The sequence below is a fragment of the Microcoleus sp. LAD1_D3 genome (genome assembly GCF_036702135.1).
GTDB lineage: Bacteria > Cyanobacteriota > Cyanobacteriia > Cyanobacteriales > Microcoleaceae > Microcoleus.
Genome location: NZ_JAUBSB010000038.1, coordinates 1 through 57,671 on the forward strand (window position 1 = coordinate 1; position 57,671 = coordinate 57,671).

Annotated in this window: 50 protein-coding genes (1 of these 50 running past the window's edge); 26 read left to right on the forward strand and 24 right to left on the reverse strand. The window is 47.2% G+C overall.

Annotation, left to right across the window (positions count from 1 at the left end; genetic code table 11):
* The first annotated feature begins 323 nt into the window (after nucleotides 1-323).
* From QUA74_RS19920 to QUA74_RS19940, 5 genes are all read left to right on the forward strand, one after another.
* Nucleotides 324-914 (forward strand): sigma-70 family RNA polymerase sigma factor, encoded by a 591-nt coding sequence (locus QUA74_RS19920; RefSeq protein WP_333332827.1) that lies wholly within the window; start codon nucleotides 324-326, stop codon nucleotides 912-914.
* The gene (locus tag QUA74_RS19925; protein ID WP_333332693.1) at nucleotides 911-1,348 is read left to right on the forward strand and encodes a hypothetical protein; all 438 of its coding nucleotides are present in this window, start codon (nucleotides 911-913) and stop codon (nucleotides 1,346-1,348) included. The genes QUA74_RS19920 and QUA74_RS19925 overlap by 4 nt, the downstream gene beginning before the upstream one ends.
* Nucleotides 1,349-1,367: 19 nt before the next feature.
* Nucleotides 1,368-1,853 carry a Spy/CpxP family protein refolding chaperone gene (locus QUA74_RS19930; RefSeq protein ID WP_333332696.1) on the forward strand — a complete coding sequence of 162 codons (486 nt, stop codon included), beginning with the start codon at nucleotides 1,368-1,370 and terminating at the stop codon, nucleotides 1,851-1,853.
* A gap of 316 nt (nucleotides 1,854-2,169) precedes the next feature.
* Nucleotides 2,170-2,862 (forward strand): YqiA/YcfP family alpha/beta fold hydrolase, encoded by a 693-nt coding sequence (locus QUA74_RS19935; RefSeq protein ID WP_333332699.1) that lies wholly within the window; start codon nucleotides 2,170-2,172, stop codon nucleotides 2,860-2,862.
* Nucleotides 2,863-2,894: 32 nt separating this feature from the next.
* Nucleotides 2,895-3,602 carry an ROK family protein gene (locus QUA74_RS19940; protein ID WP_333332702.1) on the forward strand — a complete coding sequence of 236 codons (708 nt, stop codon included), beginning with the start codon at nucleotides 2,895-2,897 and terminating at the stop codon, nucleotides 3,600-3,602.
* 154 nt (nucleotides 3,603-3,756) lie between these two features.
* Here QUA74_RS19940 and QUA74_RS19945 read toward each other — a convergent pair whose 3' ends face one another.
* Entirely contained in the window at nucleotides 3,757-4,041 is a 285-nt protein-coding gene (locus QUA74_RS19945) for a WGxxGxxG family protein (protein WP_333332705.1), read from the reverse strand.
* 183 nt (nucleotides 4,042-4,224) lie between these two features.
* Between QUA74_RS19945 and QUA74_RS19950 the strand changes: the two genes are divergently transcribed.
* Together QUA74_RS19950 and QUA74_RS19955 are read left to right on the forward strand one after the other, a co-directional pair.
* Complete coding sequence (locus tag QUA74_RS19950) at nucleotides 4,225-5,412, forward strand: histidinol-phosphate transaminase (protein ID WP_333332708.1); 1,188 nt, start codon at nucleotides 4,225-4,227, stop codon at nucleotides 5,410-5,412.
* Nucleotides 5,413-5,465: 53 nt separating this feature from the next.
* Nucleotides 5,466-5,861 carry a VOC family protein gene (locus QUA74_RS19955; RefSeq protein WP_333332711.1) on the forward strand — a complete coding sequence of 132 codons (396 nt, stop codon included), beginning with the start codon at nucleotides 5,466-5,468 and terminating at the stop codon, nucleotides 5,859-5,861.
* A gap of 34 nt (nucleotides 5,862-5,895) precedes the next feature.
* On the opposite strand, the gene QUA74_RS19960 is transcribed toward QUA74_RS19955, so the two are convergent.
* Nucleotides 5,896-6,474 carry a hypothetical protein gene (locus QUA74_RS19960; RefSeq protein WP_333332714.1) on the reverse strand — a complete coding sequence of 193 codons (579 nt, stop codon included), beginning with the start codon at nucleotides 6,472-6,474 and terminating at the stop codon, nucleotides 5,896-5,898.
* A 58-nt stretch (nucleotides 6,475-6,532) separates the two neighbouring features.
* On the opposite strand from QUA74_RS19960, the gene QUA74_RS19965 reads away from it, so the two are divergent.
* Together QUA74_RS19965 and QUA74_RS19970 are read left to right on the forward strand one after the other, a co-directional pair.
* A complete protein-coding gene (locus QUA74_RS19965) occupies nucleotides 6,533-6,958 on the forward strand; it encodes a DUF2358 domain-containing protein (RefSeq protein ID WP_333332830.1) in 426 nt (141 codons plus the stop codon).
* 165 nt (nucleotides 6,959-7,123) lie between these two features.
* The gene (locus QUA74_RS19970; RefSeq protein WP_333332717.1) at nucleotides 7,124-7,537 is read left to right on the forward strand and encodes a fasciclin domain-containing protein; all 414 of its coding nucleotides are present in this window, start codon (nucleotides 7,124-7,126) and stop codon (nucleotides 7,535-7,537) included.
* A gap of 189 nt (nucleotides 7,538-7,726) precedes the next feature.
* Here QUA74_RS19970 and QUA74_RS19975 read toward each other — a convergent pair whose 3' ends face one another.
* The gene (locus tag QUA74_RS19975) at nucleotides 7,727-9,193 is read right to left on the reverse strand and encodes a glycoside hydrolase family 13 protein (RefSeq protein WP_333332720.1); all 1,467 of its coding nucleotides are present in this window, start codon (nucleotides 9,191-9,193) and stop codon (nucleotides 7,727-7,729) included.
* Between the two features lie 710 nt (nucleotides 9,194-9,903).
* Between QUA74_RS19975 and QUA74_RS19980 the strand changes: the two genes are divergently transcribed.
* The 3 genes from QUA74_RS19980 to QUA74_RS19990 all read left to right on the forward strand — a co-directional run bounded on the left by QUA74_RS19980 (nucleotide 9,904) and on the right by QUA74_RS19990 (nucleotide 13,515).
* Nucleotides 9,904-11,193: a glucose-1-phosphate adenylyltransferase gene (locus QUA74_RS19980; protein ID WP_333332722.1), complete on the forward strand. Its 1,290-nt coding sequence runs from the start codon at nucleotides 9,904-9,906 to the stop codon at nucleotides 11,191-11,193.
* 674 nt (nucleotides 11,194-11,867) lie between these two features.
* Nucleotides 11,868-12,107: a hypothetical protein gene (locus QUA74_RS19985; protein ID WP_333332725.1), complete on the forward strand. Its 240-nt coding sequence runs from the start codon at nucleotides 11,868-11,870 to the stop codon at nucleotides 12,105-12,107.
* 403 nt (nucleotides 12,108-12,510) lie between these two features.
* Nucleotides 12,511-13,515 carry a J domain-containing protein gene (locus QUA74_RS19990; RefSeq protein WP_333332728.1) on the forward strand — a complete coding sequence of 335 codons (1,005 nt, stop codon included), beginning with the start codon at nucleotides 12,511-12,513 and terminating at the stop codon, nucleotides 13,513-13,515.
* Nucleotides 13,516-13,678: 163 nt separating this feature from the next.
* Here QUA74_RS19990 and QUA74_RS19995 read toward each other — a convergent pair whose 3' ends face one another.
* The 5 genes from QUA74_RS19995 to QUA74_RS20015 form a co-directional block, all read right to left on the reverse strand.
* Nucleotides 13,679-13,954, reverse strand: a complete 276-nt coding sequence (locus QUA74_RS19995; RefSeq protein WP_333332730.1) for a DUF1816 domain-containing protein — start codon at nucleotides 13,952-13,954, stop codon at nucleotides 13,679-13,681.
* A gap of 373 nt (nucleotides 13,955-14,327) precedes the next feature.
* Nucleotides 14,328-14,615: a DUF1816 domain-containing protein gene (locus tag QUA74_RS20000; protein WP_333332733.1), complete on the reverse strand. Its 288-nt coding sequence runs from the start codon at nucleotides 14,613-14,615 to the stop codon at nucleotides 14,328-14,330.
* Nucleotides 14,616-14,859: 244 nt separating this feature from the next.
* A complete protein-coding gene (locus QUA74_RS20005) occupies nucleotides 14,860-15,615 on the reverse strand; it encodes a DUF2993 domain-containing protein (protein ID WP_333332736.1) in 756 nt (251 codons plus the stop codon).
* A gap of 130 nt (nucleotides 15,616-15,745) precedes the next feature.
* Nucleotides 15,746-16,339, reverse strand: coding sequence for a pentapeptide repeat-containing protein (locus QUA74_RS20010; RefSeq protein ID WP_333332738.1), 594 nt, complete (start codon nucleotides 16,337-16,339; stop codon nucleotides 15,746-15,748).
* Between the two features lie 201 nt (nucleotides 16,340-16,540).
* Complete coding sequence (locus QUA74_RS20015; RefSeq protein WP_333332741.1) at nucleotides 16,541-17,953, reverse strand: HD domain-containing phosphohydrolase; 1,413 nt, start codon at nucleotides 17,951-17,953, stop codon at nucleotides 16,541-16,543.
* Nucleotides 17,954-18,229: 276 nt separating this feature from the next.
* On the opposite strand from QUA74_RS20015, the gene QUA74_RS20020 reads away from it, so the two are divergent.
* Nucleotides 18,230-18,967 (forward strand): DUF2993 domain-containing protein, encoded by a 738-nt coding sequence (locus QUA74_RS20020; protein ID WP_333332744.1) that lies wholly within the window; start codon nucleotides 18,230-18,232, stop codon nucleotides 18,965-18,967.
* A gap of 468 nt (nucleotides 18,968-19,435) precedes the next feature.
* Nucleotides 19,436-20,008, forward strand: a complete 573-nt coding sequence (locus QUA74_RS20025; RefSeq protein ID WP_333332747.1) for a DUF6658 family protein — start codon at nucleotides 19,436-19,438, stop codon at nucleotides 20,006-20,008.
* Between the two features lie 630 nt (nucleotides 20,009-20,638).
* Here the strand turns inward: QUA74_RS20025 and psb35 are convergent.
* Entirely contained in the window at nucleotides 20,639-20,851 is a 213-nt protein-coding gene (psb35, locus tag QUA74_RS20030; RefSeq protein WP_333332833.1) for a photosystem II assembly protein Psb35, read from the reverse strand.
* Nucleotides 20,852-21,062: 211 nt separating this feature from the next.
* Between psb35 and QUA74_RS20035 the strand changes: the two genes are divergently transcribed.
* Entirely contained in the window at nucleotides 21,063-24,047 is a 2,985-nt protein-coding gene (locus QUA74_RS20035) for a glycerol-3-phosphate acyltransferase (RefSeq protein WP_333332750.1), read from the forward strand.
* 130 nt (nucleotides 24,048-24,177) lie between these two features.
* Here the strand turns inward: QUA74_RS20035 and QUA74_RS20040 are convergent, their stop codons facing one another.
* Both QUA74_RS20040 and QUA74_RS20045 read right to left on the reverse strand, forming a co-directional pair.
* On the reverse strand, nucleotides 24,178-25,908 hold the full coding sequence (locus QUA74_RS20040) for a chemotaxis protein CheB (protein WP_333332753.1): 1,731 nt from the start codon (nucleotides 25,906-25,908) through the stop codon (nucleotides 24,178-24,180).
* Between the two features lie 329 nt (nucleotides 25,909-26,237).
* Nucleotides 26,238-27,458 carry an ABC transporter permease gene (locus QUA74_RS20045; protein ID WP_333332756.1) on the reverse strand — a complete coding sequence of 407 codons (1,221 nt, stop codon included), beginning with the start codon at nucleotides 27,456-27,458 and terminating at the stop codon, nucleotides 26,238-26,240.
* Nucleotides 27,459-27,512: 54 nt separating this feature from the next.
* On the opposite strand from QUA74_RS20045, the gene QUA74_RS20050 reads away from it, so the two are divergent.
* Nucleotides 27,513-27,638 (forward strand): hypothetical protein, encoded by a 126-nt coding sequence (locus tag QUA74_RS20050; RefSeq protein WP_333332759.1) that lies wholly within the window; start codon nucleotides 27,513-27,515, stop codon nucleotides 27,636-27,638.
* On the opposite strand, the gene QUA74_RS20055 is transcribed toward QUA74_RS20050, so the two are convergent.
* Complete coding sequence (locus tag QUA74_RS20055; protein ID WP_333332762.1) at nucleotides 27,635-28,852, reverse strand: ABC transporter permease; 1,218 nt, start codon at nucleotides 28,850-28,852, stop codon at nucleotides 27,635-27,637. The genes QUA74_RS20050 and QUA74_RS20055 overlap by 4 nt on opposite strands.
* Nucleotides 28,853-29,188: 336 nt before the next feature.
* Nucleotides 29,189-31,057, reverse strand: a complete 1,869-nt coding sequence (locus tag QUA74_RS20060; protein WP_333332764.1) for an efflux RND transporter periplasmic adaptor subunit — start codon at nucleotides 31,055-31,057, stop codon at nucleotides 29,189-29,191.
* 515 nt (nucleotides 31,058-31,572) lie between these two features.
* Here QUA74_RS20060 and QUA74_RS20065 point away from each other — a divergent pair.
* Complete coding sequence (locus QUA74_RS20065) at nucleotides 31,573-31,983, forward strand: hypothetical protein (RefSeq protein ID WP_333332766.1); 411 nt, start codon at nucleotides 31,573-31,575, stop codon at nucleotides 31,981-31,983.
* Between the two features lie 11 nt (nucleotides 31,984-31,994).
* Here the strand turns inward: QUA74_RS20065 and QUA74_RS20070 are convergent, their stop codons facing one another.
* Complete coding sequence (locus QUA74_RS20070; RefSeq protein WP_333332769.1) at nucleotides 31,995-33,005, reverse strand: ABC transporter permease; 1,011 nt, start codon at nucleotides 33,003-33,005, stop codon at nucleotides 31,995-31,997.
* Nucleotides 33,006-33,271: 266 nt separating this feature from the next.
* Here QUA74_RS20070 and QUA74_RS20075 point away from each other — a divergent pair, with 266 nt between their 5' ends.
* Nucleotides 33,272-35,542, forward strand: a complete 2,271-nt coding sequence (locus QUA74_RS20075) for an SBBP repeat-containing protein (RefSeq protein WP_333332772.1) — start codon at nucleotides 33,272-33,274, stop codon at nucleotides 35,540-35,542.
* A gap of 39 nt (nucleotides 35,543-35,581) precedes the next feature.
* Here the strand turns inward: QUA74_RS20075 and QUA74_RS20080 are convergent, their stop codons facing one another.
* Nucleotides 35,582-37,240, reverse strand: a complete 1,659-nt coding sequence (locus tag QUA74_RS20080) for an ABC transporter substrate-binding protein (protein ID WP_333332775.1) — start codon at nucleotides 37,238-37,240, stop codon at nucleotides 35,582-35,584.
* A 593-nt stretch (nucleotides 37,241-37,833) separates the two neighbouring features.
* Nucleotides 37,834-38,448 carry a hypothetical protein gene (locus QUA74_RS20085; protein WP_333332778.1) on the reverse strand — a complete coding sequence of 205 codons (615 nt, stop codon included), beginning with the start codon at nucleotides 38,446-38,448 and terminating at the stop codon, nucleotides 37,834-37,836.
* Nucleotides 38,449-39,635: 1,187 nt separating this feature from the next.
* Here QUA74_RS20085 and QUA74_RS20090 point away from each other — a divergent pair.
* The 7 genes from QUA74_RS20090 (at nucleotide 39,636) to QUA74_RS20120 (ending at nucleotide 46,872) form a co-directional block, all read left to right on the forward strand.
* Nucleotides 39,636-41,207 (forward strand): serine/threonine-protein kinase, encoded by a 1,572-nt coding sequence (locus QUA74_RS20090; RefSeq protein WP_333332781.1) that lies wholly within the window; start codon nucleotides 39,636-39,638, stop codon nucleotides 41,205-41,207.
* A gap of 520 nt (nucleotides 41,208-41,727) precedes the next feature.
* On the forward strand, nucleotides 41,728-42,060 hold the full coding sequence (locus QUA74_RS20095) for a DUF6825 family protein (RefSeq protein WP_333332784.1): 333 nt from the start codon (nucleotides 41,728-41,730) through the stop codon (nucleotides 42,058-42,060).
* Nucleotides 42,061-42,171: 111 nt separating this feature from the next.
* Nucleotides 42,172-43,938 carry an AarF/ABC1/UbiB kinase family protein gene (locus QUA74_RS20100; protein WP_333332787.1) on the forward strand — a complete coding sequence of 589 codons (1,767 nt, stop codon included), beginning with the start codon at nucleotides 42,172-42,174 and terminating at the stop codon, nucleotides 43,936-43,938.
* A gap of 9 nt (nucleotides 43,939-43,947) precedes the next feature.
* A complete protein-coding gene (locus QUA74_RS20105) occupies nucleotides 43,948-44,181 on the forward strand; it encodes a hypothetical protein (RefSeq protein ID WP_333332790.1) in 234 nt (77 codons plus the stop codon).
* A 175-nt stretch (nucleotides 44,182-44,356) separates the two neighbouring features.
* A complete protein-coding gene (locus tag QUA74_RS20110; RefSeq protein WP_333332793.1) occupies nucleotides 44,357-45,088 on the forward strand; it encodes a protein phosphatase 2C domain-containing protein in 732 nt (243 codons plus the stop codon).
* A 51-nt stretch (nucleotides 45,089-45,139) separates the two neighbouring features.
* On the forward strand, nucleotides 45,140-46,342 hold the full coding sequence (locus QUA74_RS20115; RefSeq protein ID WP_333332796.1) for an anhydro-N-acetylmuramic acid kinase: 1,203 nt from the start codon (nucleotides 45,140-45,142) through the stop codon (nucleotides 46,340-46,342).
* Nucleotides 46,343-46,422: 80 nt separating this feature from the next.
* Entirely contained in the window at nucleotides 46,423-46,872 is a 450-nt protein-coding gene (locus tag QUA74_RS20120; protein ID WP_242722026.1) for a hypothetical protein, read from the forward strand.
* 433 nt (nucleotides 46,873-47,305) lie between these two features.
* On the opposite strand, the gene QUA74_RS20125 is transcribed toward QUA74_RS20120, so the two are convergent.
* The 8 genes from QUA74_RS20125 to grpE all read right to left on the reverse strand — a co-directional run bounded on the left by QUA74_RS20125 (nucleotide 47,306) and on the right by grpE (nucleotide 55,922).
* Nucleotides 47,306-47,503 carry an NblA/ycf18 family protein gene (locus QUA74_RS20125; protein WP_106150106.1) on the reverse strand — a complete coding sequence of 66 codons (198 nt, stop codon included), beginning with the start codon at nucleotides 47,501-47,503 and terminating at the stop codon, nucleotides 47,306-47,308.
* Nucleotides 47,504-47,926: 423 nt separating this feature from the next.
* A complete protein-coding gene (locus tag QUA74_RS20130) occupies nucleotides 47,927-48,655 on the reverse strand; it encodes a biopolymer transporter ExbD (protein WP_333332799.1) in 729 nt (242 codons plus the stop codon).
* A 15-nt stretch (nucleotides 48,656-48,670) separates the two neighbouring features.
* The gene (locus tag QUA74_RS20135; protein WP_333332802.1) at nucleotides 48,671-49,456 is read right to left on the reverse strand and encodes a MotA/TolQ/ExbB proton channel family protein; all 786 of its coding nucleotides are present in this window, start codon (nucleotides 49,454-49,456) and stop codon (nucleotides 48,671-48,673) included.
* Between the two features lie 135 nt (nucleotides 49,457-49,591).
* Nucleotides 49,592-50,845: a ribosome small subunit-dependent GTPase A gene (gene rsgA / locus QUA74_RS20140; RefSeq protein ID WP_333332806.1), complete on the reverse strand. Its 1,254-nt coding sequence runs from the start codon at nucleotides 50,843-50,845 to the stop codon at nucleotides 49,592-49,594.
* Nucleotides 50,842-51,132 carry a sulfurtransferase TusA family protein gene (locus QUA74_RS20145; RefSeq protein ID WP_333332809.1) on the reverse strand — a complete coding sequence of 97 codons (291 nt, stop codon included), beginning with the start codon at nucleotides 51,130-51,132 and terminating at the stop codon, nucleotides 50,842-50,844. The genes rsgA and QUA74_RS20145 overlap by 4 nt, the downstream gene beginning before the upstream one ends.
* 288 nt (nucleotides 51,133-51,420) lie before the next feature.
* Nucleotides 51,421-52,548 (reverse strand): molecular chaperone DnaJ, encoded by a 1,128-nt coding sequence (gene dnaJ / locus QUA74_RS20150; RefSeq protein WP_333332812.1) that lies wholly within the window; start codon nucleotides 52,546-52,548, stop codon nucleotides 51,421-51,423.
* 132 nt (nucleotides 52,549-52,680) lie between these two features.
* The gene (gene dnaK / locus QUA74_RS20155; RefSeq protein ID WP_333332814.1) at nucleotides 52,681-54,834 is read right to left on the reverse strand and encodes a molecular chaperone DnaK; all 2,154 of its coding nucleotides are present in this window, start codon (nucleotides 54,832-54,834) and stop codon (nucleotides 52,681-52,683) included.
* 293 nt (nucleotides 54,835-55,127) lie between these two features.
* Entirely contained in the window at nucleotides 55,128-55,922 is a 795-nt protein-coding gene (grpE, locus tag QUA74_RS20160) for a nucleotide exchange factor GrpE (RefSeq protein ID WP_333332817.1), read from the reverse strand.
* A 909-nt stretch (nucleotides 55,923-56,831) separates the two neighbouring features.
* Here grpE and QUA74_RS20165 point away from each other — a divergent pair.
* Nucleotides 56,832-57,671 carry the 5' portion of an ISAs1 family transposase gene (locus QUA74_RS20165; protein WP_445251689.1) on the forward strand. Its footprint extends 399 nt past the window's final position, so the window shows 840 of its 1,239 coding nt (coding positions 1-840); it begins with the start codon at nucleotides 56,832-56,834; its stop codon lies beyond the right edge, outside the window.

A 57,671-nucleotide genomic window follows, 5' to 3' on the forward strand; every position in this document is an offset into this window, starting at 1 on the left:
ATTATGAGTTAGCTCTAGGGGGATTAAATTGAAAACCTTCTATTATAGCATAGATTTTTTTTGCAAGAGGTCTAATAAAATTGAATTTTTGTGGAACGGGCCCCAAAGCCTGTTACGGGCGGGCTAAGAATGCCCAACCCCTACTCCCCACAATAAAATTTAATTTTTGTGGAACAGGTCGGATTGCCTGTTGCTGACATGAGTGCAGTTTTCCACCCCAGGCGGATTAATGCTCAAAATAATATTTTAAATTATTTGAACCTTTTTTGCGATCGTCCTGTCTAAACACTTCAGATAACGAACTGGTGGGGGAGACTTCACAGGTGTTAGGTGTGCCAGCCAATGTTTTAACCGATGACTGTTCCGACTCGGACTTAGTTGCTCAATGTTTAAAGGGCGATCGCACTTGCTTTCGCTACCTTTACCAACGCTACCAACACAAAGTCAGGTCAACCCTTTACCAACTCTGCGGCCCGTCGCTTCTTGACGATTTAGCACAAGAAGTATTTCTGCGAGTGTGGAAAGGATTGCCCAAACTCAAGCACCAGGAAAACTTTTCTACTTGGCTTTATCGAATCACTTGGAATGTGGCTTCCGACCAAAGACAAGCATTTGCTAAACAGCATTATTTTGACTCCCAGCTCAAAAATCAAGAAGTAATGGATGGGGTTATTCTAAAAGATAACACATCCGACTTGATGAAGTTGCACTATCAAGATTTAGTGCAGCGGGGACTGGAGCAATTGAGCTTTGAACACCGCAGCGTTTTGGTGCTGCACGACCTAGAAGACATCCCGCAAAAAGAAGTGGCTCAAATTTTGGGACTGCCAGCAGGAACTGTCAAATCTCGCGTCTTTTATGCCCGAAATGCTGTGCGACAATTTTTGCAAAAAGAAGGTGTCAGCGAGCTATGAATAACCAAAGCAGCGACCAAAAGTTAGTTAATTTCTTGAAGCAACATCGCCCAAACCTTCCCGAAGCTGCGCCCGATTTTGAGCAAAAACTTTTAGCTGCAATAGAGAGGAATGAGGCGGGTGAGAGAAAGCTCAATTATCTGGGAGATCCCCAATTTACCCGGTCTAGTAAAAGGTCAAGAATGGTCGGTTTTCGCAAGTGGGTTTTTCCTTCTGCGATCGCCGCTGGCTTGCTAGTTTTTTGGTCGGGCTACCGTGCGTTTGAGACTGCACAATTGCCAGATAATGAAACAGCTAAGTTAGAAGCATTTTTAGTCACTAACTGGGAGGGTGTACTGCATGATTCTAGCGAAAAAAATATGACCGATCGCTCGCAAACAGACTGGTTGACTTTCAGCCAGAGTGCTGACAGCGAACCGCTAACAAATAACTAATATCAAAGAGGGAATTTTCATGTCAATTCGTCGTATTTCTGCCCTAGCCGTTTTAATGCTGACTCTCGGCAGCACAGCCGCAGCAATAGCAGTTCCTAATCCCCTAGAACCGGAAACAATTGCCCAAAACCAGCGTCCCAATCGACCCGGTGGCAAGGAAGGGGGGATGTTCGAGAAACTTAATTTAAGCGCAGACCAAAAGCAGCAAATGCAGGCAGTTCGCGATCGGTATAAAGACCAAGTTTCGCAGCGGATGCAAGCAGTCCGCCAAGCCCGACAAGAATTGGAAACGATGATGTCTGGTACGGCAAATGCTAGCGAAATGCGCGAAAAACACCGTCAAATAATCGGATTGAGGCAGCAGTTGGAAGAGGTGCAATTTGAAAGTACACTCGCAATGCGAGAAGTGCTCACAGCCGAACAGCGCAGCCAATTAGCTCAAATGATGCAGCAGCGCCGACAAACTGCGAAAAATCGGATGCAAAACGGTCAAAAATCGCAGTAGTCAAAAACCCCAGTAATTGACGAGTGGTTTTGAGTGAATCGCAGGGTGCGTAGTGCACACTCTGCGATGATTCATTGTAAGCAGGTATAAATCAATAAATGCAGGCAGGGAGAAACGCTGCTTTTCTGTAATCTATGCAATGGCTTTCTATCTTCGCAAAAGCCGTCTAAAAGCGCAGCAACTTTAAGTCTATTCGCTTGCTTTATCTCTTCGGAAAATCACTATATATTTTCATCTACTTAAAGGCTTTAAATTGTTATTAATAACTCTTATTAAGTTAGAATAATTAGTTGGGAAGTATCATAAGATTTTCTGGATGAATTTACCGATAGACTCGACTTACATTTATTTACACGGATTTGCTTCAAGTCCCAATTCAGCTAAGGCTAAATATTTCCGAGAGCGCTTTTCTTACCTAGGAATTGACCTAAAAACTCCCGATCTCAATCAAAACGATTTTTCCGGCCTCACTCTCACCCGCCAATTAAACCAAATAGAAACAGAATTTTTGCCAACCCAATCCTCCCAACATCCCACAGAAAATGTAAAAAATCTAGGGGGAGTCACCATAATAGGGTCTAGTTTTGGGGGGCTGACAGCGGCTTGGTTGGCCCAGCGACAATTGTCAGTAAAGCAAATAGTTTTGTTAGCACCGGCTTTTGACTTTCTCTCCCACTGGCTGCCACTGTTGGGACAGCAACAGTTAGAAAAGTGGCAGTCTGAGAAATATCTGCCCGTTTACCACTACGGCGAACAGCGTTATCTGCCACTAAAATATCAGTTTTTGGGAGATATGGCTCAATACCCTGAAGAAAAATTAATGCGTTCAGTCCCTACGTTAATTCTTCACGGCAAGCATGATACAATAATACCGATTCAAGCTAGCAGAAATTTTGCCGCTAACCGTCCCTGGGTGCAATTAATCGAATTAGAAGACGATCATTCTTTGGGAAATGTCCTAGCGGAAATGTGGGAAGCGATTCAAAAGTTTTGCCAATTCACAAATTAAAATTTGACCAACTTGCAAGTCTTAACACTCAAATGACTGAACAAGATCGATCGACTCGCACCTTAGCCGTTGACATTGGCGGAAGTGGCATCAAAGTTATGGTGTTGGACAATGAAGGCGAACCCCAAACGGAACGCAGCCGTTTAGAAACGCCTCAACCACCGAAACCGGAACCTGTACTAGAGGCGATCGCCTCTTTAGCCAGCGGACAAGGGGAATTTGACCGAGTATCCGTCGGTTTCCCCGGCGTCGTGCGCCTAGGCATCATCAAAACCGCAGTGAATTTAGATCCGTCTTGGATAGATTTTGACCTAGAAACTACCCTCAAAGATCGCTTGGGAAAACCTGTGCGAGTGGCTAACGATGCCGATATTCAAGGATTGGGAGCAATTGCTGGGACGGGGGTAGAATTAGTAATTACCCTGGGCACCGGTTTCGGTTCTGCCTTATTTGTCGATGGTATCTTGGTGCCAAATCTAGAATTAGGACATCACCCGTTTCGCAAAGGGGAAACTTACGAACAGCAATTAGGGCGATCGGCATTAGATACAGTGGGTTCCAAAAGATGGAATCGCCGTCTGGAAAAAGCACTCGCCTTTCTGCAAAATCTCTTTAACTGCGATCGCCTTTACATCGGCGGTGGCAATACTAAAAAGATTGTTTTTGAGTTACCGCCCCAGGTTAAAATAGTACCCAATGTCAGCGGTTTATTGGGCGGGATTGCTTTGTGGCGCGATTGAATAAACTTTGTGGTCAAAAGGCCCATCATGATCAAAGGAACCGGATTTTTTGCTCGGATTAAAGGCAATAATCCAGTCTTTCGGTAAAAAACCCGGTTTCTGAATCGACGACAGTTGATTTGTTTTTTGGCTGGTGCGAGATCCGTTTAAAAAATTATTCGCCCATCGGATCGCGGTAGCGTTTGGGTTCATCCTTGCGAAACAGATTCGCTAAACCGAGGATACCCAATAAACCCAAAGCACCCCAATGATTGTTGTCGTCCTTGCTTTCTTGAAAGGGAGTTCTGTCTAGAACAACTCCATTAGAATCAGTATTGTTCTGTGCCGGAGCTGACTGCGTTTGAGCTGAGGCAGGCATAGCTGAAGGGAGAACAGCCAAACTTAAAGCTATGAGGGTAGCGGCGGCATTTTTAGATATATCGGAAGGCTTGACTTTCATACTCGGTTTCCAAATATCAGCAGTTACTTTATCAAAATAATCAATTTGCCATAGCCGACGCATCAATCGAGCGACAGAAACTCAATTCCCTCCCTCCTCTTGCTTTCGAGATAGAACAAGCTCTATGCTAAGTTCAGATGCTTCTAAGCAGATTATCTAAAATAAAAAGTCGTAAATTATACCATGCTTCCCTTTATCCGAAAAGATTTAGCCGAACTTACCGCATACACTCCCCATCCGGGCGGCACATCAGGAGAACCAGCGCACTCGGAAAGTGCGATCGATCGCCTTGATACCAACGAATGCCCCTACGACTTGCCAGAGGAATTAAAAAAAAAGCTAGCTTGGACTTACCAGCAGTTAATTGAGACAAATCGCTATCCCGACGGAGGCCACGCACGGCTCAAAGAGGATCTCGCCCAATACGTCAATGAATCCCTAAATGTCCCCCCCCTTAACAAGGGGGGGCTTGGGGGGGTTACACTGCCCAAAACTGCCATTACAGCCGACAATATTTCTGTGGGCAACGGTTCCGACGAACTAATTAGATCCATCTTAATAGCTACTTGTTTAGGCGGTACCGGCTCTATTTTCGTTGCGAATCCCACCTTTTCGATGTATGGAATAATCGCCCAAACCCTCGGTATTCCCGTTGTGAGTGTTCCGCGAAAAGAGGAGACTTTTGAAATCGATATCGAGGAGGCTAAAAGGGCGATAGGCCAAAATCCAAATCCCCCCGTGCGCGCCGTCTTTGTCGTTCATCCCAATTCCCCCACAGCCAATGCTTTGACAGCAGATGAAATAGAATGGTTGTCAAATTTATCCGAAGAGATATTAGTAGTAATTGACGAAGCCTATTTTGAATTCAGCCAAAATACTTTAGCAGACCAATTGCACCATCACCCGAATTGGATAATTTTACGCACATTTTCCAAAGCATTTCGACTAGCCTCAATGAGAGTTGGATATGCGATCGCCCATCCCGAACTCACAGCCACCTTAGAAAAAATCCGTCTCCCCTACAACCTTCCCAGTTTCTCGCAAACTGCAGCCGAGTTCGCCTTAGCGCAGCGGCAGTTATTGCTAGCAACCATTCCCGAAACTCTATCAGAAAGAGCCAAATTAATTGCAGCGCTAACTCAGTATCAAAAATTGCAAGTTTGGCCGAGTGCGGCTAACTTCGTTTATCTGCGGGTAAAAGCCGGTGAGGGCGAATCTGCCGAACAGGAACACAAACAAATCATGCAGCAGCTAAAACAGGGAGGTACTTTAATTAGGCATACTGGAGGAGGTTTGCGAATTACGGTGGGTAGCCCGGAGGAAAATCAGCGAACAGTCGATCGAATAGGAGAAATTTTTGACAACTCATAATATTCGGTATCCAGTTTCTGCTTAACACAAAAATAACTTTGGAGAAGGTATATATGCTTCAAGGAAAGGTTTTACGGGTTGCTCGCCCAACGGATTGCCTCGATCGAGTTGTTCATTTCTACACAGAGGGTTTAGGGCTGCAAATCCTCGATAGTTTTGAACACCATGAAGGTTTTGACGGAGTAATGGTTGGGATGCCAGGAGAAAGCCACCACTTTGAATTCATCCATCAACGGGGACATATTGTAGGTGGCGCTCCAACTCAAGACAATCTTATCGTCTTTTATCTTCCTAACCAACAAGAATGGCAGCAGGCTGTTGAGCGAATGAAAGCAATGGGATTTGAGCCTGTAAACTCCTACAATCCTTACTGGGACAAAGATGGAGTGACCTTTGAAGACCCAGATGGCTATCGAGTCGTTTTGCAGAATGCCGAGTGGAGCTTGTAGCAGCGCGATCGCAGCCTAAGATATCTACACCACTTTATAACTGATCATTTCCTTGTCGTGCCGCCCGAATGGTTTGGGGAAATACGCCTACTAAAAGTGCCAAAGCTTCATCGGGAATTTGTGCCACCGTTTCCGAATCCAAATATTGTTCAAACTGAGTTAAAACCATTTGTGCGCGTTCCAAAGCTGTAGGCTTTGCCGTTAACTGTTCCATTAACCGCACCCACTGCCGCCGAATTCCAAAAGCTTTCTGTATTTCTTCGGGAGATTGAGGGCAAACCAAACAAAAATCGCCCACGGGAATCGCCTGCTGAGAGTCAACATCAAAAACGCCCCCAACGGCAGCCCCAGGCCCGGCAAACTCCGCGTGGAAACGTTTAATCAAAATTAGGCCGTTCCGGCGACGGCTATCTACCATCAACAGCTTGCCGCTGTTAATTTCTACGAGAATGTCAGAGGAGTGGGGGTGTTCTGTCAAATCTGTGCCAAGGTTTCGATGTCGCAAGTCCGGGCCACCAGAAAAGCCGACGCGGACAATATAATTAGAGGTAAGATTAGAGCTGGATGAAGTATCAATTTTTTGCTCCTCCCGCTGCCGATCGAGATTATTCATTTAAAGTTATAAATTAATACTGTCACAAGGTGGTAGTTTGAGCGCGATCGAATATCAAATGCAGGTAGAACAAGCAGTAGACACCCTGAAAGCGGATCTCCCGACGCTTTTTGAAAAAGACATATCCTACGACATCTACACAAAAGATGTTTATTTTCAAGACCCTGTTAACAAATTTAAAGGAAAAATCAACTATCGCATTATCTTTTGGACTCTCCGATTTCACGGGCAGCTATTCTTTAACGAGATTTACTTCGACCTGCACGACGTAGATCAGACAGCCCCTGATACTATTGTGGCAAATTGGACTGTTCGCGGGACACTGCGGGTTCCCTGGAAAGCTCGGATTTTTTTTAACGGCTACTCTACTTATAAACTGGATAAAGACGGCTTAATTTACGAACATATCGACACCTGGGACAGAGAACCCGGAGAGATTTTAAAGCAGTTTTTCCGCAAGGGAGAGGAGGCGACCCAAGTATAAGCCAAAAAGGTCGATCGCGCGGAGCCATCAGGGCCAGCAACCGAATTAACTTATAATGGCTAAAATAATCATCATCCCTCCGATTCATTTTCTGCTATTTGTAAATTGCTAAAATGATTGTCGCCTCTGATTCATTTTCTGCTATTTGCACTCCTGAAAAACATCATGGCTGATATTGTCGAGACTGCCACCAATGCCGGTTCTTTCAAAACACTCGTGACTGTTATTGAAGCGGCTGGTTTGTTAAATTTATTGCAAAGTCCGGGTCCCTACACCGTCTTAGCACCAACTGATGAGGCATTTGCCAAAATTCCTACGAACACTATTACGTCTTGGCTGGAAGACATACCCAAGCTCAAGAAAATTCTGACTTACCACATTCTGTTTGGCGAGGTACTAACCGAGAACTTGCTTGAGTTAAGTTCTGCTGAAACAGTGGAAGGTTCTGTGGTGGGAATTGATACTTCTGACGGCATTAAAGTGAATGAGGCTAAAGTTATCACTCCAGATATTCTTGCCGACAATGGCGTCATCCATATCATTGATGCGGTGCTAATACCAGCATTAGTTGCAGCATAATCAAACTTGAGGCATCTCTAAATTTAGTAGGGTGCTTATGGGCGCACCTTACATTTTAAACTAGAGAACTTACGCAAGTGTCACAATTAGTAAGGTGGGTCCGATCCCAAGCCATCGATCATCCGTCCATAACTCGGTCTGACGCACCCTACAAGTCGATTGGAGCGTGACACTTGCGTAATTGCTGAACTAATTATCCGAACCTAAAATTAATCCCGATCGCGCCGGCAGCACCAATTCTAAATGCCGAGTTTTCCCGTCACCTTTCCAAACAAAGTCGCCTTTCCCATACAGCAATTTATCGTGAGGAGATTTCAACTTAGCTGGCTCAAAGCTAATATTAGCTGCTTCGGTCGCGACATTGACAGCAACAACTATTTCCTCATCCCCCAAAATTCGGGCAAAAACGTAAACCGTTCCCTCAGCAAACAGAATTTGGTACGATCCAGTACGGAGGGCAGCATATTTGTGCCGCAAAGCTATCAACTGCTTGTGGTAATCTAAGACATCCATTTCCCAGTGAGCTTCTAAGGGAAAACCGCGGCGAGAATCGGGATCGAGAGCACCGGGCAAACCAACTTCATCGCCGTAGTAAATGCTAGGAGCTCCGGGAAAAGTTAACAGCAGCAAATTAGCAAGTTCGACGCTAGCTTTATCGCCTCCAGCAATTGTTAACAACCTCGCGGTATCGTGACTGGCTAACAAGTTGAGTTGAGTTAGCTGTATTTCCCAAGGATATAATTCCAAAACGTGCTGAATTTTGTCGCCGTACTCTTTAGCAAAAAGCGCCGGATAGGGATAGTAAGAACGGCCTTCAAGTTGAGCTAAATCAACCCTGTCGCCCGCTGCAAAAGCAATCGTCGGCGCAGCAAAAAGATAATTCATTACCCCGTCAAATTGAGTACCGTCGAGCCATTCTCTCGCATCTTCCCAAACTTCGCCCACAATGTAAGCTTCGGGATTAACTGCCTTAACTCGGTCTCGAAATTCCTGCCAAAATCCGGGGCTTTTAATTTCAAAAGGAACGTCCAGCCGCCAGCCATCGACGCCGAATTTAATCCAATATTCGGCGATTTCCATGATGTATTCTCGCACTTCTGGATTGTCGTGATTGAATACAGGAAGGGCTCGATTCCCGTCCCAACCGGCATAATTAGCAGGAAAATTGCCGTCGTAGGCAGATAGCGGCCAGCCTTCAATTTTAAACCAATCCACCCAAGGAGAATGGGGGCCGTTTTCCAGGATGTCGTGGAAGAAGAAAAAGCCGCGGCTGGCGTGGTTAAATACGCCGTCGAGGACAACTTTGATGTTGCGATCGTGAGCGGCATCTAAAAGTTCTTTAAACGCTGGATTGCCGCCCAACATCGGATCGACTTGATAGTAGTCGTGGGTGTGGTAGCGGTGATTGCAGGCCGACTGAAATATGGGGGTAAAGTAAATTGCGTTAATGCCTAAGTCTTGCAAGTAGTCTAGCTGTTCCATCACGCCCCACAAGTCCCCGCCTTTGTAGCCTTGCAGAGTGGGGATTTCGTGCCATTCTTCCCACATGAAGTTTTGCAGCAGGCGTTTGCGGGGCTGTTTGCTTTTGGCGAAGCGATCGGGAAATATTTGGTAGAATACCGCGTTTTTAACCCAGTCCGGCGTTTGAATTTGCATACACTTTTTCTAGCTTTTACGGCTTAGGCTACAGTAGCAGAGGTTTCTAGGGGATCTAACTTTTGGTAGAGAATAGACATTTTATCCCATTTTTTTCATCGACAAATTGTAAAATATTACACAAATTTGCAGTCAATCTAAGATTGAAAACTGAGCTCTACCTAGAAAATTATGGTTCCGACGGGCGGCGCTTCCTGACTGCTGTGGAGTTGGACAAACTCAGATAACAGGAACGCCAGCAAAAAGAACCGGATCAAATTCAAGCAGAACCAGAGCACACTTTGGGCCCATACAGAGGGTTAGCGGGCGTGGCGTTGCGATCGACCAGCCTGGAACAAGAACAACAGCGCGCGCCATCCTGGAGCGAGAAATTGCCAAAACGGGCAATTAACCTAAAAAACTTGTTATTAACAGCCAAAATCCCCACCCTTATTCTTTCCTTAAACTGCCCTTATTTATTGAGGGGTATTTTAACTCACAACTCCAAACTCATAATTCCAGTCCCGGACGCACTCCAACTCTCATAAACCGGGTTTTTTAACTCTTATTGAGGGTGTGAAGAAGTATTTGGATTAAACAACCCGGTTTCTGCGTAAGTGACTCGCTCATAAGTGAAAACTCAAAACTTCCTTGCTCTCCCCCCTTGTCAAGAAGCCCTCACCATCCGACACTGTACTTGGAGAGTTAATCGACCCTAGGGAGAAAGTTCCTTGAAAAAAGTTTTAGCCATCATCCTCGGTGGCGGTGTAGGCACCCGCCTTTACCCCCTAACCAAACTGCGAGCCAAACCCGCAGTTCCCCTCGCAGGCAAATATCGCCTCATCGATATTCCTGTCAGCAACTGCATAAACTCCGAAATAGTCAAAATCTACGTCCTCACCCAATTCAACTCGGCATCCCTCAACCGTCACATCTCTCGCACCTACCAGTTTTCCGGCTTCACGGAGGGATTTGTCGAGGTGCTCGCCGCCCAGCAAACTCAGGAAAACCCCAACTGGTTTCAAGGGACAGCGGACGCAGTTCGCCAATATCTCTCGCTGCTAGAACAGTGGGACGTGGATGAATACTTGATTCTCTCTGGCGACCACCTGTACCGCATGGACTACCAGAAGTTTGTGCACAGACATCGCGAAACTAAAGCCGATATCACCCTCTCGGTTTTGCCAATGGACGAGAAGCGGGCCTCGGATTTTGGTTTGATGAAAATCGACGACAAGGGCCGCATTGTTTCTTTCAGCGAAAAGCCAAAAGGCGAGGCGCTCAAACAAATGCAGGTGGATACTACTACACTGGGACTGACAGCGCAGCAGGCTCAGGAAAGTCCTTACATTGCTTCGATGGGGATTTACGTCTTCAAAAAAGAAGTTCTGATTAAACTGCTGAAAGAATCTCCAAACCAAACTGATTTTGGTAAAGAGATTATTCCGAATTCTGCAAAAGACCACAATGTTCAAGCTTATTTGTTTGACGATTACTGGGAAGATATCGGAACCATTGAGGCTTTTTACGATGCTAACATGGCTCTAACAAAACAGCCTCAGCCGCCTTTCAGTTTCTATGATGAAAATGCGCCGATTTACACTCGCCCGCGTTTCTTGCCGCCGACTAAGCTTTTAGATACTCACGTCACTGAATCGATTATTGCGGAAGGCTGCATTCTCAAACAGTGCCGGATCGACCATTCTGTGCTGGGAGTTCGATCGCGCATTGAAGCTGGATGTACGATTCAAGACACCCTAGTCATGGGTGCGGACTTCTACGAACCCGACGCCGAAAGGCATTCGAGTTTGGGCACCGGCGGCGTCGCCCTCGGTATCGGTGGAGATACTACAATTCGCCGCGCGATTGTGGATAAAAATGCCCGCATCGGCCGCAATGTTCAAATAATTAATAAAGACCGAGTGGAAGAAGCAAACCGCGAAAACCAAGGTTTTTACATCCGCAGCGGCATTATCGTAGTCCTGAAAAATGCCACGATTCCTGATGGAACTATCATTTAGTTATTAGTCATTAGTCATTAGTCGTCAGTCATTAGTTTTTTAAGTTAAAATCTGTTACCTCTCAGCAAGTGACTGATGATAAATAATTAAATTAGTGACAGATCACCAATGGCCGATGACTGATGACTGATGACAAAATTTATTTTTTTGTTGATTATTAATCCTAACTGCTGATGCGAGGTTGTTGAAATACTTGGCTTAATTCAAAGGCTCGCGCATTATTAATAAGTGACAGTCTCTGTTACTGTCTGCCGTGATACCGATATGTCCGCTCGCCTGCGTTTGGCGAATAGCTTCTGATTCTTGTATTTGCGCTGGTAGCACGACTGACAAATGCGCTGCCCGTTTCTGAGTAACACAGAACTCTCGGAACTATCTTTCCAATCGTCGCAGCAGCCGCAAGGCCAACTTAGCAAATAATTCATAATGTTAGCACCCTCGTAGCGTTAAAAGCTTATCGTTCTACTATCCTATCTTAATGTTTTATAAAAGTGTGTGATGTAGCTAACAGACAGCGGAGAAATTATGTTATATTACTTTGAATTAAATTTATTCAGAGGTTGTAAAAATAAAATTCTCTAGCACGGGTGTGGCGTGAATAAAAAATCTCTAGAAAATTTGTGTAAAAACGGCGCAATTTAGGGTATTATATAGTCACAATTCAGACACCAGATTTGGCAGAACTTGCTGATGAAAACCTGCTAAGATTTGGATTGGGTGATAAAGCTCATATCGAGAAGTTCGTAGGCGTAAGCCGGGGCGTAGCCATCGCACCGCGCCCCGGAAAAAAAGACCAAAAAAAGATCGCTCGTCCGCGCCAGTCAACCCTCCTGGGCTCGCGCCAGCAACAGCAGCAACTTTCCCCGCCTCACCTCAACCGGGCTGCTGCCTTCCGAAAGCCCCAAGCCGCATAACTCCCCAAGAGTTTGCGGCGCAGGAGTTTCACCGTCTCAAAGCTCACAGGTATAGCAACGGCCCAGATGGTAAGGACGTTCTTAATTGATGAAAACTATGGTTTGTGTTGTCGAAGGCCAAAAGCTTTTCTAGAGGCTGCTGCTTCGGCTCCCTTCAGCACGAGAGAGCCGAATGCTATAAAATATCAAACAGCAGCGGAGTGCGGAAATTGCGATCGTCCAGCAAGAAGCAACCGAACTCGATCGAGTCCAAACCTTTGATAACCTATAATTTGAATGAGATGCCGCAGGCACTTCGGCTCCTGGCATTATACTAATGCGCCATCCTGCGGCTAATTTGGGATTTATTCTTTCTAACAACTAACAACTAACAAATAACAACTAATAAAGAGGGGATTGCTTAATGGCTGCAACAGATTTTAAAGACTATTACGCTATTTTGGGACTCAACAAAACTGCTAGCTCTGACGAAATTAAAAAAACTTTCCGCAAACTAGCCCGGAAATATCACCCGGATATGAACCCCGGGAACAAAGAAGCCGAAGCTCGTTTTAAAGAAGTAAACGAAGCTTACGAAGTGCTATCAGACCCAGAAAAACGCAAAAAATACGATCAATACGGTCAATACTGGAAGCAAGCTGCCACAACTCCAGGCGGATGGCCAGGCGGGGGCAGTACAAATGTAGACTTTGGCGGGGTTGACTTCAGCGAGTACGGCAGTTTTGACGAATTTATCAATGCCTTGCTAGGCCGCGCAGGTAGCAGTGCGGGTAGTGGCCGCAACGCCAAGTGGAATTACAGCAACTACCGCACCGGCGGGCCCACCGGTTTTGGCGGATTTGAAGATTTCGCGGGGTACGAAAATCGCACCGCAGGAAGCTCTCTCGACAGCGAGGTGGCAATTTCCCTAACTCTGGGGGAAGCATTTCGGGGCACTTCCAAGCGAGTCGCCACGGGCGAAGTTTCGATTCCTGCGGGAGTGAAAACCGGCAGCAAAATTCGGGTAAAAGGCAAAGGTCAAGTTGACCCGTACACGAAGCAGCAGGGAGATTTGTACCTAAAATTAGAAGTTTTGCCTCACCCTTTCTTTCAGTTTGAGGGAGAGAATTTGGTCTGCGAAGTGCCGATAACTCCCGACGAAGCGGTGTTGGGAGCTTCAATTGAAGTGCCGGCGCCTGAAGGTATGATAACTGTAAAATTTCCGGCGGGGATGCGATCGGGTCAGTCTTTACGCTTGCGGGGCAAAGGATGGCCAAAACCCAAGAAAGACGAGCGGACTGATTTGTTGGTAAAAATTGCGATCGTGCCACCGAAAGAAATTAGCACTGTAGAACGCGAATGCTATGAAAAAATCAAAGCAAATCGCACTTTTAATCCCCGGAGCAATTTAAACCAAGCGCTACTTTGAAAAAACTTGCATTTCTCAGACGCAAATAATACCGTTTCTTAAATATTTCCTAGGGACACAGCATTGTTGTGTCCCTACTGTATGCAAGCGCGATCTCATTTGAAAAAAACCCTGTTAACAAGTCAACTTTATATTCGCCCGTAATTGGCAGTTTCCAACGTTATCAAGACTCTTCGCTAGCTCTTAGCTGAGTAGGTTGGCTACCTTGTTTGATGTTGATGCTAATTTTTTTAGCTCCTTTGTTCTCCAGGTCTCGGATGTAACTGTTCGAGCTGTTAGAAGCTTCCTGTCTGCTGTCATAGGGGCCAAAGTAATAGGTACGCTTGGGCGAATCAGTATCAACTTCTACCCACCATTCGCCACGTCGAGTGCTGCTAGCAGGTTGAGCTAGCACCCAAAAGGCAGTGAAAAACATACCCAACATAGAGATTTCAAACATATTTACCTCTGGGAAGATTTAAGTAGTTTTTTCTGTTCCCTCTCAATTTATCAACGCAACGGGATCTATCGGCTCGTCCTCAGTGCTGATTTAGCCCCGATTATTTTTGGCAGTTAATGCTAGCTAAAATCTGCATTTTGGTGGAGAAGATGCCGACTTTTAAGCCACCAGTACAAATATAAAGTCCGCCGGGTAAGGACTAGGACAAGATGATGCTTAATATTATTGTTGAGGCTTCAGTTAAGGGAAAACTAAAACAGAACTTACGCATTATAGACGCTCAGAAACCGGGTTGTTTAACCGATACCCCTCGCAATAGATGGAGTATTTTCGTCAAAAAACCCGGTTTCTGCCGGTTGGACTATCAAAATTCTTAAGCCGCGATGCCCTCTGAGAATTCATCACAAATGGTGAGATCCGAAGGCTGACACCGTTTAATGCGGATGCTAAGCCTTTTGGCTCCCTCGCTTTCCAAGTCTTCTATGTAGCCCGGAGTATTGCTGGAAGCTTCTTTGTCGGTGTCAAAGGGGCCAAAATAGTAGGTACAGTGGGGCAAATCGGTGATAATTTCTACCCACCATTTTTCAGACCGGCGGTGGCTCGGGCCTGCAAGCACCGACAAGACTGCGACGTAGATACAAAATAAATAAAATCCGAGCATCTTTATTCTTGAGGGTGGTTTAATTTATTATTTAAATATATCAAAATAATTTGCCCGCTCGAATCAACCTCAGTGCTGATTTTAAGTCGATGGAACAGAGATGTTAGATTTTAGATCTTAGATTTTTTCTCCCATCTAAAATCTAAAGCAAAACCCGCCGGTGCGGGTTGTTTGCTAACTGAAAAATGCTCTTTTTCCCAACTTTTCCCAACAAGATGGCTGGGCCACCTCAGCAGGCTGAGGTTTAGCGCTTGCCTTTGGGAAACTGTTCGATACCAGCCCAACCGTAGAAAACCAGCTCGTCGTTCTGAACTCGGCAGCGGTCTACTCGCAGTTGAGTGCCATCTAAGGCAAATTTGTCTAAGTCTAGCAAGTTATTTACGTGGGCAATTATAGCTTGAGCCAAGTCTACGGCTTGCCCGTCACCGCCGTAAGTAACGCTGACAAATTGGATTTTGCGTCGGTCTTCTACTTGCAACTGAGCTGTAATATCTATCTTGACGGGTTCGCTAGCATCGCCTACGGTAATCTCGGACTGAAGGCGAATTGATTTGTCGGCTCCGAAGCTGACTTCTGTGTTTTGAAAGTGCAGAGATTGCTCTTGGTACTTCAGCTTCTGGAGTTTTTCAACTACAAAAGGTGTATTGAATGAGGTGGTTAAATCCGATCGACTTAAGACTACTCGCATATTTGCCTGGGTAGGCTGCCGCAATTTTACTTGACCTGCAAAAATCGCCCCAAAATCAATGGAGATTGCTTGCAGATAGAGTTCCATCACTTCTATACGCAGGCCGTTGTACATCAACATACCTTTGCCAACGAAGTCGAAACCGTCAATGCTTCCCTGCAAGAGTTTAGCCACAGGTTCGACTCGGATGTTGGCTTCGGCCTTTTCAGAACGCTTGAATAAGGCTGCGATCGCAGCTCCTGCTACTTTACTAACAAGGCGATCGCCACTTTGACCTTGAAAGGATGTACCGCTAAACAAAGCTGCTACCATTTATTCGTTTGCTCATTTACAGTCGCCATTATAACCTCCTATTAAGAAATGTTAAAATAGCTTGTGCTTATTCACATCATAAGCACGGATTGTTTAGTTGGTGTGCATGGAAAATCACATTTTTGATTTTTTAATTGCTCAGGGGGGTGCCTTGGAGACAAGCCCGATCGAGCAACGCTCCATCCCAAACGGTTTGTTCGATCATGGCACAAAGCAAATTAGCCCCCGTCAGGTTAGCGCCACGCAGTACGGCTCCATTCAAGATCGCTTCTTCCAAGTCAGCTCCCGACAAATCAGCGCCGGACAAATTGGCATTGCTCAAATCGGCGGAGTGCAAAATTGCCCGAGCCGCATTAGCGCCCCGCAAATCGGCGCCGCGAAAATCGACACCGCTCAAATCCAAATTGCCGATCGCAGCCCCGGTCAAAAAAGCACCCCCAAAACTTGCATCGCGGACTAAAGCGTTAGCGAAAGAAGCTCCCCGCAAATCGGCATTCCGAAAATCTGCGCCTCGCAAGTCAGCGCCGCTCAAGTCAGCGCCACGGAGGTTGGCTCGCAATAGGGCCCGTTGCAAGTTAGCGCCGGCGAGATTAGCTCCACTCAAGTTGGCTTGAGACAAGTCGGCACCGGCGAGATCGGCTCCCGATAAGTCTGTGCCGGCTAAATCAGTGCCGGCTAACATCAAAATTTTGCCTTTGCGTATGGCTTCGAGGTCATTAGTCATTAGTTTTTAGTCATTAGTCATCAGTCATTGGTCATTAGTCATTTTTCGCACCCTACTGCTGCGGCTGCAACTCTCAGAAGTAGGGTGCGCTTAGGAAGCAAAGGCTGATTTTTTGTAGTGTTGGAAAGGATTGTGTGCCGAGTTTTAAATGCCCCATGCCCAATTACCCATTACCGATCGCCCCTTACCCATCCAGTTATTTTATAATGCCGGAGCGGCTGCGGTCGTGCGATCGCCCAAATCCTCCAACCATACATTCGGCAGTTGGCTCGGGCGAGTCGGTAACTCCATCAAACCCATTTCTGCCAGTCTGACGACGTTGCCCAGAGTTTCCACCAAAGCCGGATCGAAGCGAATGCCGGACTGTTCGCGGCACTGTTCCAAAGCTTCGCTCAAACTCAAAGCCGCACGATCGCCACGCGGTTGAGTCAATTCTTGAAAATAAGCGACCAACCCCAAAATCCGCGAAGCAACGGGTATCGCTTCGGCTCGCAAACCCTCTGGCCTGCCGCTGCCGTCCCAATATTCGAGTTTATACTTGACAATTTCCGCAACAGGTGCTAACTCCGGCATTGCTTGCAGCAGTTGGGAACCGATGAAACTGCGATCGCGCCAAAAGGATAAAGTTGCTTGGTCAAAAGCATCGGGAGTGCGATCGAACACCTCATTCGGGGCAGAAACTAAGCCGACTCGAAACAGCAATCCAGCCAGCCGCAGCCTCCGCAACTGCAAAGCCGGCAAATCCAGCAGTTGACCCAAAGTTTCCGACAAAGCCGCCACCTGCAATGACGCTGTAGGATTTGAGGTATCGCGTTCGTCCACGCGCTGTGCCATCCGCAGAAAAGCTTGAAGTTTGTTTGCGTTCAAATTGCGGCTGATACGCAAAGCTTGACCTTCCAATTCCCACAACTCGCGGGTTTGGCGGTTAATTGCCACCATTTGCTGCTGAGAACTTTGCAGGTAAGTGACTATCCGCGATACCACGCCGCTAATGTCTGCCAAGGGCGGGCCAATGGTAGCCAGAATTTCGTGGTACATTTCCAGCAAACTGTCGGCTAAGGGGGAGTTATAATGTCGCGTTTGTTCTATAAAAATTTCTGCAGCAGCCGACACCAAAGACTGGTCAAACGACCACAAACCGTAGAACTTTCGTTCTGTATCTACTTCTGGCTTGCCCTGGGGCAAGTATTCCTGGGCTGAAAGTTCGCGGCAAAGCACCATTGCTTTGTATGTCGGGGCGAGGATGATTAAATTCCATTCTTCGATGATGGGGTCGTTTTCATCGAGATTTATTAAAGATACATTTTCTAATTGCCCGGTTTTGTGGGTAGCGAAACCGCTGTCGGCTACTGCACCGATGACAACGCGGCGAGAGGCATTAGCAATATCGAGGTAGCGATCGGCTTCCTGTAAATACCATTTACCCTGCTGAAACGTTACCAAAACTAAGGGTTGGAGTTCGCTCTTGTCCCCGCCACTGGTTTGCAAAATGTGGTCTTCTAGGGCGTGACACAGAGCTACTAGGGTGTTTTTGAAGTATACCCCGTAGCTAGAAGGCAGTTTTCCGTCGGGAAGTGTAGCTTGTAGTCTGGCGAGAGTTGATTCTGGATTCATTACAAAAGGCTGTGCCGGCTTTTATTTATTGTAGCGGGCGATCGAACTTCTAGAAAAGACTTTTGGCAAAAATCCGAGTTTTTGAGTTTTCACCGCTTCGCAACCGAGTCAATGTAGACTGCGCCGAAGAGTACCTGATTAATTTTAGCAATTTTCTGGAAACCCTCTGTCTTTGGCTGAGTTTTTTTCAGACGAGAAACCTGCCGAGAGGAAGACGGTAAATGACTTAGGTATTAACTACTATTTCTTACAACAATATTATTAGGAATTCTGAGCGTGCTTCAACAAAATAGAAGTTTAGGGGAACAGGCGATCGACAAAGTTGCCGAGATTGCTATTGCTAGTAAATTAGACGAATCGGAAAGTTTGTCTGTCACAGTCAACACCGATCCTGGGCAGCTAGCCCAGGGAGCAGTAGAGGCTGTTGCCGTTGAGGGCAAAGGATTGGTAATGCAACAAGACTTGCGCGTAGAAGAATTGCAAATTCACGTCAAGGATATTGCTGTCAATCCCCTGAGCGCTATGTTTGGCAAAATTGAACTGAACGGGCCTGCCTTCGGTGGGGCGCGCGCAGTTTTAACCGAAAGCGATATCAACCGCGCTTTTAATTCCGAATACATCAGTCGCAAACTGAACAACTTAAAAGTTACTGTTGACGGACAACTGCGGACAATAGACGTTAAAACTATTGAGTGCCAATTGCTAGCCGGAAAAATCGCTTTAAATGCTGAGGTATTGGTGCGGGAAACTGCCTCAACTGAAAAAATTTATTTTACAGCACAACCTCAGATCGCAGATGGCGGTTGGGCAATTTCTCTTGAGGATGTCGAGTATCCCGAAAACAAGGAATTTTCGCCTGAGTTAACAGCAGCTTTGGCGGACAAAGCTGGTGAAGTTTTAAACTTGCGAAATTTTGAAATTGAGGGAATGTCCCTGCGAATTCAGCAGCTAAATGTCGAAGCTGGTGTGCTGACTTTGCAAGCTGAAGCGAAAGTCGAACAATTTCCAAATTAGTAGCTTGTAGGGTGTGTCAATGGATTTTAGATGTTAGATTTACTCCACAGATGAATCTGGGAGTTTGAACAAGAGTCTAAAATTTTACTCTTTCCACTACAACAGTCGTTCGCAAGTATCCGTTGTTGGGCGGGGTCAAAAACACAAAAGATTTTGACATCAAGCAATTATTGGAACTGACGCACCCGAAGACGATGCTTTGAAACTACCTCTGCCCTTTTCTTGTCCGTCGGGTACGAGTGTCTCAACCGAACTTATTCTAGAAACCCGGTTTTTTACCTGGTTTCTAGATACCCGTGCGTTAGTCATACCGAAAATAATTTCTCGAAGGCGATCGCACTTTTTAAATCCCTCTAAAGTTATAAAAAAATTGCTAGCAATCGGTGGCAAAGTATCACCGCCGTTAGAGGCAGGCAGAGAGAGTTTATTTTTACTCTATGACAAGTAGTAAAAAATTGGAAACCTTTTGTGAACACTGTAACTTCTTTTTTTAAAAGACTGCGTATCGGTCAATTTTTGACTGTATTGATGGCAGGTTTGCTGCTGTTTACCAGCACCGCTTGCAATGCGGGCGATGTTCGAGGTGCTCGGCCTGAGAATCCTCCCGTTCAAATGGGAGGAATGAATAACCCCCACAAGGCCGGTGGTGATGGATACACGAATTATCAAATGTCTACTGACCCTAAAGTCAATCAATCGCCTGCTAAAGCAGAAAAGAATCGGGCTGATTTGTCGATCGTGGGCGATCATCTCCTGGCTGCGACTACCGCTGAATCTAATTCCTCAAAGCTGCTTTATCCGGGTTCTGCACCGATGGAAACTGACAAGTTCGACCCGGAACTCGGCGGAGATAAAACTCTTTTAGAAGCGTCAGACGGACAGCCTGCTAAGGCTCAACCCGTATTCGATCGCAGTGATCCCGATGCCAATATTTTAGAGAGAGTAGGCGCCGCCTTTAAGGATGCTTCTGGTTTCCTCCAAGATAGCGCTGAAGATGCCAAGGAAAGTTCCGTTACGAAGCTCAATCCGCTGCAAAAATAAGCAAGCAGAACTGGCGCGGTCTAGCCAATTTGTAGGGGCTTTTTCTGAATAGTCCCTACACTATATTCACAAGACTTAGGCAGAAATTCTATATCTGTCTTGTACGCAGAATCTGCAGGTGCGCTGGACGCACCTTACTATATATTACTCATGTAAAATTACTTTTTTCGTAAGCCCCGTAGATCAAGGGTGCTGATGGCTAGACCTATCTGGCGTGTTAAATCTGAACCATATAAAAAGCAGAAAACCGATATTTCACAGTCCTATTTTTGAGACTTCAATCAAGAAAAATTGCTTGGGAAGCTTGGGTTTAGAATCAAAAAGCCCAAAGTTAGTAACCTCGTTGGTCACACTCCTACTGGGCTATGTGCTGATGCCGCACCTTACCCTATATACCTCGTCTCAAACTACTTTTTAGCCTTAGTCATGTATCTGTAGGTTGCTGATGGCGCACCTTACCCATATTCTAGATTTTAGATTGGGGATTTGAAATTTATAGGACTTGCGCCAAAAATGAAAAAGTGAACCCTTGAAATTGCCGCGCTCCGGCTGGCAATGACAAACTGGCAATGACCGAGTTTTCTCATTAATGCACAAGTCCTGCTTTTATTCCTCTACAGAAACTTTGTTTTATTTACCTTTGGAGTCAGAAACATCAGCAATCAAATCGTCTTTATCAACTTTAGGTACAAAATCAGGGCGTTCTTTGGATTCCCAACCGGGGGGACGCTTGGAGTTATACCAGGCGATCGAGCCGATCGTAGTGGCAGCAATAAAGCCAGCAACAAGAACTGCTATTGGAGTCGTCAAGCTGACACTTGATTCCGGCACTGGCTGCTGCATCAGCAGCTCTATCATTACTCGCCTGATGGGTGCAACAACAACTGCTATGGGAGTGGTCAAGCTGATATCTATCATTAGGCTAAATCCTTATCTACTCTACTTTTACATTATCTTAAGTGCTAATGCAGTTTGGTTGATATATCGGAAGACAGAAAAAGTGACAGAATTGCCGTCATAATGTTTAGAGCTTGAAAATAGGAGAGCTGATTTTATGCCGTTGCCGACAATAGCATTGCTGTTGGCTGCTAGTTTCAGCCTGGGTGCTTTACCGCTAACGGGATGGGCGGTGCGAGTGTTTAGCCGCCGAGATTTGAGGGCGCTGGGCACGGGGAATGTTGGCGTGTCGGCAGCTTTCATTCACGGGGGGAAATTAGCGGGAATTGCTGCGGTGTTGGCGGAAATTGCCAGGGGTATTGTGCCGGTTTTGGCGGGGCGATTTTGCTTCCCGGATGCACCTGCGATCGCGATCGCCCTGTTAATTCCTCTAGTTGCGGGCAGATATGCGATCGCCAGAGGTGGAGGGGTGACAAACGCTGTTTGGGGTCTTTTGGTATTTTCGCCGCCGATGGCTGTTTCATCGGGCATTTGGGGGCTGCTGGTGTGGGGTTTGGCACAGCGGTGGTGGGGTGAGGGCGATCGGGCGAGACTATTTGCTTCCCGTTGCGGGTGTCTGTGCACGCCAATTTGGGTTTGGGTGTGGCGACAATCAATGCCCGAATTTTTAGCAGCAGCAGGATTAGCTTTGTTGTTAGCAGCAATTAATTTCAGTCAGGGTGATGATATGGCTTTATCTAAATCAGAACAATTGTTTTCTCTTGATGACTCGTTAGATGCTGCAATCTGCGGCGATAAAGCGGCTAAATTGTCTCAACTGAAACGGGCAGGTTTTAACGTACCTGCTGGTTTTATATTGCCATCGAAGGAAGAAGGAAGAGGGAAGAAGGAAGAGGGAAGAAGGAATGAGGAAAATGCCGATCGACTGTTAATCAGTAATTCTGTAATCCAAAATCTAAAATCCAAAATCCAAAATCGAAAGATTGTGCGCTCTTCTGCGGCGGGAGAAGATGGCGATATTAGTTCTGCCGCCGGACAATATCAAAGTATTGGCCCTGTTTTCACTGAAGCAGAATTGCTCGATGCAATTAAGCGCTGTCGCCAGTCTTATTGGACTTCCGAAGCCGTTGCTTACCGCCGACAGCGACAATTGCCCGATACTCAAATGGCTGTATTAATTCAGCCTTATATTGACAGCGAAGTGGCGGGAGTCATGTTCAGTCGCAATCCTTTAGATGGTGGTTCCCAGGTAATTATAGAAGCTTTACCGGGAGGAGCCGAAGCTGTTGTCGGCGGACAATCTACTCCGGTTCATTTAGAAATTGATTTTAGTACACCAGAATCCTTAGAAAAAAAAATAACTGAAATAAAAAATACTTCAATTATTGCTCAATCACTTTTAACAGAATTGGTAAAACAATCGCAAGCAATTGAAGCATTTTTTCACGGCATTCCGCAGGATATTGAGTGGAGTTGGGACGGGGTAAAAGTTTGGATTTTGCAAAGTCGCCCCATTACTAATTTGCAGCCATTCTGGACGCGAACTATTGCAGCAGAAGTGATTCCCGGTGCAATTCGCCCGCTAACTTGGTCGATTAATCGGCCGCTGACTTGCGGGGTTTGGGGAGAGATTTTTAAGGTGGTTTTGGGCGATCGCGCCAGTGGCTTAAAATTTAATGAAACGGCAACTTTACTGGGTTCTCACGCCTATTTTAATGCGACTTTGTTGGGCGAAATCTTTCGGATGATGGGATTGCCAGAGCAGGGTTTGGAATTTTTGCTGAGAGGGCAAAAAATGGGCAAGCCGCCTTTGGGGAAGATTGTGCCTTCTTTGCCTGGTTTGTGGCGTCTGGTGCAGCGAGAGAGGGCGCTGAATGCAGAATTTAAGGGCGATCGTACTTCTATTTTCCTCCCAGCACTGCAAAGTCTGGAGAAGGAAGAAGGAAGAGGGAAGAAGGAAGAAGGAAGAGGGAAGAAAGAAGAAGAAATATTAATGCCCAATGCCCAATGCTCAATGCCAGATTATCAATATTTAATGAAATTATTGGAAAGAGCGGAGCAAATTCAGGAGTGGCTGAAACCGATTACTTACTACAATATATTAGGGCCGATTGGGCTGGCTATTCGCAAGGCATTTTTTCGCGTTGATGATGGCTGGCTGGACAATGACAGCGCTCCTGAAATTGCTTCTGTGCGAGCTTTGCAGCAGTTGGCTCAGAAATTGCGGCAAGCTGCTGTTTCGCAGTCTGACGAAACTGTTTCAGTCGCACATTTAGCACAGATATTTGCCGAAAGTCCGGCTTTACAAGCCGAATTTAAAAAGTGGCTTGATATTTACGGATATTTGAGCGAAGTGGGAACGGATATCGCTGTTCCTACTTGGCAAGAACAACCGGAAATTTATCAAAAGTTGCTAATAAGCATGGCTCAAAAAGCCGAAACTAATTTAGTGGAAAAGCGGAAATTAGGCTTGACTTTTGGGCAGAAGTGGCGACTCGATAAATGTCAGGAAAGAGCGATCGTCAAAAACGAAATTAGCGAAATTTACGCGCGGTTATTGGCTCACCTGCGCTGGACTTTTTTGGAAATTGAAGGTTGCGGATTAGCAATGCAGGTGTTTCAGGAAAGCGGGGATATTTTTTATCTGGAATTTGGGGAAATTCAGCAGTGGATTCGCAGCGGTGCGAGTGTTTCGTTTAAGGATACAATTAGGGAAAGGCGCGATCGCCTGGTAGCCGATCGCGATCGTCCCATTCCCCCTGTCGTCTACGGCAATTTGCTGCCAAATTCTCAGACAACGGCGATCAAACTTGCCACATCCGCAACTAATATTATGCAGGGAATTCCCGCAAGTATCGGCCGTGTCGAAGGCTTTGTCAAGATTTGCCGCACCGCGAGCACAGATTTAGGAGAAAATGCGATCGCCGTAGTTCCTTACACCGATGCAGGTTGGGCACCGCTGCTATTAGGAGCAACAGCAATTATCGCCGAAGTTGGTGGCCAACTATCTCACGGAGCAATTATCGCTCGCGAGTACAAAATTCCTGCAGTTATGAATATTTCTGAAGCTACAACTCGCTTGCGAGACGGTCAAAAAGTCCGAGTAGACGGGTATCTCGGCACTGTAGAACTGCTCGAATAATTAGGAACGGGCACTCCGGCCCATTCCACAATAAAATTGAGTTTTGTGGAACGGGCCGGAGTGCCCGTTCTTGAAAATGGTGAAAGATGTAAGCTCAAACCAATAATCTCGTAAACCCGCCCCAACTTTCCTAGGCTTTTAAGAAATTCTGGACAACCAAGTTCCCCACATTTCTACCCGCACTCAAACCATCTACGTTAGCACTCATGAAATGAATGCCTCCGTAAATGCGACTCATGCCCGATTCGTCGGCCGCTTCGCTGAAGTTTTGATAGGTTCGCAAAGTGTTGACAGTCCTGTCTCCCCGATCGGCAAAGCCGTAATCCGAACCAAATACAGAACTCATAACAGGATCTGCCGCACCGCTAAAGGTGCTGTGGCCCGACGTGTACTCAGGGAACGGCGGAGTAGTTATCAGCGGAGTCCACAGAGGGTCGGCTGTCGTTTCGGGATTGTTGTCTGTGTCAGCTTGGTGGATAGCTGTCACCGGCCGCCATAAATTGTACTGGTACTTGGCATCCCAGCAGCTAATAGCTGCATCGGCGAGGGCAAAATTTAGCAGGGCGAACAAGCGGGCGCTATCTTCTAAGGATTGACCCGTGAGAGTCGCTGTTTCTTCGGCGATTTGGTTCCAGTGGCCCGGAGGCGTAAACGTCCCAGCGCCGTTGGCCCAGAATTTGGCGATCGCTGTTTGGTCTGGGGTGCGCGTGAGGCTGTCACTTTTGCCGATTTCTTTGACGTAGTTCAATTCCTCTGCGTACTTGGCGCTGTCGAGGGCGGGGGGGCCGGGCGGGCGGAACTGGGAACCGCTAGTCATCGCAAAGGGAGTAACTTCTGCCCACTGTGGCGCTAGCGGGGCCGCAAGGGCGGGGGGAGTCGGCACCCAACTGCCGGGGTCGGTTGAGGGGGTGTACTGCACTACTTTCGTGATGCCGTCTGTACTCCGCGAACTGATAATTTGGTCGGCAACTTGCTGTCCGAGGGCAATCCCGTCTTGTTTGGCTTTGCCGTCGGTAATTTTAGCTAGAGACGATGCGTATGCTTCGTTGAATGTGGCTGCTTGTGCTGGGTAGAGGTTGACTAAGACGCGGTGGGCGGCCGCGGCGGTGGCTGCTTCTGCTGATGTACCTGCGGGTGGGTCTATTTCCACGAGGTAAGGGGTGTATTTTTTGCTGATGGAGTTAACAGCATCGTAAATGGCTGCGTGAACCATTGCCATGTTGCGGGAGGCGAGGGGAGGCGGGGTGCTGGCTGTCCGCACTGCATTCAGCATGACTCCGTTCCACTCAATGACAGGGTTTCCTGATAGCTGATTTGTGAATTGGTCGCGGTTGATTGTGTTGCTGTTAACTCCTTGCAAGACTACTAAATACTCGCCCGTGAGTTTGTCTTGAATTACGGTGCTGTTGCTGTTGGCACCGGTGCCTTGCTGGATGTTTAAATCTTCAAAGGTGAGGCCGTCTAGCAATCGAATTTTGTCATTGCCGTTGCCGAAGTCGGCGATGTAGTCTGCTGTGGCTACAGTTGGGCCGCCGCTGTCTTTAGCAATGGCAAATATATCATCGCCTGTGCCGCCGCTGATGGTATCGCTACCTGCGCCCGCGTAGATGATGTCGTTGCCGGAATCGCCACCAATTAGGTCGCTGCCTTTGCCACCCCAGAGGATATCGTCGTCGTCTCCGCCTAAAATCGTATCGTTGCCTTGGTCGCCGCAGATTTTGTCTTTCCCTGCACCGCCTTCGAGATAGTCGTCTCCGCTGTTGGCATAAATGATGTCGTTGCCATCCAAGGCGTTAAATCTGTCTGGTTGGGTGGTTCCTTCGAGATAGTCAAAGTTAGAACTAGGGGTCAGGGATGCCATGTTTATTTATTGGATATTTTGATTAAGGTGCAAAGGTTTCGTAAACTCGATAGATGCTTAAGTGTGTTTACCCCTAGTTTAATATTATTAAACTTTCTGGCGGGGATGTAAACATCACAAACCAGCTTTATTGAATCTTTAATATTTAATCGGCTTTTTATGAAGTTTTCTGCTCTGAATGTGCGTAAAAATACAGCCATTAAAAGGACTTCATATACTGCAACTTTGTTAAAGTTTTACAAAAAAGCTGTTTGTTTTAATATTGAGAGCAATATAATTTTTACCCGCATAAAAGCTGCGGATTGTGTAACTGAGTAAGTATATATTGATTAAGCACTTCTCAAAGCTGCGATCGGGTCTAGTTTGGCGGCTTGGCGGGCGGGGACAACGCCGAAGAAGAGGCCAACTGCACCGGATACACTGACAGCAAGGGCGATCGCCACGGGCGAAATACCAGCTTGCAAGGGCGTGAAATTACCTACAAGTAAGATACCACCGACACCTACGCAAGTACCGACTATCCCTCCAGCAGCCGACAAAATTACAGCTTCTACAATAAATTGAAACAAGATATCTTGTTGGGATGCGCCGATCGCCTTTCTGAGTCCAATTTCCTGAGTGCGTTCGCTAACGGACACCAGCATAATGTTCATAATGCCAATGCCGCCGACTAATAGGGAAATGCTGGCAACGGCAGTTAACATAATAGTTAGAGCGCCGGAAATGGCCCCCATTCTTGCCATTAAATCTTTCTGATTTCTGACACTAAAATCATCTTCGGTAGTAATTTTGTGCCGCAGTCTCAGCAGGTTTTCCACCTGAAATTGAGCCGCATCCATTTGCGATTCATCTTTAATAGAAATAAATATCGACGTGACAGCCAAACCGTAGGGAGATTTGCGCCCGACAATGCGATTGGCCATTGTGGCGATCGGCACAGCGGCGGAATTGTCAAAATTCGTACCAAAAGATGTGCCTTTGGGCGCCAATACTCCAATTACTTTGAGGCTGACATTTTGGATACGCACCTGTTCGCCCAAGGGATTTGTATTGCCAAAAAGTTTCTCCGCTAATTCTGAACCGAGAACTACAACTTGGTTACTTTGCTTAACATCTAGTTCGGTCAAAAACCGCCCTTTTGCCATTTCAAAGCTTCTGACTTCTAGAAATTCTGGAATTGTGCCAAAAATTAGAGCAGAAACATTTTTGTTGCTGTAGCGAACTATTTCGGAACTGTTAAGTTCTGCTGACACCCCTTGAACCGACGGGACTTGAGTTGCGATCGCCTTTGCATCTGGCAGTACGAGAGTTTGAGGCGCACTTGAGATTGTACTTCGCCTAGCGTTCGGTACTCCCGGCCTCACGATTAATACGTTTGTACCCAGGGATTGAACTTGTCCTGCTACAAATTTTTGAGCTCCTTCTCCCACTCCAATCATCGCAATTACTGAGGCATTTCCGACAATCATCCCGATCATTGTTAAACTGCTGCGAGTTTTGTTGGCTAGCAGTGTTTGACCTGCCATTTTGACGCTTTCAATAAAATTCATAATTTGTTAAAAAGGAAGAAGGAAGAAGAAAGAATAAAGAATAAAGAAAGCCCTATGTCATTGTTTGCTGTGCGTCACAATCCCACAGGATTGGGATTGCAACGCACAGCGAAAATTACACCCTTAATAACTAATTACTACAGTCAACAGTCAACCGTCCACGGTCAACAAACTAATTAAGCACTTCTCAATGCCACAATCGGGTCTAATTTAGCAGCTTGTTTCGCAGGTACGATGCCGAAAAATAAGCCGATACTGCCGGAAACACCGACTGCAAGTGCGATCGCCACTGGGGAAACGCTAGCTTGCAGAGGAGTAAAAGCAGCGACTAAAAGCACGCCTCCGATACCAAATCCAGTACCGATCGCCCCGCCTGCTGCTGACAAAATCACAGACTCGATCATAAACTGAATCAGGATATCTTGCTGAGAAGCTCCGATCGCCTTTCTCAAACCAATTTCCTTCGTGCGTTCGGTAACAGAAACCAGCATGATATTCATAATCCCGATGCCGCCCACAAACAGCGAAATTGCCGCCACGAAAGCCAACATCAACGTCAAAGCACCAGTAATACTGCCCAAAGTATTCATTAAATCTTTCTGGTTGCGAACAGTAAAATCATCCTCTTTAGTAATTTTATGACGCAATCTGAGCAAATTTTCTATTTGAAATTGGGCAGCTTGCATCATAGTTTCATCTTTGATAGCCACCGAAATAAATGTTACTTTTGTGCCGTAGGGAGACGAGCGACCAACAATTCGATTTGCCATTGTTGTCAGCGGCAAATAAACATTCATATCTTGATTGTCGCCAAAACTTGAGCCTTTCGCCTGCATGACTCCAATCACTTGAAAGGTCGAGTTTTTGATGCGAATGTATTGACCAACTGGTTGTGTATTGCCAAATAATTGTTCTGCTGCTTCCGATCCTAAAGCAACCACATTTTCTTGTCTTTCTAAATCTAATTTGTTTAAAAATCGACCTTGACCAACATCAAAGCTTCTGACTGTCAGAAATTCTGGGGTAGTTCCGACAATGGAAGATGAGACATTTTTGTTGCGGTAGGTAACAAGTTGACTGTCATTGAGAGTTGGTGCGACTTCTTGGACAGAAGCAACTTGAGATGCGATCGCCTCTGCATCTTCCACTACTAAAGTCTGGGGCGGAATCACCGGGCGGCTTTGGGCTTCAGGACTTCCGGGAATAATAAATAGCAAGTTTGAACCCAGAGAGTTAACTTGTCCTTCGATAAATGTTTGAGCTCCTTCCCCGATCCCGATCATAGAAATTACCGAAGCATTGCCTATGATAATTCCTAACATCGTCAAGGTGCTGCGAAGCTTGTTTGCCATCAAGGTTGTGACGGCCATTTTGACGCTTTCAACAATATCCATAATTCGATTTTAGATTTTGGATTTTAGATTTTAGATTAGGGAATTGGGATTATTGGTGTCAACTTAATATTTAAACCCATAATAAATCTCGCTTGTAGTTTAGTCTCGCTCCCCCTAAATCCCCCTTAATAAGGGGAGTAGGGGTTGACTTTGAATACTCTTGTCCCCCCCTTGTTAAGAGGGACTTTGAATACTCTTATCCCCCTTATTAAGAGGGACTTTGACTGCTCTTGTCCCCCCCTTATTAAGGGGGTTAGGGGGATCTCCAGGTTGGAAAACACCCTAGAGCGATCGAGATAAATAATGCCCCATGCCCTATGCCCTATGCCCTATGCCCTATTTCTGATTCTTGATAATATCCTCCAGTTTTTTACCTGGAGGAAGTTCGGTAAAAACGCGATCGCCCGATGCGGCACCCTCTAAAATCTGAATCTTGTTGCCAATAGTCGAGCCAACCGTAACAGGCTTAAACTTCGGCTGTTGTTTCTCATCAGGAACCAGCACACCTGTTTGACCTTTATTAGTCACAATTGCCACTGTCGGCACAACCAAAGCATTGCTCAGCTTTTGACCGACAAATCTCAAATCTACATTCATCCCCGATTGCAAGAAATCCTTGCCCGTGGCGATCGCAACTCGCACTTGAAACAGCGTCACATCCCGTTCTTTAACAGCTTCGGGCGCAATTAATTTAACCTTGCCTTTAAACACTTTATCTGGATAAGCATCGGCGACTATTTCAACTTCTTGACCCGGTTTAATTTGACTGATATCTGCCTCTGGAACTTTCGCTAAAACTTCCACATCTCTAGCTAAAGCGACAATCGATGTCGAAGTTGCCGAAGTTGCTTCCGAGGCCGAAGTTGCGGGAGTTACAAAAGCTCCTTGAATGGCGTATCTTTGGGTAATAACTCCAGCAAAAGGAGCGCGAACTTTCGTATCTTCTAACTGCACTTCTTGAAAGCGGACTTGAGCTTGAGCTTCCTCTAATTCAGCTTGAGCTTGAGCTATTTCTTCCGGGCGAGAACCGTTTTCTTGTGCAGCAAATTGGCTTTTGGCTTCAGCAACTGCTGCTTCGGCTTTGGCGATTTCTTCTGGACGGTTGCCGTTTTCTAGCTGCGCTAATTTGCTTTTGGCTTCGGCAACTTCTGCTTCAGCTTGGGCAATTTCTTCCGATCGCGTGCCGTTTTGTAACTGATTCAATGCTTGCTGCTCGACTTGCACAGCAGCTTGCAGTTGTTGAATTTGCGACAGCCGATTTTCTTGTAGTTGTTGCAGGCGTCTTTGAGATTCTGTTAATTTAGCTTGGGCTGTACGATTTTCTTTAATTAATTCATCTAGTTTATCTTTAGCAAGAGCACCTTCTTCCACTAGCGGTCGATTGCGTTCCACCCGTTGAGCTGTTAGTTCAGCTTGGGCTTTACTCGATTCAATTTGCGTTTGTGCTTGGGCAATTTCTTGTTTGACACTGCCGGTTTGAGCGTCTGCTAAACGAGCTTGAGCTTGGGCTAAACGAGCTCGCCCTTGGCTGACTTCTTCAACGCGGCTGCCGGCTCGCAGTTGCTGCAAGCCAGCTTGAGTTTGCTGCAAGCGGGCTCTGGCTCCTGCAACTTCTTCCACGCGACTGCCGGCTTGGGCTTGCGCGAGACTCGCCTCGGCTTGATCTAAGCGCGCTCGGGCGCTGGCGATGTCTTCGGATCGATTCCCGGCTTCGATTTTGGCGAGTTTTGCTCGGACGCTGGCTTCGCGGGCTTTAGCTTGGGCTAGTTGAGCTTCTACATCGCGGCTTTCCATGCGGGCAACAATCTGTCCTGCTTCCACTTTATCGCCCTGTTCGACAAACAATTCTGCGATCCTGCCGGAGCCTTTGGGGCTGAGATTCACGCGCTGTACCGGCTGCACCGTACCGCTGGACGTGATCCGCACCGTGAGGTTTTGCGCTTCCACCGGCACTGTCATAGTGGCGATCGCATCGACTTTCGGCTGCGATCGACTTTTTGCTACATATATAGTGGTCGGTACAGCTAGCAACCCGGCTGCAACCAACCCAATCGCCCACCGCTGCGGTTTGCGCGCGGGTTTCTTCGGAGACTGTTTGTGGGCGGTTTTTTTATCTGCAATTTTGGTCTCTGCGGCCTTGGTGTCTACAGTCTGAGTATCTTCCACCTTGACCTGAGCAGTTTCCTTTTTGGGGCTAACGATCATACCGACTCACCTAATTTAATCTCAGGATTACCTTTAAAGGTAGAATTTTTTCTGATGCTTGGCATCGTCTTTCAGACTCATCCGATCGGGTGAATTTAAAAAAGTTCCCCAACCAGCACCTGTAAACAATTATAGCTAATCTTTGCAAATTATTAAATAATGTTAAGTTTTTTCATCCCAAAGAGGTGGGCCCAAACTGAATCGCTGCCGGCTGCTGGCAAATAAAAATATATTTTAGCAGATAATATTCTTTTTGGGATCTAGGAGTGCGCTTCTCACCAGCAACCAAGGCGGATGTGACAGCGGGCGATCGTCACTAGGTTATTGCGGACTCATGTTAACGATCGCAGCGGGATCTGCCAGGGCGAATCTCGCAGCGACACACTAGGGACACATTTATTCTCATAAACCAGGTTTCACGGGTAGCGGTGCGTAAGTCCTGAATACATATCCGCCCTGTGCCCACAACAGGTTAAAATATTTTTCAAATTCGTTAAAAATGGAAAATCCAAACAATGAATCGTCCTCAAAGCGTTACAGTTTTGGCAATATTGCAGCTAATTAGCGGCATCTTCAGTTTGCTTGACGGCTTGTTCATCTTACTTTTTGCAGGCATTTTTGGCGGTCTCGGTGCGGCTGTCGGCGGGGCGCAAGTTGGCACTGTAATCGGCAGCTTCATTGCAATTTTTGCGGCGCTCAGTTTTATTTTAGGCCTCCTCTCCTTACTCTTAGCTTGGGGTTTGTTTCAACTAAAAAATTGGGCTTGGACGGGAACGTTAATTGTCCATATCATCGCCATCCTCGCGCAAATTGTCAAAATGTTTGGCAGCGGGGGTACAGCAGTCAATTTTTTAACTCTGGGTTTTGCAGTGGCTAGCATTTACTACCTATTGCGACCGGATGTTAAACAAGCATTTCGTGTCTAATTTCCTTTTGATTAACGGTACTGAATTCTCGGATCGAAAAAAGCATAGGAAATATCAACCGCCAGATTAATCAGTACAAAAGTTACAGCCACAAAAATTACTCCGCCTTGGACAATTGGGTAATCCCGCGTCAGAATACCGCTATAAATCCAAGAACCAATTCCCGGCCACGAGAAAATCGTTTCAGTCAAAATAGCGCCGCTTAAAAGAGTGCCGAACTGCAAACCGATAGTTGTGACGATCGGCAAAAACGCATTTTTCAAAGCGTGTTTCAAAATCACCCAATATTCCGGCAATCCCTTCGCCCTCGCAGTGCGGATGTAATCTTGAGAAAGCACTTCCAGCATCGCAGAACGAGTGATGCGAGCTATAATCGCCAGAGGAATAGTTCCTAAAGTCAAAGCTGGCAGGATTAAATGGGCGATCGCATCCCGCAAAGTCGCCAAATCCCACCTCAGCAAAGAATCCAAAACATAAATACCCGTAATCGACTTAAAACCAAACCCCAAATCTACACTAATCCGCCCGCTTGGAGGTAGCCATTTCAAATAAACAGCAAACAAATAAATCAACATCAATCCCAACCAATACACTGGCAATGATACGCCAATTAACGAACCGCTCATCGCTAGATTGTCCAGCCAGCTATTTTTCTGAACAGCAGCCAAAATACCCGCCGGAATTCCGATAACAAGTGCCACCAACATCGCCACCACAGACAGTTCCAAAGTAGCAGGCCAGCGCATTCTAATTTCATCAATTATCGGAATACCGCTAAGAATGCTATTTCCCAAATCGAAGCGCAGCAAACTCCATAAAAAAGCCAAATATTGCAAAGGCAAAGGCTGATTCAGACCCAACCTTGCTCTCAAAATTTCCACCTGTTCGGGAGTTCCCCGTTCTCCCAAAAGCACTGTAGCTGGGTCTCCTGGTATCAAATGCAAAAAAGTAAATACTAGCAGAGTGATTCCGAAAAGGACTGGCAATAGTCCCAGCAAACGTTTAGCAATATATTTAGCCATAATTAGATTTGAGATTTGAGATTTGAGAACAAAAATATAAATAGAAAAGTAAATTTATGTAAAGTATGAGGAACCAAAGAGAAGATATTTTGATCGACAGTGACATACTTGCGCACATACTTACGCAGACATAGGCTGTTGTAAAATTGATTTTATTTGGGCTGAATCTTGCAGGCGATCGCAGTAGCACTAGATAAAAACGAGTGATCGCACCTTTAACCGGAATATACGCATTTTGTGACATAAATGAATTTGTGAGGTGTATTATGCCTTCCTCAACAATATCAGCACGCGCGATCGCAGATGCCGTTGCAGGTACAATCCCTGAAACCACACTGACTATTGGAAAACTAGCGCCTAACTTTGAGTGGCTCAAACAATTCGGCACACCCAGTGACGATCGCTTCAGCAGCGCAGCACTTGACAGTGCAGGCAATCTCTATCTGACAGGATATACCGATGACTTTTTGGGCACCAATCGAAGTACAAATACCTGGGTAGCCAAATATGACAGCAGTGGCAGTCAGTTGTGGCTCAAGCAGTTAGGTGGCAGTAATAACTATCCCAGTGAAGTGACTGTTAATAGTGCTGGCAGTGTCTACCTGACGGGAAGCATTGCTAGCGCTTCACCGCAGCCGCCCTTTAACGAGTCAGACGCTTGGGTAGCTAAGTATGACAACACCGGCAGCCAGTTGTGGCTCAAGCAGTTCGTCGTCACAACCGCTGATTTTAATGACAATCCCTCAGACCTCGCTGTGGATAGTGTCGGCAATGTGTACATTTCAGGAACAAGTGGCTATACAACTTCCGGTGCAGGTGGAGGCCCCAAAAAGGCCTGGGTAGCCAAGTATGACGACAGCGGCAACCAGTTGTGGTTGAAGAGTGTCAATTCTGACATTTACGACATCTCCGATGGCATAAAACTCGATAGCGCTGGTAATGTCTATCTGACGGGCACAAACTATAACTTTTCAAAAGGCTATCCACCGGATGTTGACACCTGGGCAGCCAAGTATGACAGCAATGGCAATCAGTTATGGTTGAAGGAATTCGGGACTGCTGACTCTGACTACCGAGAAATCACCGCCCCCTCAGATTTAGCGGTGGATAGCGCTGGCAATCTCTACCTAACGGGAGAAACCGACGGCGCTTTGGGGGGACCCAATGCAGGCGGGAACGATATTTGGGCAGCCAAGTATGATAGCAATGGCAACCAGTTGTGGCTGAAGCAATTCGGGACTGCTGACTCTGACTCTTCCTCAGAATTAGCACTCGATAGCGCTGGTAATGTCTATCTGACGGGCGCCAACTATGACTCTTCAAAAGGCTCTCCACCGGATGTTGACACCTGGGCAGCCAAGTATGATAGCAATGGCAACCAGTTGTGGCTGAAGCAATTCCAGACTGCCAGCTCTGACTCCTTCTCAGACGCCCACTCACACTTAGCAGTTGATAGCGCTGGCCATCTCTATCTCACGGGAAAAACCAACACCGCTTTGGGAGGCACCAATGCAGGCGGTCAAGATATTTGGGCAACTAAATACGACAGCAATGGCAACCAGTTGTGGCTGAAGCAATTCGGGACTGCTGAATCTGACTCCTCCTCACACTTAGCAGTTGATAGCGCTGGCCATCTCTATCTCACGGGGCAAACTAAGGGCGCTTTGGGAGGTCCCAATGCAGGCGGCCAAGATATTTGGATTGCTAAACTCGGCACAATCACAGAGGTAGTCACACCAACACCAGTACCAACACCAGTACCAACACCGATACTAATATCGGCGCCTACTCCCACAACAACGCCGACGCCTACTTTCACACCAACTCCTACGGCAACACCAACGCCCTCAATCACTCCAACGCCCACTCCGCCATCAACACCAACGCCCTCAATCACTCCAACGCCCACTCCGACATCAACACCAACGCCATCTGTCACAGCGACACCGCTGTCCAACTCTTCTCCAATTATCGGTAGTGATGGCGACGATATCCTTCCAGGCGATCGCAGCAACGATACCATTAGCGGTAAACAGGGAAACGATACCCTCAGTGGCCTTGATGGCAATGATTGGATGCAGGGTCATCAAGGAAATGATTTTCTCGAAGGTAGCAACGGGGATGATACCCTTTACGGTGGCAAGGGCAATGATACTTTGCTTGGGGGTAACGGTGAGGATGTTTTATTTGGCGATCGCGCTTCTGACAGTCTCATTGGCGGTGAAGGGAATGATACTCTCTACGGCGGCAAGGGCAATGATACCCTATTTGGCAGCTTGGGAAATGATTGTTTAATTGGAGGTTTGGGGAGCGATCGATTCCTCTTAGGACTTGATGTCGGAACCGATACCATTTTAGATTTTGAAGACGACAAAGATTTGCTGACACTTGCTAGCGGTATCACCTTCTCTCAATTAGCAATTACTCAAAGTAACAGTGCAACTGTAATCCGGTTTGTGCCAACAGGAGAAATCTTGGCATCTTTGAGCGCGATATCGGCGAGTCAAATTAATGCTGCCGACTTCACTTTCATCTAAAACAGGACTTACCCATAAACTCTATCTGTCTCTAACTTCTCAATTTTTGCTCACTTCCTCAAAAGACTCCGAGCCCAAAGGACTCGGAATCCAACCTTGAATATTCTTGCGTTTCCCTAAAAGCGGCTGCGAATGTACGATCGGCAAACGCACAGCTTCCTCATGCAAAATCTCGCTAACTTCCGCATAAATTTTCGCCCTAGCTGCTTTATCCCCACTCGCCCTCCCCCGATCCAAAAGTTCCAGAACTTTCGGATTTTTCCAATTTCCCAAATCCGCCGTCGAACCAGGCCCGAAGTGAGGATAATAAAAATTGTCCGGGTCGCCATAATCTCCAGTCCAACCCATCATAAAAGCTTGAAAGCCGGGAGGTTTTAGCCGATCGGCTAAATAAGCAGACCAATCCTTTGTCAGCAATTTTACCCGAATCCCGATCGCGCTCAAATCCGCCGCCAAAGCCTCAGCAATCGGCTTCGGCGTGGGAAAATAGGGACGGCTGACGGGCATATACCACAAATCCAAATCAAAACCGTTCGGATAACCGGCTTTCGCGAGCATTGCTTTAGCTTGCTGCGGGTTAAATTCATAATCTTTAAATTTATCAGACGCCGCCCAATTCAGCGCAGGTGGGATAAATTCCGAATCATGTTTTCCCAGTTCTCCCCAGAAAGCTTGGACTATTGCTGGCTTGTTAATTGTTTGGGCAATCGCCCGCCTGACCTCGGGTTTTGACAAAGGTTCGTAACTCGGATTTAACCCTAAATAACCGACATTAAAAGAAGGTCGCACAACAGCTTCTAAATTAGGATCTCCCTGAACTTCTTTCAGTTGATCCGGCGTTAAATCCACAGTAAAATCAAGTTGTCCTGCTCGCAACTGAGCGAGTCTCGCCGCCGGATCATCAACAAAACGAATTACCAATTGATTGACTTTTGGCGTGCCAGTTTTCCAATAATTCGGATTTTTCTCCAAAACAATGCGATCGCCCGATCGCCATTCCTGAAACACAAAAGGTCCCGTACCCACCGCCAGCGACCCCGGAGTGCCGTACTTAGCACCCGCTTTTTTCACCGCCGCCGGACTCGCCATTCCGAAATAAGCGGAACCTATCGCCGAGGGAAAAGCAGCAAAAGGTCGATTCAAAACAAATTTAATTGTAAACTTATCAACAACCGCCACATCTTTTACTAAAGAATCTTTTTCTCCCTTAAACCCCCCAAAAAAATCTTTCCAAATTGGATAATTCTTCCCCGCTTCTCGAAAACCGTTAGGATTTTTGGCATCCCACCAGCGATTCACATTAAACTTAACAGCTTCCGCGTCAAAATCCGTACCGTCGTGAAACTTTACCCCGGAACGCAACTTAAAAGTCCAAGTTTTACCATCTTTAGAACTTGACCATTTAGTAGCGAGACTCGGCTCAAGTTCCACAGTTCCCGGTTGGAAATCAGTCAAGCGATTGTAAATTTGGTCGATAACAATCACCGAATTGCCATCAGTAATATTTCCCGGTTCCAGATTGACCGGCGGCCCACCAGCACCGTAGACTAAAGCCCCAGCCGGAACCGCAGCAGGAGTTGTCGGAGTTGGAGAATTATTGTTAACCGTGTTTGAAGGAGTGCCGCAATTTGATAAAATTACAGCCATCCCAAAAACTAGACCTAATAAAACTAAACGCCATAATTTTAACAATCTCATTTCACTAGCTCCGGTTTAATAAAAAATTGTACTCATATAAATAAATTTCTAATTTCCTCTTTCTCTCCCCTCTGGGAACTCTGCGCTCTCTGCGGTTCATTTAGTAAATTCTATTCAAATTAATAAACCAAATAGAACACGCTGATGATATCATGTTCGAGGGCAAAATCTCAACCTACACCTTTACATTAGGCTACCCAACCAGCATGAAAGCCAACGTTGGTGGCCCAGCTAGAGGGATCATTCGATTTGAGATTTGAGATTTACTCCACAGGTGGATCTGGGAGCTTTAACTTGCGTCTAAAATTTTTATCTCTCCACGACATCGGGAGATTGTATGTGTTTTTGCCCGGTCACAAATGCCAAAGCGATCGATTAATTCGATTGTTTGAAATATGATCCACCTGTGGAGCATAAACATTCCTTTACCCACCCAAAATATCTTTGAATATCTGCATATAACAGCCAGATTCGGGATTATTGGCAAACATCAATATTTCTCTCTTTTCTCTTTCTCTGCTCCCTCTGCGGTTCGTTGAAAAAAATCTAGTTTACTTCAAGTAATAGGATAGCTATAGGCGATCGCACCCACCCTACAAATCAAAACTCTCTTCACCAATACTTCCCAGTTCCCCGCTACCCAGAAACTCTTCCTCCTCTACTTCCTCACTCCCAGACTCGAAACTTTCCACCACAAACGGCAAACCAGCCGCCATCAAACCCCGTTGAATCAGTTCCGGCGTTTCATCAAACAAAACAAATAGCGGATGAACAGCCTCGGCTTCATCGCTGTAAATATGTCTGTAGCGGTACGGCATCACCCATTCGTAACCTTTATCCAGCCAAACCTGAGACTGCCGCCAGCGGCCGAGCAACTCAGAAAACTCTTCGTCCGGACGATGAATGAAAATCAAAATTTCCACACCAATTTTAACTTTCCATTCAGGATCGCACATCAAAATCGCCAAATCGCAGGGCAAACAAACTGCCTGTCCGGGCGATATGCTAGTGCCGCTGCTTCCGGCATAAGAAACCCCGTCCCGCAAGCGCGCAATTGGCAAAGGAATTGTGATTAAACTCTCATGGGCGCGGCGGATACTCGGAATCATTTCCATGTAAACCCGATATTTTTTCAGCAGGGCGATCGCGGCAGAAGATTCGCTGTACTCTGCTAGTAAAGTCTCGTAATGTGATTGTTTAACAGACATTTTCAAACCAAAGAATAAGTAATTACTAATTTGCTAATTCCTAATCGATCGCTTCTCGTTACTAGGAAGACCCCATTGGTGACAACTTAAGCTCAAGTTCCCCCCTTCGGAGAACTTGAGCTTGCCTCCAGGCCTTGCTGTGTAACGCGAACAGCGATTGAAGCATTGATGGCTATGGGCTACCAATGTCGGGAGAATGCTTACAGCCTTTTTATTTACAAGGTTTGAGCCATGTGCAGCCTCAAGATTAAGCCCGATACGATGCCTCTTTGTTATTTTATGCCGCTCGCCTGAACTTCATCTGAGCCAAAAAGGTAATCAGGTCTGTAAGGTGTGACTCTGGGAGCAACATCAGACCTGAGAGTGTCAATTCCCCAAGCTCAAGATCGCCATCCGGCAATCTTATAACTCATAAGATTGATCATAAGTCAACATAAAACCTAAATCTTTACAAAAATCGACTAATTTTAAAGACTTGCTAAAGCAATGAGGGGTTGTACCCCCCATAAGTTAGAGTCAGATATTATAGATGCACCCTGATGGCTTTCCCGTTCCACAAGAGCGGGATTTTTATTATGGGAAAGCCGGAGGGTTAAGTTTCACAATACCTACTACAGTTGACACTCTCCGTCCTAAAGTCCGGAGATTCTTAATTCAGCGACTGACCTTTAGGCACCATATCCCTTGCAGGCAATTCTCAAACCTTTCAACCGTGAAAAAACACCAATTGACGAGTCTGACTTACAGCAACCCCAGAGGGTCTATCTCCAAAAGCGTACTAGGATACGACCTAGAGTTCGGGCGTGCCCCGCCCTACTGGATTGATTGAACCGAATTAGGGATTTTCTGGTATTGAGAATGCGTTGACTCTCTAGCTGTGTTTTACAAGGTTTTCGCTACCCTTCTTTGTGCTTTTAAAGAGCTTTCAGGTTCGAGGGTGCCGACTAAAAGTCGCTTCACAACCGCCCACTTTGGGGATTTCAACCATCTCTACTTTAATCCAAAGCCGTGCTAGAAGCACGGGGTTTTAGACCCATTTTTTCGATAAAATGACGTGGGGATGCCAAGATTAAAGATATAGCAGAGCTAAAGCTCAAACTAGGGCGCCGATCGATCAAACCTCACCCCTAACTCTGCGAAATAACCCAAAGGCGGTAGCATAGTTTGGGAAACGGCATCAACTGAAGATGAACTTAGCCTCAGCAACAGTCCTGCAACAGGGCAAATACAAAATTAACGCGACTTTAGGCATAGGAGGGTTCGGCATCACTTACCGAGCTATCCACACTCATTTAAACCAAACCGTCGTACTCAAAACCCTCAACGAAAGTCTGCGCCAACACCCCGAATCTGCCCAATTTCAGCAGCAGTTTATTGCCGAAGCCCAACGCCTGTCGCAGTGTCAGCATTCCAACATAGTCAGAGTAATCGACTTTTTTGAAGAAGCCGGACAGTCTTTTGTCGCAATGGACTACATTCCGGGGCAAACTCTCGCCCAAATAGTCGAAACCGATCAGCCGCTGCCAGAAGCCCAGGCCCTGCACTATATTCGGCAGATAGCCTCAGCCGTAAGTACAGTTCACCACAGCGGATTGCTGCACGGAGATATCAAGCCAGAAAATATTATCCGGCGAGCCGATTCTCACGTAGTAATGTTAATAGATTTCGGAATTGCCCGCGGCTTTACCGCCGGCACCAAACAAACCCACACTAACTTGCTCTCCCCCGGGTACGCGCCGATCGAACAATACCTCTATGACGGTAAATGTACACCGGCCACTGACATCTATGCGATCGCAGCCACCCTCTACTACTTACTCTCCGGCGTGGCGCCCGTAGCAGCACCCCTGCGCGATCGCATTCCCTTGACTGAGTTACGGCAATTTCAGCCCAACCTCAGCCCAGGAATCGAGCGAGCCATCCTTCAGGGACTCGAAATCGACCCCCACAACCGCCCTCAAACAGTGGAAAATTGGCTCACCATGCTGCAAGAAACAGAGCGAGTATCAGTAAAAAGAAAAGGCAAGCAAAGTCTAAAATTGCCCGCACCTCCCCCGCCACAGTTGACTTTTGTGGCGTTTGTGGTAACGGCTGCAATTGCAGGCTGGATGGGTTTTGACCTAGCATCGCACTACAACAGCACCACTCTGAGTAATCGGCCCCAAAGTGAGTCCTTCCCATCTCTCGAAGATTTGCTCAAATCCCGCGATTTGTCAGGGCCGATGTTCGGGCAGCCATCTGTCGAAAGTAGCCCTCTCTACCCGATCGAACTCAACAAGCGTCCCAAACCCCCCTTAGAAAGCAGCAACCTTTCCGAACAGATCGACGAGCCCTCAGAAACTAGCGCCGAACCTTCTGAGTCTCCAAGCCAGGAAACTCCCGCCCCAGAACCCGAAGCGGAACCTGAGCCATCGCCAACGCCCGAACAGGCAGAGGAGCCTTCTGAGTCCCCCATTCCAGAGCCTCCAACCGAAATCGAGCCAGAGCCTCAACCAGAAGCCGCACCAGTACCGGAAGTTGCACCCCTGCCGGCAGAACCGCCCGCCGCACCCGCACCGCCTGTCCCTGGGAGTGCTAGCGCTGAAACCTGGCCGTCGTCGGAATCCGCGCCACCAGTAATAGCCTCGCCGATCGAGCGATCGCCTGAGCCTGCGATACCCAGCAGCAGTGGCAACAATTCAGATAGTTCGATCGCACCTGATTCACCACCCCCTGTGGCAGATCCCACGGTGCCTTTTCCCGAACCTGCGACAAATTAGTATGGTTTTTGTTGGTTAAAAGTGCGGACAAATAGTTGGTTTTATGAGTCAGCAAATATCCGCTCAGTAGTTGAGATAATAATGCCCTACCTAGCCAACGACTATCTTCCAAAAACTTCCGTCGAATCGGAAAATCCCAACTGTCGCCGTCTGAGTTTATCGAATATTTCCTATTCCCTCTACAATCCAAATGCCAGCAAAAAAATGCAGGACTGTTTTCTATTTTGATTTAAATTATGTTAGAATATGTGCGCGGCGCTGAGGTGGTGTGATGTCGCGTATTAATACAGCCCTCGCTGCAAACATTTTGGTACAAAGCAACCCCAACCTCGAATTTGAGCCAGTGTCAGCGAGGCTTTTGGGCTAAGCTGTGGCGCGTTAGACTGTTCTAACTCTCAACAATCCCATCCCCGACAATGGGGTGGGAGTGTCAATTCCCCCAAACTTCCTTCCTTTGGGAGCAAGCATCATTGGGGACAAGCAAGTTATAATTTGTTGCGGAAGCGCACAGAGATTTTTTATGAGTAAACCCCCAGTTCATGCTTTTTTTGTAGGCAGAGCACTTGCCGAAGCACTGTACGAGCAATTAGAAAGCGCAGCAACCAACGCTTTCTCTGAACTCGCCAAATTTGACGCAGAACAAAGAGAACGCCTGCGGCAGTTCACCGATCGAGTTGTGGAACGAGCAAATCGAGCTTCGGATGAGGCGATGCAGACCAGAACGGGCACTGCAAGCACCACCACTATTCAAGACATCCATCCCGCAGATTTGCAAGCGACTATTGACGAGCTGCGCGCCGAAGTGGCTCTGGTGCGATCGGAATTGCAGCGCTACCGCAGCAGTTTGCCGTAGCGATCGATTCGACCACAACTATTATTTACTACGTGAGCGCATTGCTTTGCGCTCCTGCGCTCCTACTTCCAATCAAAGCAACAACATAAAATAAGCAAGTTGGGAACCCAAGTGTCTGCTCTCCTTGATGACTCTGTTAATCGCCAGCGCTCCCCCAAGCACACTGGCGGAGCCGATGAGCCAAAAACTGCTAGTAAATCCTACAAAAGTAAAGCTTATCGCTGGAATCGCGAAAAATACTCCCGGAAGCGGCGCTTCTTCGACATTTGGGCCTTTGTCTTGCTCTGGCTGGCTTCCCTCTGGCTCGACAGCAAAAATTGGAGCTACTGGGGAGGCGTGACTGAAGAAAAGAAAGTTGCCAGACGGCGCTTTCAAGCTATCTGGGTTCGAGAAACACTCTTGGATTTGGGGCCAACTTTCATTAAAGTTGGGCAGTTATTTTCCACCCGCGCCGACTTGTTCCCAGCAGAGTTTGTGGAGGAACTTTCTAAGCTGCAAGATAAAGTCCCTGCTTTCAGCTACGAGCAGTTAGAGGTAATTGTTGAGCAAGATTTGGGCAAGACAGTTCAAGAACTCTACCGCAGCTTTGACCCAGTACCCCTGGCTGCTGCAAGTCTGGGTCAGGTACACAAAGCTCAACTGCATTCGGGCCCGGAAGTGGTGGTCAAGGTACAGCGACCGGGACTGCGGAAACTGTTCGAGATCGATTTGCAAATTCTTAAAGGCATAGCCCGCTACTTTCAAAACCATCCTAAGTGGGGCCGCGGCCGCGATTGGATGGGGATTTATGAGGAATGCTGTCGCATTCTGTGGCTGGAAATTGACTATCTCCATGAAGGCCGCAATGCTGATACTTTTCGCCGCAATTTTAGCAACTGTGACTGGGTGCGGGTGCCGAGGGTTTATTGGCGGTATGCGGCTCCGCGAGTGCTGACTTTGGAATACCTGCCCGGGATTAAAATCAGCCACTATGAAGCTTTGGAAGCGGCCGGTATCGATCGTAAATTAATCGCTCAGTTGGGCGCAAAAGCTTATTTGCGGCAGTTGCTCAACGACGGCTTTTTCCACGCTGACCCACACCCCGGCAACATCGCTGTTAGTGCTGACGGTTGTCTGATTTTCTACGATTTTGGCATGATGGGGCAAATCCAGTCGAACGTCCGCGAAGGACTGATGGAGACGCTCTACGGCATTGCTTCCAAGGATGGACAGCGGATTATGGATTCTCTGATCAATTTGGGAGCTTTGGTGCCTACGGGTGATATGAGTCCGGTGCGCCGATCGATCCAGTATATGCTGGATAACTTCATGGACAAGCCTTTTGAAAATCAGTCTGTGAGCGCGATTACCGACGACCTTTACGATATTGCCTACAACCAACCTTTCCGCTTCCCAGCTACTTTTACTTTTGTAATGCGAGCTTTTTCCACCATCGAAGGGGTGGGTCGAGGCTTAGATCCCGAGTTCAACTTTATGGAGGTGGCACAACCTTTTGCCATGCAGCTTATGACTAATGGAAATGGCCATGATACAAGTAGCAGCATTTTTAACGAAATCGGCCGTCAGGCAGCTCAGGTGAGTTCGAGTGCTTTGGGTTTGCCCCGCCGGATTGAGGAGACTATTGACAAACTCGAACAGGGAGATTTGCGGATTCGCGTCCGTTCTGCAGAAACAGAGCGCTTGCTTCGCCGCATGAGCAGCGCTCAAATGGGCACGAATTATGCTTTGCTGATGAGTGCTTTTACTTTGTCGGCGACAATTTTGTTTGTCAGCAATCAAGTCTGGCCGGCTGTCGCTGTTGCCGCGCTGGCGGCGGGTGCAGGGTTTGCTATGCTGCGTTTGTTCAAGCGGATTGATCGTTTAGACAGGATGTCATAATTGTGCAATTTGCGATTTGAAATTTCAGGTTTGAGATTTCTCGCCAGCCAAAATTTGACATCGAATGTTAAGTTTTGGCTGGCTGACAACGGATTGCTAAAATTTACCGCACTTACACGCTTTGACGCTAAAAACCGCGTTGCTTCCTATATTTCTCCCCCAGCTAAACCTCTGATTTTTGGTAAAAATCCTGTTTTTTTTTTGCAGGTGCTGCTTAATTTACTGGATTTACCGAAATTTTAAGATGGGATTACCATCCTACGATCTACAATATGAGGTCAAGGTAGTGCAATTTTTCCAAAACTCGCGATCGCGGGCGGCAGAAATTTCAAGTCCCGTTCGGGATTTAAGTTTTGGAAGAAAACATGGCACCACTTAAATCAAGCTTTCAAGTTCGATGAGTCCAATCACCCAATCTATGAAACGCTCTTTCGCAGGTAAGACAGACACAGGGCTAGTTCGTTCCGTAAATCAGGATTCTTACTACATAGACTCTGACGGGCGATTTTTCATAGTGGCCGATGGAATGGGAGGACACGCCGGAGGTCAAGAAGCCAGCCGGATTGCGACTGAGGCGATTCAATCTTATTTGCACGAACATTGGGAAGGGCCTGAGGATTCTCCGCTGTTGTTGGAAAAGGCTTTTTTAATTGCCAATCAAGCAATTTTGACGGATCAACTCGACCACCCCGAGCGTGCTGATATGGGTACTACTGCTGTGGTTCTGATGTTTAGGGATGAGGGCCGACCGTGGTGCGCTAATATCGGGGACTCTCGCTTGTATCGGCTGCACGGCTCTCGCTTGGAGCAGATTACTGAAGACCAGACTTGGGTGGCTCAGGCTGTGAAAAGAAAGGCCCTAACTCCTGACCAGGCTCGCAGTCATCCTTGGCGTCACGTTTTGTCCCAGTGTTTGGGCCGCGATGATTTGCGGGAGATAGATATTTTGCCGGTGGACGTGCAACCTGGGGATCGCTTGCTGCTCTGCAGCGATGGCTTGACTGAAGAACTTTCCGATCCTTTGATAGCTTCGCCTCTGAAGTCGATTCGCGCCTGCGAGGGCGCTGCAAATGCTTTAATTCAAGCAGCGAAGGATAAAGGTGGACGCGATAATATTACTGTGGTGATCGTAACGATCGACCTCAAATAAGTCGGGCACCCCCGGAAAATCTAAAATCTAAAATCTAAAATCTAAAATTGAATGACCCGCGTTATCGGTTTGATCAGCGGCACGTCGGTGGATGGCATTGATGCTGCTTTGGTGGATGTGGTCGGTTCCCAAACAGACTTGAAAGTGCAATTGGTGGCCGGCAAGACTTTCCCTTATCCTGCTAATTTGCGATCGCAAATTCTCTCGGTTTGCAGTGGCTCAGCTTTGTCAATGGCTGAACTAGCCCAATTAGATGATGCCATCGCCCAAGAATTTGCCACGGCTGCCTTGACAATACAAGCAGAATATGATAAAGCGGAGTTAATCGGCTCTCACGGTCAAACCGTCTACCACCGACCTGCTGGGAAAGCCCACACAGACAGCGCCGATGCGTTAATGGGCTACAGCTTGCAACTCGGGCGGGGCGCGCTAATTGCGGAATTGACAGGAATTACTACTGTGAGTAACTTTCGCTCAGCAGACATTGCAGCAGGGGGTCAAGGAGCACCCTTAGTGTCAATAGTTGATGCCTGCCTGCTGGCGGAACCCAACATCAGCCTCTGCATCCAAAATCTGGGGGGAATTGGCAATGTAACCTATCTTCCGGCAAGAGGAAAAGGGGGAAACAATGACGAGTCTGAGATTTTCAGTCTTGGGGATGGCATATCGGGGTGGGATACAGGCCCGGCGAATTCCCTGTTAGATTTGGCAGTACAGCACTTCTCAGGCGGCACTAAGACGATCGATGAAGGTGGAGCTTGGGCGGCATCGGGCACTCCCTGTCAAGCTTTAGTCGAGGATTGGCTCGCATCAGAGTTCTTCCGGCAAGCACCGCCGAAATCAACGGGTAGAGAGTTATTTGGTGTAGACTATTTTGACAGGTGTTTGATCGAGGCCCAAGGTTACAACCTCAGTCCTGCTGACGTGCTGGCTACTCTGACAGAACTGACTGTTGCCTCGATCGTTCACAGTTACCAAACATTTTTACCGGCTATGCCCGATCGAGTCTTACTATGCGGGGGTGGCAGCCACAATCTCTACTTAAAACGCCGATTGCAATCTCAATTGCATCCAGTGCAAGTGTTGACTACTTCTGAGGCAGGCTTGAATGTAGATTTTAAAGAGGCGATCGCTTTTGCGGTTTTAGCCGCATGGCGGGTTCGGGGCATTCCCGGTAATCTGCCTCAAGTTACTGGTGCCCGGGTACCGGTACTTTTAGGGGAAATTAACTCTTGTTGGCACAGTTGGGCGTGATAGCATAGAGTCTGAGGGACAACGGCTGTGCGTTGTTGCACCAGCATTGTAGCCAGCAGCAAAAGCATAGGAACAGCACTGTGGCTCACACGTTTTTAATGGAATCTGGCCAATGGACGCTCGAAGGAAGCTGGATTGAGCGCAATGGCGTGCCAATTACGGTTAAAGGCAAAACTTTAGTGAGCTGGAACCGAACAGATTGGTTCAGTATGGTGACAAAGCTCGTATTTCCTGGAGGCGATCGCGAAGAGATTATTTTGCAGTACCGAGGACACCTCAACAGCGATGAACGGCAGTATACTTTTGTACTCCAACACAGCGAACTCGCCCGCGTCGAGGGCGAAGGTTGGATTGCTCCCCAGTCGATCGTCCAGCGTTATTGGGTATTGGGAGACGAACGCCAGCGACGGACGGGTTTTGATACCCTTCACCGCGTTGATGATAACCGATACTACCAATCTAGTGGCATCATGTCTGGTCATTACCTGACGAGTACGATGGAAGCGACTCTCGAACGTCAGGGGGAATAACTCTTTCTAGAGTAAACATTTGCCAGTTCGAGGGTTTGATGTGAAAATTGAAGGTTTTGCTAGTCGGAGGTCGCGCTCAGATGTCCGACTAGCCCCATTGCTGTCAAACCTCATCCGCTGCAACTAAAAACAAATATATTGAATTTGTTAAAAATTTTAAGGGATTAAAAAATTAACACTTCTTATTAATAGTTATCCAATTTTTGCATCGAGGCGCGATAAATTATCTTTGCACTCTCTGTAGTGTCGATCGCCAAACTGCTTAGCTCGACTCCCCAAATAGAGTGAAATTCACAAAGAAACTGTCAAATTTTCCTCAAGTCTGTACAGAGGCCTTCTACCTTCTGCCTTCGAGTGACGCCCCATCACCCCCAACTCCTTTCCGCCTGAGGGAAGAGAGTAAGAGACGGAGGTCGCCGACTGCGACTCTTTCCTACTCAAGGCCTGGGTTAGGTTCTAAACCCCAGTGGTGTTTCAGAAAATGGCGGTACATGGTTTCCCGCAGCATCATTTGCTCGTAAAGCTTGACCAAAAACTCCTGAGCTTGTTCGCGACTCATGTCACTTACCTGTGTTTTGAAGGAACACAGGCTAAATTGCTGTTCCAAAGACAATTCTGCTGGTTGGCTCATGACTTTGACTCCTCTGTAAGTAAAGGTGACTTAAAAGTGAACACCTGGATTAACCAGATTTGTAAATTGTTTCAGCGATCAACCGTTGGTTTCGGGATGCCCGATAGCCCATCTGGCTTGAGTGTATATTACAAAAGGTAACAATTATTTGACAAAATTACCATCTGTCCCAGGAAATAACTTAGTGAGAGAGATGGCGAAATGCCTGCAAAAGTTCCTTCTGCAGGCATATACAAGTGTATCTACTTGTCAAGAGAAAAAAGGCTCAGTACGAACCAAAAGAATTGAAGCGCTTTATACCAAATCGGGTGGAGCTTCTCTCCGCCAGGGGAGAGGGGGAGATGAGGAGAGCTCGATAGCGGAAGATGGGGAGAAGGGAGAATTTCTTTTTCTCTGTTCTCCCTTCTTCCTTATTCCTTCTAACTAATTCGAGGGCCCGCCATCCTGGGGTGGAGTGGCCGCTCCGGGTCGGAAATTGGGAGCAGCGGGTGCAGGCGAAACAGGAGGAATGCCCTGATTTGCCCCAAAGTTGCTAGGCTGCCCTGGAGCGGGGAGAGGGGATTGAAACTGATTGGGATTGAACTGCTGCTGCCCTGGAGCGGGGAGAGGAGATTGAAACTGATTAGGATTGAACTGTTGCTGCCCTGGAGGCACAGGAGACTGCAGGGGTTGACCGGAATTGCCGATCGCAGGTGTTGCAGGAATCCCAGAATTGGGAAGCGAGGGATTGGGCAATGGGGAGGAAGCCGAGCTAGGAAGAGTTGCCAGGGCAACTCGATCGCCCCCTACCTCTCTCAATTTGTCTAAAACCTCGACAACTTTAGCATATCTAGCATTTTGAGGAGCGTACAGCACCATCAACCCCGTAGGATTTGTGCTTTGGAAACTCTTTAACACTCGATCGAGCTGTTGGTAATTAACAGGCAATTGATCGATATAAGTTTGCCCGAAATCGTCAATGCTGACAATCAGCATCTCTCGCATCTGCGTTTGTCCAGTCTTCGCTTTAGGCAAATCGACATTAATGGCTTGCTGGCGAGTCAGTTGCAAAGCCGCCAGGAGAAAAAAGGTCAGAATGCAAAATATCACGTCAATTAAAGGCACCAGTTCTATCCGAGCCTCTTCAGCAGGAGTATCTAAGTGAATCTTCATCAGTTCTCCTTAGTTCTAATTATTAGAAGGTGAATCTTCAGCCGGATCGGAACCTTTCAATTTCGGCTCCCGGTTCCGTTCTCCCGATTCTTGAGAATTGAGAGAACGCCTGTTCAAACCATCGGAACCAAAGGAAGAATTGCTGTGTTCTACACCGGGCGATCGACCCTTAGCATTAGCTGCCGGCCAGTATTGCCTGTAAAGCAATTCCAGTTCATTTCCAGCTTTGCGAAATATTTTTGCCTGGTTGAACAAAAAAGCTTGAAATATCCGATAAAACGCCAAGGTAAAAATTGCTACTACCATCCCTGTAGCAGTCGTGATCAGCGCCTCGCTAATCCCCAAAGTTACGCCCGTTGTTGCCGACGTGCCGATGTCGCCCAGACGGATAGAGCTGAGCGAGTTAATCAAGCCCAAAACTGTTCCCAGCAAGCCCAGCAAAGGGGCTAGAGCGATCGTAGCTTCTAATATTTTGTCGCCGCGACGCATCGAAGCCAGCTCTTCATCGGCTGCGGCTTCGAGTGCGAGTCGAAATAAATCGGGTTCGGGATTGTACAGTCGCAGTGGTGCAGAAAGAAATCGCCCGATCGGCTGTCGATTAGCTTGTCTGGCAATCTCGTTAGCCGCCCCCCAATCGCTGCGAGCCGCTTCCAGAATACGGTTAACTATCTGCTTTTCTTTGCTCAGGAGGCTCGCCCAAAACCACAAGCGCTCGATAATTGTACTCAAAGATAGAATCGATAACACCAACAGGGGCCACATGGCGGGGCCGCCTTTTTGAAACAGTTCTTGAATATTCACAGTATTTTTACTCCTGCATAACCGGCTTAGCTTTGCTTCTGTTGTACTTTTTTTAACAAATTTAAGGCCATTTAATTTTAGCTATTAATGTACTGTGTTCCGGGGCCGATAGACCGATCGCGATCGACTATTTCCTCAAACCTCTTCTAAGTCGTCTTGACACCTATCTTGCAGCGACTGATGTTGAAGGCGGCGGGAAGAGCGCCGATACTTTTTAGTTTGCAGCTTCGGTTCGTATTGCTGCGTACCATCCGACTTAGTTTGCTGCTTCAAACTCGCCTCGGCACTACTAGAGTTTTGCTCTTGTTGCTGGCGGACGATCGCCTCTTCGAGAAACTGCAAGTAATACTCATAGCGCTCCCAATCGCCCCGCACCACACAGTTAGGCTCACTTCGGTGCGAACAGTCGCTAAACTGGCAGCTACCCAAAGCCAGCCTCTGGCGCGCTTCTGGGAAATATTCAGCTAACTCGGACGGATCGCATTCTAGAGCTGGTTGATTGAACCCCGGAGTATCTGCCAAGAGTCCACCGCCGGGGAGTTCAAATAATTCTACGTGGCGAGTCGTGTGGCGCCCGCGGCCGAGTTTGCCGGAAACAGCGTTCACTCGCAGATTCAAGGCCGGAATCAGTTGGTTGATCAAGCTGGACTTGCCGACCCCAGAAGGGCCGCAAATTATCGTTATTTTCCCTTGGATGTGACCCTGAAGCAAGTTCGGCAACGGACTTTGTACAGGATTTAACGGATGTAATGGATAGACCGAATTTGCCAGCAGGGGTTTATCCTCAGAAGGCAAGAGGGAATTATCTATTTTGTCCGATAAAGGTTGGGAAGCTACTTTTTCTACAGAAACTTCATTTTGAAAATTAGCGGCAGCTTCCTGGACTCCTAAGCCGCTACGGACGCTAATAAACATTGGTTCGTAGCCCCAGCCTGACAGCCGATCGCGCCACTGTTCCAACTCATCGGGGGTGACCAAATCGCATTTGTTCAGGCACAAACTTACCTCTAAACCTGTAGATTCGGCCTTGACTAAAAACCGAGTTAATGAGGCCGGGTCTAAGTCGGGTTCAGCGAGGGCAAAAACAAGGAGAATGCGATCGGCATTAGCTACAGGCGGGCGGTTGAGTTCTGTTTGGCGCGGGAAGACTTCAGAAATTGCACCCCGGCGGTCAGTCCAGTCCGGTTCGTCTACCACCACGCGATCGCCCACCATCACCTGTTGACCAATTTTTTTCAGTCGAGTGCGGCGAGTGCACAGGAGAATTAGAGAATCAGCAAGGGGGGCATTTTTCCCGTCAATGGAGACTTCGGGATCTAACCTCACTTGGTAGAAGTTAGCCTGAACAGCAATTACAGTACCCACGATCGAGGGCGAATTCAGGCTCATCCTGCTTCCTTATGTTCGGGGCGCTGTACTTTCATTGAAAAAAAGCCCGACTCCGGCTCATCAGCGACAAATTGCGTTTCGAGAATCTGGTAGCCTTCCATTTTGAGACTATCGGGTACTTGTTCGATCGGCTCCCCAGCATCCAGCCACACCTCCAAAACAGCACCCGGTGCCATTTGCTCCAAGCGCAGTTTAGTGCGGACAAAATTCAGAGGACACGGAGTACCACGCAGATCGATTTTGGCATCTGGGGATTTGGGATTTTCAATTGTGGATGTTGAATTCATAATGTTTTTTGCAATCTCAAATCCTGAAAGCCTTAGTTTTTTAAACAAGTTGCCTGGAAACTGGAGAATCTAAAATTTTGTTTCCAATTGGACACAGATTATTTTTTCTGGAAAAAATGTGCGCAATTGCGCACATTTTTTTGACCGCTACTGAAACCCCATGTCCCGGAACCGTCCCACCTGCCATTTTTGTGAGCAATTGCACACAATTTTTTGACAGGTACTAAAACAAATTGCCGGGGAATCCTCAAACAGGAAAATTTGACACCAATTGGTGTCAAAAATTGCTTATTTCTGAAACAAATTGCCCAGAAACCCTTCTATACCGCCTTTACCGGTACGATCGCCCTTCAGCTTAGCAAGCTGCATCAGCAACTCCCGTTCCTCAGCCGTCACCTTAGTCGGAATGTCAATAGACACCGTAATCAAATGATCGCCACGACTGACTGGATTTCCCAACCGAGGCACCCCTTTTTTCTCCAAAGTCAAAACAGTATTTGCCTGAGTTCCCGTAGGAATTAACAATTCCGTCGGCCCGTCTACGGTTTCCACTTCCAACCGGCACCCCAAAATTGCTTGCAAATAACTAATTTTAACTTCCGAGCTAACGTTAGTGCCGTCGCGCTTAAATAGCGGGTCTTCATTCACCGCCAAGAACACGTAAAGATCCCCGGGCGGCCCGCCCAGTTTGCCGGCATCCCCTTCATTGGAAACGCGCAAGCGAGTACCGTTGTCAACCCCAGCCGGAATTGTGATTTTCAGCTTTTTCATCACTTCTTTCTGGCCTCGGCCCCCACAAGTTTCGCACTTATCCTCAATCACTTGCCCGGTGCCGTTGCAAGTGGGGCAAACAGAAACTTGAGTAAAGCTGCCGAAAGGAGTGCGGGTAGCGCGTCGGACTTGACCGCTGCCGGTACAAGTCGAGCAAGTTTGGGGTCTGGTTCCCGGTTTCGCGCCAGTCCCGGTGCAAGTTTCGCAGGTTTCTAGATGCTTGATGCGAAGTTCTTTTTCGCCACCAAACACTGCTTCCCGAAAGTCCAGCCGCAAATCCAGGCGCAAATCGTCTCCGCGCACCGGTCCGCTGCGCCTGCGACCTTGCTGTTGTTGGCCGACACCTCCCTGAAAACCCTGAAAGAAGCTTTCAAAAATATCGGCAAAGCTGTCACCAAAGTCTTGGAACCCAGGTGCGCCTGCACCGCTGACCCCTGCTTCGCCGAAACGGTCGAAACGGGCGCGGGTTTCTGGTTCTGAGAGTACCTCGTAGGCGCGGTTAATTTCTTTAAACCGCTCCTCGGCACCGGATTCTTTGTTGACATCTGGATGGTACTTGCGAGCTAGGCGGCGGTAAGCACGCTTAATTTCTTCTTTGTCTGCGCTGCGAGAAACGCCTAATATTTCATAGTAATCACCGGCCATAGAGCTGCTTGCCTGGAGGTAAATAACAAAAAGTGTACGAAAAAGAAACGGGCGACCTTTCCTGAAATTACAGATTAAAAATCAAAAATTCTCATTGTTAATTTTTAACTTTTAATTTTTAGCTTTTCAGTTTTAAAGGAAAGGATTCATATCATCAACTTCTGGTTCGGGAACCTTCTGTTTTTGTTTTGACTGTGGATTTGACTGTGGACTTGGCTGTGGATTTGACTGTGGACTTGGCTGTGGATTTGACTGTCGTTTTGACTGTCGCTCCGGCTTTGATTCCGGCTTTGATTCCAGCTTTGATTCCGGCTTTGGTTCCGGCTTTGGTTCCGGCTTTGGTTCCGGCGCCACCAGCAGCTCTTCTTTCAGCAAAATGCTGTCGTCGTCCGCTTTAACCTCTTCTGGTTCTGATGATTCTACTTCTGACATCATCTCGCTTTCAACAACAGCTCCTGACGGGGCTACCCCGCTGCGGGCTTGGTCGTAGACTGCTGTCCCCAGCGAGTATAGCAGTTGCTTGAAAGATTCGATTGCGGGCGTGAGTTCCTCGACTGTGATGTCGGGGTTAGTCATGGCTGCCCGCAAGGCTGCTGCGGCTGTTTCCGCTTCGGCCTTGAGCTCGTCACTCAGCAGTTGCGTGTTGGTTTTTAAAGTTACACCACAATTATAGACGAGGGAGTCAGCTTGATTTTTGAGTTCGACGAGTAGAGCGCGCTTGATGTCCTCGTCGGCGTAAAGTTCGGCTTCTTGTCGCATCCGCTCGACTTCGGTTTCGCTCAATCCCCCTGTATTGGAAATTTGGATGCTTTGTTCTTTTCCGGTTCCCTTGTCTTCAGCAGCGACTTTGAGAATCCCGTTGGCATCGATTTCAAAGGTAACTTCGATTTGAGGTACGCCACGGGGAGCTGGGGGAATGCCTTTGAGCAGGAACTTGCCGAGACTTTTATTGTCTTTAACCAATGCCCGCTCGCCTTGGAGTACGTGAATTTCTACCGAGGTTTGCCCGTCTGCCGCCGTGCTGTACATTTGCGATCGGCTGGTGGGAATAGTTGTATTGCGCTCGATTACTTTGGTAAACACCCCGCCCAAGGTTTCGAGCCCCAGGGAGAGTGGCGTCACATCGAGCAGCAGCAAGTCTTTGACTTCACCGCCCAACACCCCGGCTTGAATTGCCGCGCCTACCGCTACAGCTTCGTCGGGATTGACGGATTTATCGGGAGAAACGCCCCCAAAATACTTGCTAATTGCCTTTTGAACTGCCGGAATTCGGGTTGACCCTCCCACTAAAATAATCCTGTCAATGTCTTTGGGGGTCAAACTTGCGTCTTTGAGGGCTTGAGTCACCGGATCGATCGTCGCTTGCACCAAATGAGCCACCAGTTTTTCAAACTGAGCTTTGGAGAGTTCCATTTCCAAATGCTTCGGCCCTTTCTCGTCAGAGGAGATGAAGGGCAAATTGATTGAGGTGGATTCGCGGTTGGAGAGTTCGATTTTGGCTTTTTCGGCAGCTTCTCGGAGGCGCTGCAAGGCCATTTTGTCTTGTGAGAGGTCACTGCCTTCTTGAGTGCGGAAAGCTTCTACCAGCCACTGGACTATGCAGTCGTCAAAGTCATCTCCTCCGAGATGGTTGTTACCGGAGGTAGCGTTGACTTCAAAAATTCCGTCTCCCAGTTGCAGGATCGAAACGTCAAAAGTACCGCCGCCTAGGTCAAAGACCAAGATTTTCTGTTCTATATTTTGCTTGTCCAGCCCGTAGGAAAGGGCTGCCGCCGTCGGTTCGTTGACGATCCGCAGGACTTCTAGGCCGGCGATCGTACCGGCGTCTTTAGTAGCTTGCCGTTGGGCGTCTGTGAAGTAGGCTGGCACTGTAATCACGGCTTGGGTAACAGTTTGTCCCAAATAAGCTTCAGCATCTTGCTTGAGCTTTTGGAGTACCATTGCCGAGATTTCTTGGGGAGTGTGAACCTTGTTCCGAATTTGGACGTTAACCGTGTCGTCTTTGCCTTTTATGCAGGTATAGGGAGTTCGCGATCGTTCTTCTTCCGTGTCGTCCCACCGCCGTCCGATAAATCGTTTGATACTGTAGACAGTATTTACAGCATTAGTTACAGCTTGCCGCTTTGCCAATTGACCTACTAAGCGATCGCCCGCCTTGCCGAATCCTACTATACTCGGAGTTGTGCGGCCGCCCTCGGAATTGGCGATCACGACGGGTTTACCGCCCTCTAACACAGCTACGCAACTGTTAGTTGTGCCTAAGTCAATTCCAATAATTTTTCCCATAGCGCCTCATAAAACTTTGTGGGATGTTTGGAAATCTCCAACTACAGGTTGGGAGAGGAAAAACGACTCAGCTTGTTTAAACAAGCATTCCCCGACTAGATTTGTAGGAAATAAACTTGATGTCCTCAAGCAATATCAAAGACTGATAAAAACATTTTTCAGAATTTTTGGCTCAAGCGCTGACCTGCTTTTAGTCATCTTTAATTAAGAAGTTGGTGAGTCTGCCACCTTGGAACCCCCGAATTCTATTCGGGGGTCAGTGACTTTGAGGAATGCAGTAGCTTGTATCCCGATTAACCTTCTGAACTATCGGGATTTTCATCTGAGGCTACCACAGATAGCCCAGCCGCTGCAACTTTCACTTTGGCGTGCCGCAAGACGCGATCACCCAGAATGTAGCCGCGTTCTAGTTCTTGGATAATTGTTCCTTCCTCGTGTTCGTCAGTTGGCTCACTCAGCAGAGCCTCGTGGAGGTTGGGGTCAAACTGTTCGCCTTCGGGGCGCATCGGAGAAACCCCGATTTGCTTGAGGCCGTCTACCATTTGCTTGTAAACGCTTTGGTAGCTTTTGTGAATGTTCATTTCGCCATCGGTTTGCGGCTTGATGTGCGATCGAGCGCGCTCGAAATTATCAATTACCGGCAACAGGGGTTTGATGGTGAGACACCTTGCCTGTAAATCTAGCTCTTCTTTTTCCTTTTGGGTGCGCCTGCGGAAGTTCTCAAAATCTGCGGCTAGGCGGAGATTTTGATTTTTCAGCTCTTCTATTTGAGCGGATGCGGCTTGCAACTGAGTTTTTAAAGCCTCTTTTTCATCGTTTGCCTGGGCCAGCTCCTTCTTCCAAGGCTCCGCCGCGTCTGCAGTCGGACTGTTGGTTGAACTGCCGGTGACGGTAGGCCCCGATGCGTTTGCTGGGGTGCGATCGCCCTGAGCGCTTTGATAAGCTCGAGCAAGTTCGAGCTCCCAATCCGCCGATTCGTTCGAGTTTCCTGATGCCGCCGGATTTTCGCTTGCCATTGGCGAACCCTCTGGGGTGGTTTCCCCAGTTGAGTTAGGATCTTGATCTTGCTGTTTTTCCTCGTCAATCATAAAAGCTGCGCGACAGAACCCTATCAATTCTAGCAGATACAGTTAACGCGGTAAATCTAGAGGACTGGAATTTACGGTGTATGGCACAATGTGAAAAGAGGAAATTTTGCCAGCTCTGGATACATTGCTCAAAGCTTTCCATAAAATATTCAACGATCCGCTTAGATATTTACGTATAATATGGCAGCAATGGGGGCAACCCAACGTTTGTTGGTTCCTCATTTTTAATTAACGCGATCGCATTGAAAACACTTTTTATAAGTCTATTTTGCTGTCAACTCTATTACAACATTTCCCCCTTAGAAGGCTGGATGTTTCAAGGTTTGCTTAAAACGAGAGAAACTTAAATTTATCATCGGTCAGGCTGTTTGAGTCGCAAGCTGACGCTGGCATTTTTTACCCTTTGCTGAGTTTCCCCAGTCGGGAGAAAGAGGAATTTGTATTGAGTGACTAAGTAGTGATATGTGTGCTTGTGTAACTCAGACACTAGGTTTTTAATCTTGATGCGAATTGGGGCTGTGGTTTGGCTGATTCGAGAACGCCGAAGTTGCTTGAAGTCGCGAATTTTTGCGATTCAAATGATAGACATTAGCGGGGATCGCGGAGGTGCTCATCTGTAGATTAGATTGATATCTAATTTGCTTCTTTCCAACATTTGTGAACCGTTAAGCTTACGTGACAAAGGTTCAGACATTAAAGTAGAATTAAAGTAATATTTACTGATCCCAAACTAGAGTGGCTCAAAATTTGCCCTGGGACTGATGCCAGGGTAAGCGCATCTAATTTGGTAGTTAAAAATACAGATAATTTGGCACATTTATATAATCACAGATATCGTTTGAGGAGCGAAGATGTTATCTAGTAGACTGGTGAGTACAAAGTTTCTATCTTACTTAGCAGGTCGGTCTTATGGCATCAGGTTTCACCTCTGACAAACACAGGATTAAAAGGTCAAAAAAATTGAGTATAGCTCAGGCAACTGAACTGACAGAAAAAATGGCATTAGTATTTGCCCAAATCAAAGACCCCCGTGTAGCAAGAACCCGTGTTCATGTATTAACAGATATTTTAATTATCGGAATATTGTCAGTGATTGCAGGAGGTAACGGATGGGAAGACATGGAAAATTATGGAGTAAGTAAAGGTGAATGGTTGGAGCAGTTTTTAGCTTTACCAGGAGGTATCCCGAGTGCGGACACATTTCGACGAGTCTTTGAACGCATTAATCCCAAAGTATTTGAGCAATGCTTTCGACGTTGGATAGAATCAATAGTTGAGGTAGCAGGAGCGCAGGTAATTCCCATTGACGGCAAGACCCTTAAAGGCTCATACGATCGAGAGCAAGGCAAATCCGCTTTACATCTAGTTAGTGCCTGGTCGAGCGAATATCGTTTGGTTTTAGGACAAGTAAAGGTGGCAGATAAATCAAATGAAATTACCGCAATTCCTGCATTATTAGAGTTATTAGACATGGCCGGATGTATTCTTACGATTGATGCCATGGGTACACAAACAGCAATCGCCTCTCAAATTTTTCACGCCCAAGCTGATTATATCTTAGCACTTAAAGGCAATCATCCTACACTTTATGGACAAGTAAAAAACTGGTTTGAACAACAATTATCTCACGGATTTGAAGGTACGCTCCATAGTTATGACCAACGGGTAGAACGAGGTCATCATCGCACTGAAAAACGTTCCTGTTGGTGCGTCCCTCTTTCTCAATTGCCAACTTTACATCACCAAAAC

Coding starts and splice junctions, on each gene's coding strand:
- QUA74_RS19925 (WP_333332693.1), top strand. CDS start 911: ATGAATAACCAAAGCAGCGACCAAAAGTTAGTTAATTTCTTGAAGCAA.
- QUA74_RS19930 (WP_333332696.1), top strand. CDS start 1,368: ATGTCAATTCGTCGTATTTCTGCCCTAGCCGTTTTAATGCTGACTCTC.
- QUA74_RS19935 (WP_333332699.1), top strand. CDS start 2,170: ATGAATTTACCGATAGACTCGACTTACATTTATTTACACGGATTTGCT.
- QUA74_RS19940 (WP_333332702.1), top strand. CDS start 2,895: ATGACTGAACAAGATCGATCGACTCGCACCTTAGCCGTTGACATTGGC.
- QUA74_RS19945 (WP_333332705.1), bottom strand. CDS start 4,041: ATGAAAGTCAAGCCTTCCGATATATCTAAAAATGCCGCCGCTACCCTC.
- QUA74_RS19950 (WP_333332708.1), top strand. CDS start 4,225: ATGCTTCCCTTTATCCGAAAAGATTTAGCCGAACTTACCGCATACACT.
- QUA74_RS19955 (WP_333332711.1), top strand. CDS start 5,466: ATGCTTCAAGGAAAGGTTTTACGGGTTGCTCGCCCAACGGATTGCCTC.
- QUA74_RS19960 (WP_333332714.1), bottom strand. CDS start 6,474: ATGAATAATCTCGATCGGCAGCGGGAGGAGCAAAAAATTGATACTTCA.
- QUA74_RS19965 (WP_333332830.1), top strand. CDS start 6,533: ATGCAGGTAGAACAAGCAGTAGACACCCTGAAAGCGGATCTCCCGACG.
- QUA74_RS19970 (WP_333332717.1), top strand. CDS start 7,124: ATGGCTGATATTGTCGAGACTGCCACCAATGCCGGTTCTTTCAAAACA.
- QUA74_RS19975 (WP_333332720.1), bottom strand. CDS start 9,193: ATGCAAATTCAAACGCCGGACTGGGTTAAAAACGCGGTATTCTACCAA.
- QUA74_RS19990 (WP_333332728.1), top strand. CDS start 12,511: ATGGCTGCAACAGATTTTAAAGACTATTACGCTATTTTGGGACTCAAC.
- QUA74_RS19995 (WP_333332730.1), bottom strand. CDS start 13,954: ATGTTTGAAATCTCTATGTTGGGTATGTTTTTCACTGCCTTTTGGGTG.
- QUA74_RS20000 (WP_333332733.1), bottom strand. CDS start 14,615: ATGCTCGGATTTTATTTATTTTGTATCTACGTCGCAGTCTTGTCGGTG.
- QUA74_RS20005 (WP_333332736.1), bottom strand. CDS start 15,615: ATGGTAGCAGCTTTGTTTAGCGGTACATCCTTTCAAGGTCAAAGTGGC.
- QUA74_RS20010 (WP_333332738.1), bottom strand. CDS start 16,339: ATGACTAATGACCTCGAAGCCATACGCAAAGGCAAAATTTTGATGTTA.
- QUA74_RS20015 (WP_333332741.1), bottom strand. CDS start 17,953: ATGAATCCAGAATCAACTCTCGCCAGACTACAAGCTACACTTCCCGAC.
- psb35 (WP_333332833.1), bottom strand. CDS start 20,851: ATGCAGCAGCCAGTGCCGGAATCAAGTGTCAGCTTGACGACTCCAATA.
- QUA74_RS20035 (WP_333332750.1), top strand. CDS start 21,063: ATGCCGTTGCCGACAATAGCATTGCTGTTGGCTGCTAGTTTCAGCCTG.
- QUA74_RS20040 (WP_333332753.1), bottom strand. CDS start 25,908: ATGGCATCCCTGACCCCTAGTTCTAACTTTGACTATCTCGAAGGAACC.
- QUA74_RS20045 (WP_333332756.1), bottom strand. CDS start 27,458: ATGAATTTTATTGAAAGCGTCAAAATGGCAGGTCAAACACTGCTAGCC.
- QUA74_RS20050 (WP_333332759.1), top strand. CDS start 27,513: ATGTCATTGTTTGCTGTGCGTCACAATCCCACAGGATTGGGATTGCAA.
- QUA74_RS20055 (WP_333332762.1), bottom strand. CDS start 28,852: ATGGATATTGTTGAAAGCGTCAAAATGGCCGTCACAACCTTGATGGCA.
- QUA74_RS20060 (WP_333332764.1), bottom strand. CDS start 31,057: ATGATCGTTAGCCCCAAAAAGGAAACTGCTCAGGTCAAGGTGGAAGAT.
- QUA74_RS20065 (WP_333332766.1), top strand. CDS start 31,573: ATGAATCGTCCTCAAAGCGTTACAGTTTTGGCAATATTGCAGCTAATT.
- QUA74_RS20070 (WP_333332769.1), bottom strand. CDS start 33,005: ATGGCTAAATATATTGCTAAACGTTTGCTGGGACTATTGCCAGTCCTT.
- QUA74_RS20075 (WP_333332772.1), top strand. CDS start 33,272: ATGCCTTCCTCAACAATATCAGCACGCGCGATCGCAGATGCCGTTGCA.
- QUA74_RS20080 (WP_333332775.1), bottom strand. CDS start 37,240: ATGAGATTGTTAAAATTATGGCGTTTAGTTTTATTAGGTCTAGTTTTT.
- QUA74_RS20085 (WP_333332778.1), bottom strand. CDS start 38,448: ATGTCTGTTAAACAATCACATTACGAGACTTTACTAGCAGAGTACAGC.
- QUA74_RS20090 (WP_333332781.1), top strand. CDS start 39,636: ATGAACTTAGCCTCAGCAACAGTCCTGCAACAGGGCAAATACAAAATT.
- QUA74_RS20095 (WP_333332784.1), top strand. CDS start 41,728: ATGAGTAAACCCCCAGTTCATGCTTTTTTTGTAGGCAGAGCACTTGCC.
- QUA74_RS20110 (WP_333332793.1), top strand. CDS start 44,357: ATGAAACGCTCTTTCGCAGGTAAGACAGACACAGGGCTAGTTCGTTCC.
- QUA74_RS20115 (WP_333332796.1), top strand. CDS start 45,140: ATGACCCGCGTTATCGGTTTGATCAGCGGCACGTCGGTGGATGGCATT.
- QUA74_RS20125 (WP_106150106.1), bottom strand. CDS start 47,503: ATGAGCCAACCAGCAGAATTGTCTTTGGAACAGCAATTTAGCCTGTGT.
- QUA74_RS20130 (WP_333332799.1), bottom strand. CDS start 48,655: ATGAAGATTCACTTAGATACTCCTGCTGAAGAGGCTCGGATAGAACTG.
- rsgA (WP_333332806.1), bottom strand. CDS start 50,845: ATGAGCCTGAATTCGCCCTCGATCGTGGGTACTGTAATTGCTGTTCAG.
- QUA74_RS20145 (WP_333332809.1), bottom strand. CDS start 51,132: ATGAATTCAACATCCACAATTGAAAATCCCAAATCCCCAGATGCCAAA.
- dnaJ (WP_333332812.1), bottom strand. CDS start 52,548: ATGGCCGGTGATTACTATGAAATATTAGGCGTTTCTCGCAGCGCAGAC.
- dnaK (WP_333332814.1), bottom strand. CDS start 54,834: ATGGGAAAAATTATTGGAATTGACTTAGGCACAACTAACAGTTGCGTA.
- grpE (WP_333332817.1), bottom strand. CDS start 55,922: ATGATTGACGAGGAAAAACAGCAAGATCAAGATCCTAACTCAACTGGG.